Here is a 55,493-nt window from a genome sequence, read left to right on the forward strand (position 1 = left end):
GTCCCCTCGATCTACCGCAAGCAGACCCCCACCCTGCGCGACAAGTACAACTTCACCGACGAAGAAGTCGAGTTCTTCGACCTGCATATCGTCTCCGACGAAATCCACGGCGAGCGCGGCTACCAGATCGTGCTCGAACACGCCGACACGCCCGAGCTCCAGCAGCGCTGCCTGAAGATCTGCGAGATCGGCGCACAGATGCGCCTGCTCTATACCACCGCCCTCTATCACGACTACGTCGCGCAGGAAATCCCGCTGCCCGAACTCGAACTCGCCGCTTGAGGCCAGCAGGGTAAGGCAGGGCGGCCAGGACACGGCTGCATTGGCATCGACGGCCCCGCGCGGGGCCTGACCGGACGAAAGGCTTGTACATCATGGCAGTAGCAAAGACAGACGAATTCGCCAACCACATCAATGGCGAATGGACCAAGAGCGCCAGCGGGCGAACCTTCGACAACGTCAACCCGGCGGACACGGGCGATATCGTCGGCCGGTTCCAGGCCTCGACGGCGGACGACGCCCAGGCCGCGGTAGCCGCGGCCGCGGCGGCGTTCGAGGCGTGGAAGAAGACCCCGATCACCAAGCGCGCCAAGATCCTCAATGGCGCGGCCGATTACCTGGAAGCGCACGCCGACCAGATCGCCGAGGAACTTACGCGCGAGGAAGGCAAGGCGCTCAACCTGAGCAAGGACGAAATCCTGCGCTCGGCGCAGACCATCCGCTTCTATGCCGTGGAAGGGCAGTCGTTCTCGGGCGAGACCTATCCGCAGGACGATCCGGACATGCTGGTCTACAGCCAGCGCGAGCCACTCGGCGTGGTGACGGTGATCTCGCCGTGGAACTTCCCGGTCTCGATCCCCGCGCGCAAGATCGCGCCAGCACTGATCGCCGGTAACACGGTGGTATTCAAGCCCTCGTCGGACGCACCGCTGAGCGGCTACCGGCTGGCGCAGGCGTTTATCGAGGCCGGCCTCCCGAAGGGTGTGCTCAACTTCATCACCGGCCGCGCCGGCGACGTGGGCGCTGCCATCACCGAAGCGCCGGCAGTGCGCGCGATTTCCTTCACGGGATCCACGGCGGCGGGGCAGCATATCCATCGCTCGGTGTCGCTGAGCACGCGCACGCAGATGGAACTCGGCGGCAAGAACCCGCTGATCGTGATGGAAGACGCCGACCTGGACCGCGCGGTGGACCTCACCATCAAGGGCGGCTTCTCGCTGAGCGGCCAGGCCTGCACCGGCACCAGCCGCGTGCTGGTGATGGCATCGGTCAAGGCCGCCTATACCGAGAAGCTGCTGGCCAAGGTCAGGACGCTCAAGATCGGCAGCGGCATGACCCCGGGCATGGACGTCGGCCCGCTGGCCACGCGCAAGCAGCTCGAGACCGTGCTGGGCTATGTCGAGACCGGCAAGGCCGAGGCCACGCACCTGTGCGGCGGCGAGCGCCTGAGCGGCGGCGAATATGACAAGGGCTTCTACGTCGCGCCGGCCATCTTCACCGACGTCACCCAGCAGATGCGCATCGCCCGCGAGGAAATCTTCGGCCCGGTGATCGCCATCATCGAGGTGAGCAGCTACGCGGACGCCATCGCCAAGGCCAACGACACCGAGTACGGCCTGTCCGCCGCCATCGTGACCAGCAATCCGCGCTATGCGCACGATTTCGCCAACGACATCCAGTCGGGCACCGTCAAGATCAACCGCACCACCACCGGCAACCTGATCAATGCGCCGTTCGGCGGGCTCAAGCAGTCCAGCACCTCCACCTTCCGCGAGTCGGGCCGGGCGGGGCTGGAGTTCTATACGCAGATCAAGACCGTGTACCGCGGTTGCTGAGGCATTGCCGAGACAGCAGCGGACCAAATCCATCAAGAAAGAAAGCAGGAGCAGGACATGAGAAAAGCCATCAAGCTGGAACTGAAGGAAGCCCGTCACATGGTGGCGGCCGCGATCCGCAAGTCGGAGGAAATCGGCGTGCTGGAATCGATCTGCGTGGTCGACGACGGCGGTTACCCGCTGGCGCTCGAGCGCATGGACGGCGCCCGCATCACCGGTCCGCAGATCGCCTGGAACAAGGCCTTCACCGCCGCCGGCCACAAGCGCTCCACCCACCTGTTCAACCAGGCGCCCAACGGCCCCGCGCTGCCGGGCAATGAAGCCTTCGGCATCCAGTGGAGCTTCGAGGGCAAGTTCGCGGTGTTCGTGGGCGGCTTCCCGATCGTGGTCAACGGCGAGGTGATCGGCGGCATCGGCCTGAGCGGCGGCAACGGCGAGCAGGACACCGCATGCGGCGTGGCCGCCTTGCAGGCGCTGCAGGAACTGCTGGCCGGCGACGACCTCAAGGTGCTGGTCGAAGCCGACATCAAGAAGTAACCAAGAAGAAGGGCGCGCGTGCCGCGCGCCTTCGCCTTTCACGCATTGCCGAGTCAGCCATGTCTTACCGTATCCATCTCATCGAATCCCAGCAATCGTTCGAAGTCGGCGCCGACGAATCGGTGCTCGACGGCGCCTTGCGCGCCAACGTGCAAATGGCCCACGACTGCCGCTTCGGCGGTTGCGCCACGTGCCGCGTCAGGCTGGTGGAAGGCACGGTGGCCTATGAGGAATACCCCATGAGCCTGACGCCGGAAGAAGAGGGCGAAGGTTTCGCGCTGGCCTGCCAGGCGCGGCCCACCAGCGACCTCGTGATCAGCACCGCGCGCCCCGGCGAGCCTTGCGCAGAACCGGCGCGGCACACCGCGGTGATCCGCAGGATCGAGCCGCTGTGCGCCGACGTGGTGCACCTGACGCTGGAACTGCCGCAGGCCGAGGCCCTTGATTACCGTCCGGGCCAGTACCTGAAGATCTTCACCGGCGACGGCGTGGCGCGCAGCTTCTCGATGGCATCGGTACCCAGGGACCGCACCGTGGACCTGCACGTGCGCCGCATCCCAGGCGGCTACTTCACCGAACGCCTGCTGTCCGGCCTGCGCTCCGACGACCATCTCGACGTGGAACTGCCGCTGGGCGGCTTCTACTTCCGCAAGGACGACTATCGCCCGCTGGTGATGGTGGCCACGGGCACCGGCCTGGCGCCGATCAAGAGCATTCTCGAATCGCTGATGGACGACCCGGACTGCCCGCCCGTGTCGCTCTACTGGGGCATGCGCACCGAGGCCGATCTCTACCTGCACGAAGAGATCCAGCAATGGGGCGCGCGCCTGTACGACTTCCAGTACGTGCCGGTGTTGTCGCGTGCCGGCGAGGGCTGGAGCGGGCGCCGCGGCCACGTGCAGCACGCGGTGGCCGAGGACTTGCCCGATCTCTCGGAACACGCCATCTACCTGTGCGGCTCGCCGGACATGATCCGCGATGCGCGCGAGACCTTCATGGGCCTGGGCGCCAGCGGCGCGCACATCTACGCGGACAGCTTCACCTTCCAGCGCACCTGACATGGACCATTCCGACGGCAGCCTCGGCGCGCGCCATTCGCCGCTGTTCGCGCAGGTGACGGACACCCTGCGCCAGCGCATCGTGGGCGGCGTCTACCGGCAGGGCGACCGGCTGGTGGAGCACGCGCTGTCGGAGGAACTCGGTGTGTCGCGCGTGCCGGTGCGCGAGGCGTTGCGCGCGCTGGCGACCGAAGGGCTGGTGCGCATCGAGCCGCGCCGCGGCGCCTCGGTGGCGCGCCTGTCGGAGCATATGGCCCGCGAGATGGTGGAAGTGCGCGCCACGCTGGAGGGTCTCAATGCCAAGCTGGCCGCGCAGCGGCGCGATCCGCACCTGGTGACGGAGTTGCAGGAAGTACTGCGCCAGGGCGCCGCGGCAGCGCGCGGCGCAGAAGAAGAGCGCCTGCTGGAGCTCAATTTCCGCTTTCACGAAGTGCTGGGCACCATTGCCGCCAACAGTGTGCTGCAGGACATGATGCGCTCGCTGCGCGAGCGTACCGGGCTGGTGTTCGCGCCGGCCCACCGCCTGCGCGCGCAGCAGAACTGGGACGAGCACGCGCAGATCCTGCAGGCGGTCATCGCCGGCGATGCCGACCTCGCCGCGCTGCTGGCCACGCGCCACGTCTACAGCGCGGCGGACGCCGCCACGCCGGTCACGCCTGCCGCGTGGATCAAGGGATGAACAGCTTGTCGATATAGCACCATCGCCACGACTCGCCCGGCTCGAAGGAGCGGACTACCGGATGCTGGGTGGCGAGGAAATGGCGCGAGGCATGCTGGTTGGGCGAGTCGTCGCAGCAGCCCACGTGGCCGCAGCACAGGCAGATACGCAGGTGCACCCATTCGTCGCCGCTGCGCAGGCACTCCTCGCAGCCATTGGAGCTGGGCGTGACGGAATGGCTTAGCGCGAGGTGCGGACACACCGTTGTCATTGCGGAACTCCATCTTTGGCGCTGGCAGCGCGTTGTCACGCCCGCGCCACGCACGGCACATGCGGCCTGCAGTCGGTTCTTCATTGTAGGCGCCGCCACCGCGAAGGAAAGCGCGGCGCGCCTTCGCGCGCGGACCACGCTTCGCCTAGACTCTACGGGTGGGCGCAGCCGTGCCGCTCGCCGCGGCCCCATGCGCGTGAGGGCGCCATCGTGCGTCCGCCGTTTTCCCGACAGGAGGAGAGTGCTCATGACCTGCAAGATTCAGGTGGTCTTCTACAGCATGTACGGACACGTCTACAAAATGGCAGAGGCCGTGGCGGCCGGTGCGCGCGAGGTGGCGGGCGCGGAGGTGGCGCTGCTCCAGGTCCCGGAACTGGTGCCCGACGCCGTGCTGGAAAAGAGCGGTGCCAAGGCCGCTCGCGCAGCGTTTGCCCATGTGCCGATGGCTGACCCCGACAAGCTGGCCGATGCCGACGCGATCCTGTTCGGCACGCCGACCCGCTTCGGCAACATGTGCGCGCAGATGCGCAATTTCCTGGATCAGACCGGCGGCCTGTGGATGAGCGGCAAACTGGTGGGGAAAGTGGGGAGTGTCTTTACCAGCACGGCTACCCAGCACGGCGGACAGGAAACCACGATCACGAGCTTCCACACCACGCTGCTGCACCAGGGCATGGTGATCGTTGGCGTACCTTATGCCGAGGCGCGGCTGCTCGACATGAGCCAGATCACCGGTGGCACGCCGTACGGCGCCTCCACCCTGACCGCCGCGGATGGCTCGCGCCAGCCCAGCGAGAACGAGCTGGCCATTGCTCGCTACCAGGGGCGCCACGTCGCCGGCATCGCCGCGAAGCTGGCCGGGCAATGACCCGCCATCGGCGAAGCCGATGAGTCCGGGGCGATAGCCGCACGGCAGCCACAACGCCCGGGGGCGCATTCACTGCGCCGCCGGTGATCCCGGCTTGCTGCCCGCCAGCACCGTGGCCACGCGCGCGCGCAATCGCGGCAGCAGGTCTTGCGCGAACCAGGGATTGTGCTTGAACCAGCCCTGGTTGCGCGGCGACGGGTGGGGCAGGGGCAGGCAGTGCTGCAATTCGCGCGGCAAATCGCCCGCTCCGCGCGCCGCGAAGTTCGCCACCGTGGCGGTGACGCCATCGCGCGCGCCGGCGCCCAGGAAGCGCCGCTGTGCATATTGGCCCACCAGCAGCGTCAGCTCGATCTGCGGCAGGCACGCCAGCAGCGCATCCATCCATAGCGGAGCGCATTCCTTGCGCGGCGGCAGGTCGCCGCTGGCGCCGCGCCCCGGATAGCACATACCCATCGGGATGATGGCGAGGCGCGCCGGATCGTAGAACACGGTCTTGTCGACCCCCATCCAATCGCGCAGCCGGTCGCCGCTCGGATCGTCCCACGGGATGCCGCTGGCATGCACCCGCGTGCCCGGTGCCTGGCCGACGATCAGGATGCGCGCCGTGGGGGCAGCCTGGACCACCGGGCGCGGGCCCAGCGGAAGGTGGTCGGCGCAGACGCGGCAGGCGCGGACTCTGGACAGCAAGGTGTCGAGATCGGTTTGCGGCGCGGCGGCCGGCAAAATGGTGAGGCGAGGGGATGCCATACAGCCAGGCAGATCGGAAGCAAGAAGGATGGAAGGATAACGCTTCTCGTGGCGAGACAGCCAAACCGGGGCCGGCGAAGGGAATGGCTTGCGGCCCTCTCTCGCGGGCGCGATCACCGCATCAGAAGCGGTGGCGCATTCCGACCCCGAAGCTGTCGCCATGCGACTGGTCGCTCAGCTTGTCGTAGAAATAGGCCACATAGACATCGGTGCGCCTGGACAGGTTGTAGTCATAGGCGACGCCGGCGGTGTTGCGCCTGAAATCCGCCACGTCGTTCCTGGTCTTGTCGTAGGCATACGAGACCAGCACGCTGCCCGCGCCGAGCGGAACCGATGCGCCGACCTGGCCATTGGTGTGCTTGATGTCGCCGGTGGCGTTGCTGACATTGCTCTTGATGTACTGGCCCTGCGCGAACAGCTTGACCACCTTGAAGTCGTAGCTCACGCCGACCTGCACCGCGTTCTGCTTGTCGAAGCCGGCCAGTGCCGCGGGCGAGGTGACGTCGCCGGGGACGCTGTTGAACTTGACCTGCTGGAAGGCCACGGTGGCGCCGAAGTTGCCGTTGAAGTAGAGCACGTTGCCGCCCCACTTGTTCTTGCCGTTGCTGCCGGCCTGCTCGCCGAAGGCGTAGATCGCATTGACAGTGAGACCGCTGAAGTTCGGCGTGGAATACACCAGCGAATTGCTCCAGCCCGAGTCGCCGATGATGCCCGGGTCGTAGACGCGGCCGTTGCTGGCGGAGAAATAGGTGTGGAAGATCGACGGCGCGAAACTATAAGAGTCGACCAGCGGGTTGAACAGGATCGTGGAGAGGAAATAGGGCGTGGTGTTGCGCCCGAGCTTGAGGGTGCCGGCCGCGGTGCTCTGCAGGCCGACGAAGGCGTTGCGGGTAAACAGCGCGTCGCCGTCGAAGCGGCCTTGCTTGCCGGCGTCGGGGCGGAAGAAGCCGTTGAGGTCGAAGATCGCCTTGAGGCCGCTGCCCAGGTCCTCGGCGCCGCGCACGCCCCAGTACGAGGTCTGCATGCCGCCGCTGTTGACGCCGTAGGCACGCTCGCCGCCGCCGGCCTTGCTGCTGCCGACAAAGGCGTGGTTCAGCGCGGTGGAGGCTACGTGCAGTTGCTCGGCGGCCTTGCGGATCGAGCCGTGGCGGGCCACCGCGTCGAGGTAGAGATACAGGCGAGGCGGGTGGAGCATGGCGTGGGCGCCCGGGCGCTGGTGAGATCGATGCGCTCCCACCAGCAAGGATCGTGCGCGCTCGCATGAAGCACTATCCCGGCAGGGCGACCTCGCGGCGCCCCGTGTGCTCAGGGCACGACCGACAGGAACAGGTAGGCCGCCAGCAGCACCAGGTGCACCACGCCTTGCAGCATCGTGGTGCGTCCGGAATGCAGCGTCAGGGTGCTCACAAGCAAGGTCAGGGCCAGCAGCACGGTTTCCGTCGGCCCCAGGCCCAGCGTGAGCGGCTTGCCGACCACGATGAAGACCGCGGCCACGGTGGGGATGGTCAGCCCGATGCTGGCCAGCGCGGAGCCCAGCGCCAGGTTCATGCTGGTCTGCAGGCGGTCGGCGCGCGCGGCGCGCAGCGCTGCCAGGCCTTCCGGCAGTAGTACCAGCGCGGCGATCACGATACCCACCACCGCCGGCGGCGCGCCGGCGCCCGCTACCGCTGCTTCCACCGTCGGCGAGAGCAGCTTGGCCAGCCCGACCACCGCCACCAGGCAGACCAGCAGCATGCCGCCGCTGGCCAGTGCAATGCGCGTGGGCGGGGGCGGAGCGTGCACGCTCTCGTCCGAGTTGCCGGGCACGAGGAAGTAGTCGCGGTGACGCACGGTCTGCACGAAGACGAAGCTGCCGTAGAGCACCAGCGAGGCAATGCCCGCGAACGCCAGTTGCGATTGCGACAGCATCGGCCCTTGCACGGCGCTGGTGTAGTTGGGGAGCACCATGGTGAGCCCCGCCAGCGCGGCCAGCACGGCCAGCGCGGCGGTGGCGCCGGGGGCCTGGAAGGCCTGCTCGCGATGGCGCAGGCCGCCCACCAGCAGGCACAGGCCGACGATGCCGTTGCACACCAGCATGGCCGCGGCAAACACGGTGTCACGCGCCAGGCCGGATTTTTCCGGGCCGGATGACAGCATCACCGAGACGATCAGCGCCACCTCGATCACCGTTACCGCGATGGCCAGCACCAGCGTGCCGAACGGCTCGCCGACCTTGTGCGCCACCACCTCGGCATGGTGGACGGCGGCAAACACCGAGCCGGCCAGGGCTACGGCGGCCAGCAGCAGAAGTATTGCCTGGCCTGGCAAGGCCATGCCCGCGGCCAGGATGCCCCAGGCCGACAGCGGCAGCCAGAGGGTCCAGGCAGGCAGTTTCGTCGAAGTCAAAGTCATCCGTTCTCCCGTTCTTTCTGATGGTTCTATTGGTGGTTCTGATGGTCTTGCGATCGGTGTGCGATCGGTGCGCGACAGAAATTGTGATGAATGTGCCGCAAGTCGCTGCGCCCGATAGTGCACCCGCGGCGCGCTTCCTGGCCGTCGCCACCATTGCGTCCTATTGTGGTTCAGCCTGCGATCGCCGCGCGCCACCAGGCTGCGTGGCGCAGATAAGGCAGTCGGACGGGCGGTTCGGTTCCCGAGAATTCGAATGTATTCGATGGAATTGGCGGTGGATTTGCCGGAATTGCGGTCGTTTTGGCGAATTTTTCGATGCGTCGGGGCTTGGGGGGGACGGCGCGGCCGAGCGCCGCCCGCGCCCGATGCATGGCACGGAGGCTATGCAGTCACCCGGACGGGCCTCGCCCCGTCCCATCACCGGTCCGGCGCAGGCTGGGCCAAAGCGTTTCCACCATGGAGCACACTCATGCAAAAGTACGGATCGGCGAAATGGCAGGGCGGCATCAAGGACGGGCAGGGCAGCATCTCCGCCCAGAGCGGCGTGCTCAAGGACGCACCCTACGGCTTCAAGGCCCGCTTCGAGGGCGGTCCTGGCACCAATCCCGAGGAACTGATCGGGGCGGCCCATGCGGGGTGCTTCTCCATGGCGCTCTCCCTCATCCTCGGCGAGGCCAAGATGGTCGCCGAGAAGATCGAGACCAAGGCCACGGTCACCCTGGACAAGGACGGTGCCGGTTTCACCATTACCGCGGTGCAACTGGACGTGACCGTGCGCGTGCCGGGCGCCGACAAGGCGGCCGTGGAGGGCTGCCTGCAGGCGGCCAAGGCAGGCTGTCCGGTATCGAAGGTGCTCAAGGCGGAAATCAGCATGAACGCCACGGTGGAGACCTGAGCGTGCCAGCCGCGCGGCGCCGGGAGATTCCGCCCCGGCACGCCGGCATCAACTCTCCGGGCATGCCCTGCCTGGCTTCCTATAATGAAATTTCCCTGTCGGACCCCGTCGCGTCGGGGCTTGGCAGTGTGTGCGTTCGCCGGACGGAACGCGTCTCCTATATCCAGACCTATCAAAGATAAGGCAGACATCATGCATAGCAGTGAAGCAGTCCTGACCCAGGCCCGGGCAGCCATTGCCCACGTGCCGTTTCACAGCCATCCCATCCATCCCACCATCCACCTGCGCCTGAGCGACGGCGCGCTGATCCTCGAAGGCGAAGTCCCTGATATTGTCGACAAGTCCCGCGTGGCGACCATGGTGCGCCGCGTCGACGGCGTCCCCGAGGTGATCGACCACCTGCGCATCGCGGCCGAGGGCACGCCGGTGGGCGACGGGGAACTACGCAACTCGATCTGTGTGCGCTTGCTGCAGGCCATCGATTTCCGCAATTGCCGCATCTGCGCACATACCAAGGGCCGGATGGAGCCGGTGCGCGAAGCAGTGGGCGAATCCAGCGGCGAGATCGCCATCGAAGTCAACGACGGCGTGGTGACGTTACGGGGCCACGTGATCAGCCTGTCGCACATGCGCCTGGCCGGCGTGCTGGCATGGTGGTCGCGCGGCTGCCGCTGCGTGATCAACGAGCTGGTGGTGGCGCCGGCCGAGGACGACCGCGACGACGAAGTCACCGAGGCGCTGCGCCTGGTGCTGGAGACGGATCAGTTTGTCGATGCCGACCGCATCCGCGTGCAGACCACCAACCGGGTCGTGACGCTCGAGGGCTATGCCACCAGCGATGCTGCCCGGCGCCAGGCTGAACGCGACGCCTGGTATTTGTACGGGGTGGAGGATGTGGTCAACCGTATCGTCCTGAGCAACTAGCAACTAGCAACTAGCAACCAGCAACCAGCAACCAGCAACCAGCAACCAGCAACCAGCAACCAGCACCGGACACTGGCGGCCGGCGTAGCACTCGCGTGCTACGCCCCGCCCGTGGCGCGCGGCATGTCTTCCACGCGCCAGTAGCGCCGCTGCGCCCGCAGCGCAAAGCGTGCCCGGTAGTTCGACATCGACATCCCCGTGGCCCGCTGGAACAGCCGGCGGAACGCTGCCGCATCGCTGTAGCCGCAGGCTTCGGCCACCGCCTGCGAGCCGTGCAGCGTCACCTCGAGCAAGGTCTTGGCGCGCTCCACGCGCAGCGTATGCAGGTAGTCCAGCGGGGTCATGCCGCTGACCTGGCGGAAGTGCCGCAGCAAGGTGCGCTCGCTCACCGCGGCTGCCTCGGCCACCTGTGCCAGCCGGTAAGGCGCGTCCACGTTGGCCTGCAACCAGCGCATGGCGCGGTAGACCGGGCTGTCGGCGGTACGGCTCATCCAGCGCTGGGACACCAGCTCCGGCGTCAGCTGCTGGCGCTCGGCCTGGTACAGCAGCAGCCGCGAGCACGCCTGCGCGAGGTCGGGGTCGTGCAGGTGGCCCAGCACGCGCAGCATGAACTCCGTCTGCAGCGCCGGCGCCACGCAGCCAAACACGCGCTGGTGCACGCTCATGGGTTCGCTGGCGGAGAAATCGCAGCGCGCGTAGCGCCTGGCCATCCAGCCATGGAACGGCCACGGCGCGCCCATGCGCGCACCGTCCAGCAGGCCGAGCTCGGCGGGGAAGGCGATGCCGCACTCCCCGGCGGCAATCCATCCGCCCGCCTGCGCGTGCCGCTCCAGCAGCCGCAGCGCCGGTCCCGCGCCGCTGACGATTTCTTCGAGGTGCAGCGCATTGCGCGCATGCATGCCAGGTACCACCACCAGCGCGTTGCCATCTTCCGTCCGGCGCCGGCGCCGTGCCGGCTCGAGCCCCAGCGCCGGCAACGGCAGCGCACGGCCCGAGGGACCGACGATCGTCCAGCTCAGGCGAGGCTCCGCATCGGGGCGCTGCAGGCGGGCCACGCCGGCCGCGGTGCGCAGCACGTCGAGCGCGCCGAACAGCATGCCGGGCTTGGCTTGCGGCAGCCATAGCAGGCGCACGTGCAGCGGCGCGGCGCTGCTCACGGGGCTGGCGGTGCTGCCGGCCGGGACGGCCGAAGCGGGTGCGGGGGAGGGTGTCATGGCGGGATCGGCATTCCAAATGGCGGGATTGATCCTACCTTGCCGCGCGCGCAAGGGCTAGCATCGTCGCTCGGCCGGCAACCCGCCCGCCGCCACAACAACGATGCAAACAGGAGACTTCATGCAGCCATCCCTGCGCCGACTCACCCATGCCGCCGCCGCCGTGCTCGCGCTGGCCCTTGGCTCCGCCGGCAGCGCCCGCGCGGCCGACCAGCAACTGCTGGACGGCGCCCGCGCGGCAGAGCCCGCGGTGATCCAGTCGCTCAAGGACATGGTGTCGATCGAGTCAGGCAGCGCCAACGCCGCCGGCCTGGCGCAGATGGCCAGCTTCACCGAAGGCCGCCTCAAGGCACTGGGCGCCACCACCGAGCGCATTGCCGTCACGCGCGGTCCGGGCACCATGGTCAAGGGCACCTTCACCGGCAACGGCCGGCGCCGCATCATGCTGATCGCGCATATGGATACGGTCTACGGGCCCAATACGCTTGCTACCCAGCCGATCAGGCAAGACGGCAACCGCCTGTACGGTCCCGGCATTGCCGACGACAAGGGCGGCATCGCCGTGATCCTGCATTCGCTGGCGCTGCTCAAGGCGGCCGGCTGGCAGGACTATGCGCAGATCACCGTGCTGTTCAATCCCGACGAGGAAGTGGGATCGCCGGGCTCGGGCGACACCATCGCCAGACTGGCCGAACAGCATGACGTGGTGCTTTCCTGCGAGCCCTCGGCCGGGTCCGTGGTCATGAAGGGCCAGCCGCTGCTGCTGGCCTCGGCCGGCGTCGCCACTGCGACGCTCGACGTCAAGGGCCGCGCCGCGCATGCCGGCGCCGCGCCGGAGCTGGGCCGCAACGCGCTCTATGAACTCTCCTACCAGATGCTGCAGACGCGCGACGTGGCCAGGGACGTGCCCGGCGCCGCCCTGGTCTGGACCCGCGCCAGCGCCAACGGCCCCCTCAACCAGATCACCGAGAAGGCCGAAGCCGTGGGCGACGTGCGCCTGACGCAGCCCGGCGCGCTGGAAAAGCTGCAGACCGCGCTGCAGGCCAAGCTGGCCTCCGGCAAGCTCATCCCGGACACGGAAACCACGCTCAGCCTCACGCCGGGCCACCCGCCCTACGTGGCGGACCAGCGCAGCCGCGCGCTGGCGGCACGTGCGCAGGGTATCTACAAGGAGATCGAGCGCGAGCTGACGCTGGTGCCGCAGACCGGCGGCGGCACCGATGCGGGCTACGCCGCCCGCTCGGGCAAGCCCACGGTGCTGGAGAGCTTTGGCCTGGCGGGCTTTGGCTATCACGCGCGCGATGAATATATCGAGATCGACTCGATCGTGCCGCGTCTCTACCTGATGTCCCGCATCTTGCAGGAGATCGGCCGCAACTGATGTGATGCTGTTCGTCTGGGGCATGGTCAGCTTTGCCGTGGTGCCCGCCACCCAGGCGCGCGTGCCCGACAAGGGCACGCGCGCAATGGCCTGACGCGCGCCTGCGGCGCAGCGCGACCCTGCGCGCGCTGCCAGTCTCGCTGTACGATATGCGCAGCCGCTTGCGCCGGTCCTGGCCGGCGAGCGATCCAACGCAACGCTTGCCCACGGCCACGCATGGACTACGCGCATATCCTCCAACGCATCCACCGCGATATCGCGCCCCTGCTCGGCCAGGGCCGGGTGGCGGACTATATCCCCGAGCTGGCCAACGTATCCGCCGGGCATTTCGGCATGGCCCTGGTCTTCGCAGACGGCCGCAGCCATTGCGTGGGCGACGCCGCCGTGCCGTTTTCCATCCAGAGCATCTCCAAGCTGTTCGCCTGCACGCTGGCCTTCCAGCTGCTCGGCGAAGACCTCTGGCAGCGCGTAGGGCGCGAGCCCTCAGGCAACGCCTTCAATTCGCTGGTTCAGCTCGAGTACGAGCAAGGCCTGCCGCGCAATCCCTTCATCAACGCCGGCGCCCTGGTGGTGACGGATGTCTTGTGCAGCCGCTTCGTACAGGCCGAGACCGCACTGGTTCAGTTCCTGCGCCGCCTCAGCGGCAATCCCGCGATCGACTACGACACGCGCGTGGCGCAGTCCGAAGCCGGCCACGCCGAGCGCAACCGCGCCATGGCCTACTTCATGAAGAGCTTCGGCCGGCTCGAGATGCCGGTCGACAAGGTCATCGAGGCCTACTGCCGGCAATGCGCCATCGCCATGAGCTGCGAAGACCTCGCCCGTGCCGCGCTGTTCCTCGCCCACGGCGGGGTGGTGCCATGGAGCGGCGAGCGCATCCTCGGTGCCAGTCCCACCAAGCGGCTCTCGGCCCTGATGCTGACCTGCGGTACCTACGATGCTGCCGGCGATTTCGTCTACCGCGTCGGCCTGCCCGCCAAGAGCGGCGTCGGCGGCGGCATTGTTGCTGTCCTGCCACACCGTTGGGCTGTTTGTGTGTGGTCGCCGGGCCTGGACCACAGCGGCAACTCGCTGGCCGGGGTGCAGGCGCTGGAATGGCTGACAACGCTCAGCGGGCACTCTATCTTTTGATACGATGGCGGATAGATCCCTGCGTCGGCCCGTGGATGATGCGCAAGCGTCACCGGTCGCGCGCCGCGCCGGGATCGCCCCTATAAGAACGGAGACAGTCATGCCATATGAGATTGCCTGGAAGAAGCGTGTGTTCGAGACACACGAGGTGCAGGTGCTGGTGCGCGCCAAGACGCCCAGCGCATGGGACTACACGGTGCGCGTGTGCCGGCCCGGCACCAATATCCGGGCCGCGAGCACCCTGGTGGAATCAGCGAAACCCGCCGAGCAGTATTCCACGCCCGAGGCGGCGGAGGCCGCGGGGTTCGTGCACGGAAAGGAGATGGCAGAGCGCCTGCCTTAGCATCCGGCGGGTCAGGAACACGTGTGTTCCGCCATGCAGGTCGTCACGCTGTAGACGACCTCGCGGTCCGCGGAGCACTGCGTCGCCGGCGTGCGTCTGCGCGCGGATCGGAAAGGTTCATGCCTGGCCGCGCCGGTAGACCGCCAGCACGCCCGCCAGGGCGATCAGCGTCGCACCCGAGACGCGGTTCAGCCAGCGCATGCCGCTTTCCCGGAAGGCGTGCATCACGCGCGCCCCAAGGATGGCGTAGACCAGCATCGCCAGCAGGTTCAGCAGGGCGAGCACCGCCATGATCAGCGCGTACTGCGGCAGCAGCGGGGCGCCGGTGTCGATGAACTGCGGCAGGAAGGCGGACATGAACAGCAGGGCCTTGGGATTGGTTGCCGCCACCAGGAAGCAGCGCGTGAACAGTTCGCGGGCGGGAGCGCTTTCGCGCGCGCCGCGGATGCCAAGCTCGCCGGCGTCGGCCGGGACGGCGCCAACCCTGGCGCGCAACAGCTTCCATCCCACATAGGCCAGGTAGGCGGCGCCGATCCACTTGAGCGCGCGGAAGGCGACCTCCGAGGCGGCAATCACCGCCCCCAGGCCGGCCGCGGCGGTGGCCACCAGCAGCATGTCGGCGCAGACCGCGCCGGCCATGCCCCAGCAGGCCGCGCGCACGCCGAAGCGCGAGCCGTTGCTCAGTGCCAGCAGGACGGTGGGCCCGGGCGTGGCGATAGTGACGGCAGAGGCCAGCAGGAACAGGAGCAGCGTTGAGTGCGTCATGGCGGTTTCCGAAAGATGCCGAAGGGCGCGAATGCGAGGCGAATGCGGTGCGTATGCGGCAGGGTGCGAACTGGCGCCAGCCATTCTAGCGCCAGCGCATGCCGCTGCTATTTCTCCGCCATCCAGCGCGCCACGGCCTGCACGACCTGCGGCTCGATGCCGTTGAAGCCGTGGTAAGCCATGGCCTCGCAGGGATCGCCCACATTGTTGCCGCCGTCGAACTTGATCAGGCCGGCCTTGGGCGTCTTGGCCAGCTTGTCCATCAGGCCCTGTACGTCGGCGAACGGGCAGAGCTTGCAGCCGTCCTGCTCGTGGTGGACGACCAGCACCGGCATCTTGAGCTTGTCAAGCTCCATGGCGGGCACGGGGCGGCCGCGCTCTTCGCGCAGGATGGTGGACGTGAGCACGATGCCGTCGGGGCCGCCGCCGTCCGCCAGCCGGATAGCGATGGCAGCGACGGATTGCGTGCCGCGGCTGGTGCCGACCAGCCAGACCGGCACGTTGGCGTGGTTGCGCATCCAGGCGATCACGGCCCTGGCGTCCTGCGCGTGCTCGGCGCTCTGCCGGAAGCCGTTGAGGAAGGGCGGCACCAGGTGGTCGCTCGGCGCGTCGACCACGGCCACGGCGAGGCCGTTGTCCACGAACAGTTGCCGCGCGCGCACCAGGAAGTTGTTGGCGCCCCAGCCGAAACTGCCGCCGGGCGCGATGCGCAGGCCGCCGTGGCCGCCCGCGTAGAGGATGACTGCCGCCCTGGGCTGCGCGGGCGCGAGGTAGAGCAGGCGCTGCGTGATGCCGGGCCTGGTGGGGATGTCGACCACCTCGGGCGCGCTTTGCGCGTGCGCCGGCCGGACGGCCAGCCAAAGCGCGGCGAGCACCAAGGCGGACAGTAGCGCGGCGGCGTGCAGGCGGGCGAGTCCGGACGCTGGGCGATTCGGCATGGTTGTCTCCGTGGGTGGCAAGGCCCGGCGTTTGTTCTGGGGGGCCAGGCGCGCCGCATCAAGATAGCATCGCCGCGCGCGCCCACCAAGCCCGGCCGGCGTGGCTCACGCCACCGCGCTGATCCGGTACACGCAGCGACGCGCGTTGCTCAGCAGATGCTCCTCGCGGCTGACCGTGGCCCCCGTGCCGATGACTTCGCGGAAGATCTGGAGTTCGGCGCGGCAGAAGCCCTGGCACGCCTGCGCCGCCGCGCAGATGGGGCAGTGGTCTTCGATCAGCAGCCAGTCGTCGCCGTCGCGCTCGACCCTTGCCATATAGCCTTCGTGGCGGCGCAACCCCGCCAGCGTTTCCAGCCGTTGTTCGAGTTGCTCCTGGCCAGTTACCGCCAGCAGGTATTGCTCGCGGGTTTCGGCTTCGCGCCTGGCGATGAGCTGCTCCATGCCGGCTTCGCCGAACAGCGCCCGCACCGACCCGATCAGCTGGATGGTGAGCTGCGCATGGCTGTCGGGAAAGCGGCCGTGGCCGCTGGCGGTGAGGGCCCAGTCCTGACGCGGCCGGCCGGCGCCGGCGCCCTGTTGCTGGCGGCCTTCGATCAATCCGGCGRCCAGCAGCTTCTGCACCTGCTGCCTGGCGGCCTCGGCAGTGCCGCCGAGCGCCTGCGCGATCTGCGTGGTGGAGGCCGGCCCCTTGGTCTTGAGCAGGAACAGGATGCGATCACCCGGAGGCCCGTCATGGTTATCCAAGTTTTCTATTGCGTAATTCATGGTGGCGCCCTAATATCCAAAAACTTTCTTGGATATTAGGGTAGCCAGTGGGCTTTGTCGAGCCTGGCGCCCGCCCACCTGGCGCGAGCGCGCCTTTTCGCCACGACCTTTTCGCTGCAACCCTTCGCTACGAGGATCCAGTCCTATGCAAGCCACCAGTACAGCCGACCTGCCACGCCGGCTCACCATGCTCAATCCGATCGGCCTGTACGATCCCGGCGCCAATGGCTATTCCCACGTTGCGATGATTCCGCCGGGCGCCGGCCTCATTTGCGTGGCCGGGCAGGGCGGTGAACGGGCGGACGGCAGCTTGCCCGACAGTTTCGACGCGCAGGTGCGCCAGGCGCTGGACAACCTGCGCGTGGCGCTGGCGGCGGCGGGCGCGCAACTGCGCCAGGTGGCCAGGCTGACCGTGCTGGTGGTGGATCACAGCGAGGCGCGCCTGGCGGTGTTGTCCCGTGAGCTGGGCCGGGCCTGGGGCGAGGCGCCCAAGCCGGCCTGCACGCTGATCCCGGTGCCGCGGCTGGCGCTGGACGGCATGCTGTTCGAGATCGAGGCGCTGGCGGTGGCGCAGGCCCCGCATGCCGCCTAGCGTGAAGGCACCGGCCTGTTCAGGCAGCCAGCTTGGGCGGCTGCGGCTGGCGCGGCTGCGCGGACTGGCCGTCGCCGAAGTGCGGATGGCGCGCGAACAGGTCTGCCGCCCAGTTGACGAACACGCGCACCTTGGCCGACAGATGGCGGTTCTGCGGATACATGGCGGAGATGGGCAGGGAGTCCGTCGGCCAGTCGGCCAGCACTTCGACCAGCCGGCCGCTTTCCACGTAAGGCTGCGCCATCACGCGCGATATGCGCGCCAGGCCGTGGCCTTCGAGCGCGCAGGCCAGGTAGACGTCGGCATCGTTGGTGGAAATGGCCGATGGCAGCAGCATTTCGGTGCGCTTGTCGCCTTGCCCCATCGGCCACGGCATCTCCCGGCCGGTGCGGTTGGACAGATAGTTCACCGCCTTGTGCTGCGTCAGGTCGCTGGGCTGCGCGGGGGTGCCGTTGCGCTTGAGGTAGAGCGGCGAGCCGTAGAAGCCCAGGCGCAGCTGGCCGATGCGGCGCGCCACCATGGTTTCGTCCACGGGGTCGCCCACGCGCAGCACCACGTCGACGCCTTCCTTGAGCAGGTCGATGGGCTTGCCGTTGATGGTCAGCTCCATCTTCAGTTCGGGGTAGGCGGCAAAGAACTCGTGCAGCCTGGGTATCAGCACCATCTGGGCGAGGCCCGCGGTGGTGTCCACGGCCAGCGTGCCGCGCGGTGTGTTGTTCTGGTGGGTCAGCGACTGCTCGGCCTCTTCCACGTCGGCCAGGATCCGCACGCAGCGCTCGTAATATGCGGCGCCGTCGGTGGTGACGCTGATGCGCCGGGTGGTCCGGTGCAGCAGCTTGACGCCCAGGTGCGTCTCCAGGTTCTGGATCAGCCGGGTGAGCGTGGCCTTGGGCAGGTCCAGCGATTCGGCCGCCCGCGCAAAGCTGCCCACATCCACGACGCGGGTGAATGCCTGCATTGATACGAGACGATCCATGTTCACTCCCCGGAATAAGGAATCAGGCAGGTCCGGCAGGCCGGGCGCGCACTCGCGTGAAGTGCCGCCGGGCCTGGCACAGGGCGGATTGGGCGCTGGGCGTGGCTGCGGAAGTGCGGGAGTGGATCACAMATCGCATGACCTTGTGAAGCGAAGGGTTTCCCGCACGCAACACCCCCGATTATTCCACGACAGAAACAGTGCATTGGCAAAGCCTCGCTTTATCCCACCTTTATCAACCACCATAATTCGCTGCATCGCAATAAGCAATGGAAGCGCCGTTAACGCGGCGCACATGACCGCCATGGCGCCTACCCGATCGAAAGCCGCAGCCGCGGCGCACGCAGCCGAACTGGCCGCGGGGCGCATGACCGAGCACGCCGTCGAGAGCGGCGGCCGTACGATCATGGTGCGCCTGAGCTACCCGCCCGGTTATCCGGAGGGCAAGGGCGCGGCATTGCTGCCCTGGCTGGTTTACCTGCATGCCGGCGGCTTCGTGGAATGCAGTGTGGAGAAATCCCAGCGGCTCGCCGCATCGCTGGCGGCCACGGTGCCTGCGGTGGTGGTGACGCCGGCCTATTCGCTGGCGCCCGATTTTCCGTTCCCGGCGGCGCCGGAAGATGCGTTCAACACGGTTGACTGGGTGCTGCGCCATGCGCGCCGCCTGAAGGTGGACAAGCTGCGCTTCGCCCTGGTGGGCGAGGAGGCGGGCGGCAACCTGGCGATCGCCCTGTCGCAGATGCTGCGTGACCGGGGCCTGCCCGAGCCGTGCGCGCAATGGCTGATCCGCCCGGTGACCGACCCGTGCCTGCAGCATGCTTCGTGCGCCGGCGCGCAGGGTGGCCGCAGCGTGCCGCTGGAGATGCTGCAGCGCCTGGCCGGTTACTACCGCGACTACCTGCCGACCCCGGCCGCCAGCGTGCATCCGTACGCGGCGCCCGCACTGGCCTCGCGGCTGGCGGGCCTGCCGCCCACGCTGATCCAGGTGGCGGAAGAGGACGCGCTGCGCGCCGAGGGCGAAGCCTTCGCGTCGCGCCTGCAGACGGCCGGCGTGCCGGCCGAAGCCAGAATCATGCCCGGTGCCTGTGGCGCCGGCGTGGAACAGTCCCATGACCGTTGTCAGGTCTGGGTCAACGAAGGCGCGCATTACCTGCAAGGCTACCTTGCCGGCGATGACGATGCCTCACCAAGGACTGAACGCAACCCGGGAGCCAGCCCGCCGGGCTGACCCGAGCCAGCCACGACAAGCCGGCCTGCATGCACAGGCCCTCCGGGCGCGACCCCCTGGCGCGCTCCGGCGGAGGCGTTCGTCCTGATTTTTTTGCTTTCCAGTTGAAGAGAACCCGCTACGGAATACGGAGTGAAGAAAATGAAGCAGCAATATCGACGCACCATGATTGCCCTGGCCATCGTCGCCGTGCTCGGCGCGGGCCTGGCAACATCATTGCTCAAGCCCTGGCACGCCGGCGAGGCGCAGGCCGTGCCGGCCCCGGCGCCCACCGGCGTGGACGTGGCTGGCGCGCTGGGCAAGACCATCACGGAATGGGATGAATTCTCCGGCCGCCTGGAAGCGGTGGACCGCGTGGAAATCCGTCCGCGCGTTGGCGGCACCATCGATGCCGTGCACTTCCGCGAGGGCGCGCTGGTGAAGAAGGGCGATCCGTTGTTTACCATCGACCCGCGTCCGTACGCCGCCGAAGTGGCGCGCGCCGAAGCCGCGCTGGCGGCCGCGCAGGTGCGCGCCTCCCACGCACAGACTGAACTGGCCCGCGCCCAGCGGCTGGTGCAGGACAACGCGGTATCGCGCCGCGAGTTCGACGAGCGCGACAACGGTGCGCGCGAGGCGGTAGCCAACGTGCGTGCCGCACAGGCATCGCTGGAAGTAGCCCGGCTGAACCTGAACTACACCCGCATCGTGGCTCCGGTGAGCGGCCGCGTCTCACGCGCCGAGATCACGGTGGGCAACCTCGTGGCGCCGGGTGCATCGTCGCCGGTGCTGACCACGGTGGTATCGGTGTCGCCGGTGTATGCGAGCTTCGAGGTCGACGAGCAGACCTACCTGCGCTACACGGCGCCCGAGGCTGGCGGCGCGGCCAACACGGAAGGCGGGCAGTCGAGGCTGCCGGTGTTCCTGGGCCTGGCCGACGAAGACGGCAATCCGCACCAGGGCCGTATCCAGTCGATCGACAACCGGCTCGACACCCGCAGCGGCACCATCCGCGTGCGCGCGGTGTTCGACAACACGGATGGCCGCCTGCTGCCGGGCCTGTACGCCAAGGTCAAGCTCGGCGGCGGGGCACCGCATCCGGTGGTGCTGATCAATGACCGCGCGATCGGCACCGACCAGGGCAAGAAGTTCGTGCTGGTGGTGGACAAGGCCAACAAGCTGGCCTACCGCGAAGTCACGCTGGGGCCGTCGTTCGAGGGTCTGCGCGTGATCCGCCAGGGCCTGAAGGCCGACGAGACGATCGTGGTCAACGGGCTGCAGCGCGTGCGCCCGGGCGACACGGTGGCGCCCAAGGCGGTGGAGATGGCGTTCAAGCGCGAGCTGGACCAGCGTACCGGATCCGCCGACCGCAAGCAGGCCGCTGCCGAGAAGGCAACCGACAAGGCGGCTGAAGGCAAGCCGGTGACCTGAACGGCCGACATGAACCTGAGCTGTTGAGGGTTTGCCGCCCCCTGCCGCCTGCGGCAGAAGGGCCGGGGTAAAGGGCGGGCGCCAGCGATGCGCGCCGGCCTCGACGAAACACCGTCCCCCAAGAGAACCGAGCCATTTTTTTGCTTCCCCACGCTCCATATGGTGCCCGCGATCCGGGCCGCCAGGGGGAGCGCTTTCGCCGAGACTGAGATGAATCTCTCGAAATTCTTTATCGACCGGCCTATCTTTGCCGGCGTGTTATCGGTGCTGATCTTCCTGATCGGCGCCATCTCGATGTTCAAGCTGCCGATCTCCGAGTATCCGGAGGTGGTGCCGCCGTCCGTGGTGGTGCGCGCGCAGTTCCCGGGCGCCAACCCCAAGGTGATCGCCGAGACCGTGGCCACGCCGCTGGAAGAGCAGATCAACGGCGTCGAGGACATGCTGTACATGTCGTCGCAGGCCAACAGCGACGGCACGCTCACGCTGACCGTGACCTTCAAGCTGGGCACCGACCCGGACAAGGCGCAGCAGCTGGTGCAGAACCGCGTCTCGCAAGCCGAGCCGCGCCTGCCGGAGGACGTGCGCCGCCTGGGCATCACCACCGTGAAGAGCTCGCCCGACCTGACCATGGTGGTCCACCTGGTCTCGCCGAACGACCGCTATGACATGACCTACCTGCGCAACTATGCGCTGATCAACGTCAAGGACCGCCTGGCGCGCATCCAGGGCGTGGGCCAGGTGCAGATGTTCGGCTCGGGTGACTACTCGATGCGCGTGTGGCTGAACCCGGAGAAGATGGCCGAGCGCCAGCTGGCCGCGTCCGACGTGGTCAAGGCGATCCGCGAGCAGAACGTGCAGGTGGYGGCCGGCGTGATCGGCCAGTCGCCGTCGTTGCCTGGCACCGACCTGCAACTGTCGGTCAACGCCCAGGGCCGCCTGACCAGCGTGGAGGAGTTCGGCGACGTGGTGGTGCGCACCTCGGCCGATGGCGCGGTGACCTACCTCAAGGACATTGCCCGCATCGAGCTCGGCGCATCGGAATACGCGCTGCGCTCGCTGCTCGACAACAGGCCCGCGGTGGCGCTGCCGATCTTCCAGGCACCGGGCTCCAACGCCATCCAGATCTCGGATGACGTGCGCAAGACCATGGAGGAACTCAAGCAGAACTTCCCGGACGGCGTGGACTACAGCATCGTCTATGACCCGACGCAGTTCGTGCGCCACAGTATCGAGGCCGTCACGCACACGCTGTTCGAGGCCATCGCGCTGGTGGTGCTGGTGGTGATCCTGTTCCTGCAGACCTGGCGCGCTTCGGTGATTCCGCTGCTGGCGGTGCCGGTGTCGATCGTCGGTACCTTCGGCCTGATGCATGCGTTCGGCTTCTCGATCAACGCGCTGTCGCTGTTCGGGCTGGTGCTGGCCATCGGCATCGTGGTCGACGATGCGATCGTGGTGGTGGAGAACGTCGAGCGGAACATTGCCGAGGGGCTGTCGCCGAAGGAGGCGACCTACAAGGCCATGCGCGAAGTCAGCGGCCCGATCATCGCCATCGCGCTGACGCTGATCGCAGTGTTCGTGCCGCTGGCCTTCATGAGCGGCCTGACCGGACAGTTCTACAAGCAGTTCGCGCTGACCATCTCGATCTCGACCATCATCTCGGCCTTCAACTCGCTGACGCTGTCGCCGGCGCTGTCCGCGCTGCTGCTGCGCGGCCACGATGCGCCCAAGGACTGGCTGTCGCGCGGCATGGACCGAGTGCTGGGCGGCTTCTTCGCCCGCTTCAACCGCTTCTTCGGTGCCAGCGCTGACCGTTATGGCCGCGGCGTGAAGGGCGTGATCTCGCGCAAGAGCGCGGTGTTCGGCGTCTATGCGGTCATGCTGGCGCTGACCTGGGGCGTGTTCCAGCTGGTGCCGAAGGGCTTCGTGCCGGCCCAGGACAAGCAGTACCTGGTGAGCTTCGCCAAGCTGCCCGACGGCGCCACGCTGGACCGCACCGAGGACGTGATCCGTCGCATGTCGGAGATCGCGCTCAAGCATCCGGGCGTGGAATCGGCGGTGGCCTTCCCGGGCCTGTCGATCAACGGCTTCACCAACAGCCCGAGCGCCGGCATCGTGTTCGCCACGCTCAAGCCGTTCGAGGAGCGCAAGGGCAAGGACATGTCGGGGGCGGCCATCGCGCAGCAGCTCAACGCCAAGTACGCGTCGATCCAGGATGCCTTCATCGCCGTGTTCCCGCCGCCGCCCGTGCAGGGCCTGGGCACCATCGGCGGCTTCAAGCTGATGATCGAGGACCGTGCCGCGCTCGGCTACGACGCGCTGTTCGACGCCACCAGCGCCTTCACCAACAAGGCGCGCAAGACGCCCGAACTGGCCGGCATCTTCAGCAACTACCAGGTCAACGTGCCGCAGCTCGACGTCAAGCTCGACCGCGTCAAGGCCAAGCAGCTCGGCGTGCCGGTCACCGATGTGTTCGACACCCTGCAGACCTACCTCGGCTCGGCCTACGTGAACGACTTCAACAAGTTCGGTCGCACCTACCAGGTCAAGGTTCAGGCTGACGCGCAGTTCCGTCAGCATGCCGAGGACATCCTGCAGCTCAAGACGCGCAACGCCGCCGGCGACATGGTGCCGCTGTCGTCGCTGCTGACCGTCAAGCAAGGCTTCGGCCCGGACAGCGTGGTGCGCTACAACGGCTTTACCGCGGCCGACATGAACGGCGGCCCGGCGCCAGGCTTCTCCTCGGGCCAGGCGCAGGCCGCGGCCGAGCGCATCGCGGCCGAGACGCTGCCCAAGGGCATCAAGTTCGAATGGACCGACCTGACCTACCAGGACATCCTGGCCGGCAACGCGGGCGTCTGGATCTTCCCGCTGTGCGTGCTGCTGGTGTTCCTGGTGCTGGCCGCCCAGTACGAAAGCCTGACGCTGCCGCTGGCCGTGATCCTGATCGTGCCGATGAGCCTGCTCGCCGCCATGACAGGCGTGTGGCTGACCAAGGGTGACAACAACATCTTTACGCAGATCGGCTTCATCGTGCTGGTGGGGCTGTCGGCGAAGAACGCGATCCTGATCGTGGAGTTCGCCCGGGAACTGGAGCATGAAGGCCGCACCATCGTGGCTGCCGCCATCGAGGCCAGCCGCCTGCGCCTGCGCCCGATCCTGATGACCTCGTTCGCCTTCATCATGGGCGTGGTGCCGCTGGTGGTCTCCACCGGGGCCGGCGCGGAGATGYGTCATGCGATGGGCGTGGCGGTGTTCGCCGGCATGCTGGGCGTGACCTTCTTCGGGCTGTTCCTCACCCCCGTGTTCTATGTGGCGCTGCGCCTGCTGGCCACGCGTGGCGAGCGCCGCCGCGCGGCCAGCGCCCCGTCGGCGAGCCACCAGGCGATCGCCTCCGCTGAATAAGGATGACCGACATGAACGTATCCATGACATCGACGATGGCATCCGGCGCCTTGCCGCGCCTGGCCACGCTGGCCGTGGCGCTGATCCTGGCGGGCTGCTCGCTGGCGCCGACCTACCAGGTGCCCGAGAGCGCGACCGCGGCCACGCCGGCCTACAAGGAAGCCGCGGCCGCGCAGGCCGAAGGCAGCCAGTGGAAGGTGGCCACGCCCTCGGAGGGGGCGCCGCGCGGCGAATGGTGGAAGATCTTCGGTGACRCCGACCTCGACCGCCTGATGGCGCAGGCCACCGAGTCCAACCAGAACCTGGCCATCGCCGCGGCGCGGCTCAAGCAGGCGCGCGCCTTCACCGGCGTGGCGGAGGCCGACCAGTCCCCGCAGCTCAGCGTGGGGCTGGACCCGACCCGCACGCAGTATTCGGCGGCCTCGCAGGGGCTGCCCGACGGCACCAAGGTGCCGGCGCAGACCGTGTACAAGGCACGCGCCTTCGCCAGCTACGAGCTGGACCTGTTCGGCCGGGTGGCCGACAACGTCAAGGCGGCGCGCGCCGAGGGCGCGGCGGCCGAGGACCTGTACCGCTCGGTGCAGCTGGCGCTGCAGGCCGACGTGGCGCAGGCCTACTTCGCGCTGCGCACGCTGGACAGCGAGCGCGACCTGCTCAACGCCACCATCGCGTTGCGCGAGGATGCGCTCAAGCTGCTCAAGCGCCGCTTCGACGAAGGCGAGACCACCGACCTGGACCCGGCGCGGGCCGAGGCGGAGCTGGGCACGGCGCGCGCCGACCTGGCCGCCATCGAACGGCGCCGGGCCAACCAGGAGCACGCGCTGGCGGTGCTGACCGGGGCGCCGCCGGCGGCMTTCACGCTGGGCGCGCATCCGCTCGACGCAGCGCTGATCGCGGTGCCGGCGGGGCTGCCGTCCGAGCTGCTGGAGCGCCGCCCCGACATCGCGCAGGCCGAACGCCAGATGGCGGCGGCCAATGCGCGCATCGGCGTGGCCAAGGCGGCGTTCTACCCGAAGATCACGCTCACGGGGCTGTTCGGCTTCGAGTCCAACGACCTGTCGAACCTGTTCAAGTGGTCGTCGACGGCGTGGATGCTGGGGCCGCTGATCGGCAGCACGATCGCCGCGCCGATCATCGACGGCGGGCGCAACAAGGCCAACCTGGCGGCGGCGCGGGCGCAGCACGAGGAGGCGGTGGCGAGCTACCGGCAAAGCGTGCTGACGGCGCTGCGCGAGGTGGAGGACAGCCTGGCGGACGTGCGCTGGCTGAGCCAGCAGGCCGGTGCGCTGGACGGCGCGCTGGGCGGGGCGCGGCGCGCGGCGAAGATCTCGCGCAGCCGCTACGAGGCCGGCGCGGTGGACTACCTGACGGTGATCGACGCGGACCGCACGGTGCTGCAGTCGCAGCGCGAGGCCAACCAGGTGGCCGGCCTGCGGGCTTCGGCCACGGTGGCGCTGGTGCGCAGCCTGGGCGGCGGCTGGGGGCCRCTGCCCGATGCGGCACCGGGCACGGCGCAGCCTCCGCTCGCAGCGAACCGCTGAAGCCCCCGGGCAGCAGCAGGCCGCATACGGCATACCGTGTGCGGCACATCGACGCGGCAACCGCTCCAGGCGGTTGCCGCGTTTTGCATTGGGCCGGCCCGCCGGGACAGGGCGCAAAACCTGCCTACACTGGAAGCAACGCGGCCGCCCGCCGGGGGCAGGCCGCTTTTTCACTGCGTGGATCATGGGAACGCGTCGACTCCGAAGGCTGCGAGCCTTGCTTATCGTGCTGCTGGTCCTGGCCTGCGTGGCCGGCATCCTGCTGGTGCCGTTGCCGGTGCCGCTGCGCGACGTCACGCGCATCGTCAACACGGCCACCATCGCGCGTCCGGCCACGGTGGTGTTCGACTACGTCTCGACACCCGCCAACTGGCCGAACTGGCATCCCTCATCGCTAGCGGTGGCCGGCGCGGCAGATCATCCGCTGCTGCCTGGCGAGCATGTGACCGAAACCTTTCTCGTTGCCGGGCGGCGGGGAGAGGTCGTGTGGACGGTGGTGGAGCGCCAGCCACCCGCCGCGTGGATGATCGAGGGCAGCATCGACGGGCGTGAGGCGGGTACGGTGCGCTACACGCTCGCGCCGGTGCCGGAAGGCACGCGCTTCCAGCGCGAATTCAGCTATGCCGCGCCCAACCTGCTGTTCATGTTGACCAACCGGCTGCTGCTGCGCGCGCGCATCGAGGCGGAATCCGCGACGGCGGTGGCGCGCCTGCGCGCGGTGCTGGAGGCCGGCAAGCCAGGCGCGGCGGACTGAGCCGCGTTCCCGGCACCAGGCGAGACTGCCGCCCGGCGGTATACTGGGAGGGCAATCCAACCGGAGTCGATGGTGTCGGTACAAAACCCCGCGTCCGCAGCAGGACGCAACACAGAAACGGCGAGCGCGCCGGAGCCGGCAGCGGCGGCCTTGCCGCCCCGGCCGGTGGCCCCGGTCACGCCGGACATCAATGAATGCTGCGGCAATGGCTGCGATCCCTGCATCTTCGACCTGCATGCCGAGGCGATGGATCGCTACCGCGCCGAGCTGAAAGCATGGCAGGCCCTGGCCGGCGAGACGGCGGACGCGGGCGCCGGCGGTCCCAGCTTCTGAAGTCCCGCGTCGCTTCACCGTATCGTCACAGGAGGCCTCCGTGCTCGCTACCGACCAGCCCGTCCTGGCCGATCTCCATGATTTCGTGCAAGGCCATCCGCGCCTGCTGGTGCTGACCGGGGCCGGCATCAGCACCGATTCCGGCATCCCCGGCTACCGCGATGCGCAGGGCAACTGGCAGCGCACGCCGCCGGTGCAGGCGCAGGATTTTTTCCGCTCGCACGCCGTACGCCAGCGCTACTGGGCGCGCAGCATGCTGGGCTGGCCTGTGCTGGCCAATGCACAGCCCAACGCCGCGCACTTCGCGCTGGCGCGGCTGCAGGCGGCGGGTTACCTGCGCCAGCTTGTCACGCAGAACGTGGACGGCCTGCACCAGCGTGCCGGCAGCCACGGCGTGATCGAGCTGCACGGCCATGTGGGCACGGTGATCTGCCTGCAATGCGGCACACGCCGCGCGCGCGCCGCCTTGCAAACGCAGCTCGAAGCGGATAACCCGGCGCTGGCCGGCTTGCGCGCCCTGCCGGCATCGGACGGCGACGCTCACCTCGAGCTGGCCAGCTTCGAAGCCGTGCGCATTCCCGCCTGCGGGCACTGCGGCGGCGTGCTCAAGCCCGATGTGGTGTTCTTCGGCGAATCCGTGCCGCGCGAGCGCGTGGATGCCGCCATGCAAGCGCTGGGGCAGGCCGATGCCTTGCTGGTGATCGGCTCCTCGCTGACGGTGTTCTCGGGCTACCGCTTCTGCCTGGCGGCGCAGAAGCTGGGCAAGCCCGTGGCTGCCATCAACCTTGGCCAGACGCGGGCCGACGCGCTGCTGGCGTTGAAGGCGGATGTCGCCTGCGCCGACGCGCTGACGGACCTGACCGGGCGGCTCGGGCTGCCCTGAGGCGCCGGGCGCCGGGCACCGGGCACGCGTCAGGCCGGCGGCAGCGCCTTGCGCACGATCAGCCGGTGCACCCGCTTGCCCGAGGACTGGCTCACTTCTTCCCGGTCGAACAGCAGGGTATCGCCACTGCCCAGCGCTTCGGTCACCAGCGCCTTGTCGAAGGCGGCGAAGAAGCGGCCAGCCTGGTCGCGCTGCGAGACATGGTCGGTGACGCGCCAGCTCAGGTAGAGCGTGCCGCCAGGGCGCAGGATATCGAGCAGGTGCCGCGTGGCGCTGGCGACCATGCGCGGCTCCAGGTGCATGATCACGGTCTCGCACAGCACGTTCTGGTAGTAGCCGCGCGGCACGCCCTCGAGTTCGGGCAGGGCGGCCTGCTCGAAGGGCAAGGTGGGATAGCGCTGGCGTGCCTGGGCCAGCAAGGGCTCGCACGGATCGAAGCCGCTGGGCTCGAAGCCGTTGGCGGCCAGCCAGGCCGTATCGCGGCCCGCGCCGCAGCCGATGTCGGCGCTCGGCCCGGGTGTGAACTCGCGCAGGAGCGCGGCGTAGAGATCGGCGGGCGCTTGCTGCGCGTGCCAGTCCCTGGCGTAGTCTGCGGCGGCGGCGCTGTAGGCCTGGAGGGTGCCGGTATCGATGTTCACGATGTGCTCCTGTTGGCCGCGGCGACCTGGTCGCTCATGTCCTGCGCTCGCCTGCCGCATGTCGAGTCCAGGTTTCCGGATGCATATTACTCCCGGGTCCGCACGCGCTGCACATCCGGTTCGGCGCGCCGCCCACCCGTCGCGCGGCCGCTGCCTTTCAACACGCATGTCACGCCGGATGTCACGCCACATATCACGCCACATGGCACGCGCGGGGGCCGCTGTCCGGCCTGGCCATTACGGCGAAGGCGGGAGCGTGATCTCGATTTCCAGGCCCGGTTGCGCATTGCGTACCTGCCAGCGCGCGCCATGTGCCTGCGCCACGAGCTTGCACAGGTAAAGGCCCAGGCCGATGCCGCCGGTGGCGCGTTCGCGGGCGGCGTCCGGGCGATAGAAGGGCTCGGCCAGGTGGGATAGCTGATCGTCGGGCACGCCCGGGCCATGGTCGCGCACGCGCAGGGCGATGCTGCCGCCCGCATCCCTGGCGAGGTGCAGTTCGGGCGGCCGGGGCGCGGCGGCGCTGTGGCGCAGCGCATTGTCGAGCAGGTTGCGCAGCAGCAGGCGCATGCGGGTACGGTCCAGCGCCAGCGTGGCGGGCAGCCCGGCATCGATGGACAGCGCGATCTGCCCGGCGGCGGGCCGGTCACCGCGCATGGCTTGTGTCACTTCGAGCGCCACCTCGCGGGCCAGCGCGGCCAGGTCGGTGGGCTCCAGCAGCAGGGCGCCGTGGCCCTGGCCAAGCCGCTCGCTTTCCAGCAGGTCGGTGACAAGGTCGCGCATGCCGGCCAGGTCGCGCAGCAGCGCTTCGCGCTGGGCCCGGACCTCGGGTGTGTCGGGCAACAGCTCGGTGTTGAGCCGCGCGCGCGTGAGCGGGCTGCGCAGTTCGTGGCTGATGGCCAGCAGCAGCGCGCGCTTGGCGTCGAGCATCTGGTGGATGTCGCGCGCCATGGTATTGACGTCGTGCGCCAGCACGCCCAGCTCGTCGCGCCGGCGGATGGGAATGGGCTGGCCGAACTCGCCCGCGCCGAAGCGCCGCGCGCCGGCGCGGATATCGTCGAGCGGGCGCAGCAGGTGGCGCACGTACAGATAGGCCAGGGCAGTCAGGCCGAGCAGCACGGCCAGCGTGATCCACCCCGCGCGGTGCGGCTGGTTCTGCCAGGTGGCGGTGCTCAAGCCAAAATCGATGCGGTGGCCGTCCGCGGTCGTGCGGGAGAACAGGGGCGCATCGTCGTCCGGCCCGTGGCGCGGCCAGCGCATGGCCGCGCCGGAGCGCCAGCCGGAAGCGGGCGCGTCCTCGGATTGCCAGTTCACCCGCGGGCCGGCGATACGCACGCTCACCGGCAGGCGCGCGCTGATCGCGCGGGCGCGCTCCACGCTCGGCGGGCTGCCGATCTCGGCCGCCAGGCGGTCGACGTAGTCCGCCACCAGCGGCCGCGCGGCACTGCGCCACCCGGTGCTGAACGCCTTCTGCATGCCACCGACGAAGGTCACCGTGGTGGCAAGCGCCAGCAGCAGGAACAACAGCACCAGCCGCAGGTGCAGCCGGTGCCGCACGGCGTGGCGCGCGCGCTGGTGCCAGCGTCCGCTCATGCCGGCGCCCCCGCGTGGGCGGCAGATCCGCCTTGCGGGCGCAGGGCGAGGGAGTAGCCTGCGTTGCGCAAGGTCTTGATGCAGTCCGGCGGATCGAGCTTCTTGCGCAGGCGGCTGACCAGGATGTCCACCGCGCGCGTGTACAGCTCCGCGTCGCGCCCGCGCAGGTGGTTGAGGATGTCGTCGCGGCCGAAGACCTTGCCGGGTTCGCGGGCCAGCAGCAGCAACAGGTCGAACTCGGTGCTGGTCAGCACCACGTCCTCGCCGCCGCAGCGCACGCCGCGCGTGGCCGGGTCGATCTCGAGCCCGCCTTCGAATCGCAGCCGCGCGCCGGCGTCGGGCGAAGGCGCTGCACCGCGGCGGCGCAGTACGGTCTGCACGCGTGCCACCAGCTCGCGTGGCTCGAACGGCTTCGGCAGGTAATCGTCGGCGCCGAGCTCGAGGCCGACCACGCGGTCCATGACCTCGCCGCGCGCCGTGAGCATGACGAGCGGGATGTCGCTGTCCCGGCGGATGGTGCGGCACAAGGCAAAGCCATCCATCTCGGGCAGCATCACGTCCAGGATGGCGGCGTCGTAGCCGCCGCGCGCAAGGCGCGCGAGGCCGTCGCTGGGCCGCAGGGCCTGCTCCAGCTGAAGTTCGAAGCGGGCGAAGTAGATGGCGAGCGGCGGGCCGAGCTGCTCGTCGTCGTCAATCAGGAGGATGCGGGGCATGGCCGGCATGGGGTCTCGGTCGGGTTCCAGTTCATGCCCCGTGCTCCTCAGTGGCCGCGCCAGCCACCGCGGCGCTTCTGCAGGAACTCGCGCACCTGTTGCTGCTGGGTGGCATTGAGGCTGTCGTAGAAGTCTGCCATGGCGGCGATGACCTCGGGGCTCTTTGTGTTGATGGCGGCGGTCTTTTCGCTGACCAGCGTCTGTGCGCGGGCGCGGTCGAACCTATCGCCGGCGACCAGAGCCTGCACCTCGGCGCGCGGATCGGCGGCATTGCCCGTCAGCGCGGCGCGCTGCTCCCTGAGCTTGTCGGCCAGCACGGCAAGGCGCTGCTTCTGCTCGGCATTCAGGTCCAGCTTCTTGCTGACGCGCTCGATCATTTTCTCGCGCATCTGGGCCACTTCCTCGGGGCTCATCCGGCCACCGGGCCCGCCATGGTGATAGCTGCCGCATGCGCTCAGGCCGCCCAGGGCGATGCCGGCGCCGAACATGCCGAACAGGGTGCGTTTGATCCAGGGTCTCATGACAGTTTCCTTTGGGAAGGGGTGGAACATGGCTGTCATGGTGCCGCCCGCGCGGCATGCGCGGGTGTCGGCGCGGTTTCGCTTTGTTTCGTTTTGTTTCAGGCACCGCGGGATACGTTGCTGCTTCTTGGGCGAAGCGGGAGATCAGCAATGCGTTGTCGTCATGCGAATGCACGCAAGCCAGGGAGCCGCCCCGGCGGCCGGGCTCAGGGAATCCCTCTACAGCGCTGGTGCGGAATTTGCATAAGAATCCGTGCTGCAATAACTGTGAAATTTCAGTGAAAGCGAAGGAATCCATTGAATGAGCAATATGCCAATGGCCGCACCCGGCGTTGCTGGCGGGTGGCCGGATTGACGCGGCCAGCGCTCGCCCGGCGCACGGACCGCGGAGGAAGCCGCGCGCCATGAATACCCGCTTTATCGAAGCCTTCATGTGGGTGGCCAGGCTCGGCAGCTTTCGCGCGGCGGCCGAGAAGCTGCACATCACGCAGGCCGCCATGTCCAACCGCATTGCCTCGCTGGAGCAGGAGATCGGCGCGCGCGTGTTCGAGCGCGAGGCGCGCGACCTGCGGCTCACCCCGGTCGGCCTGCGGCTGCTGGGCTACGGTGAGCGGCTGCTGGAGTTGCAGCGGGAGATCATGGTGCTGGGGCGCTCGGGCGATGCGCCGCTGGGGCTGGTACGCATCGGCGCCATCGAAAGCGTGGTGCACACCTGGCTGGTCGATTTCCTGCGCCACTTGCAGACGCACTATCCGGGCATCGAGGTGCAGCTCACCTCGGAAACCACGCAAGGCCTGCACAACACCTTGCGCGCGGGCGGCATCGATATCGCCTTGCAGACCGATCCGGCGGTGGGCGAGGGCATCACCAGCACGCCATGCCTGCCGATGGCGATCGGCTGGGTGGGCCCGCCCGGCCCCGCACTGCCGGACGAAGGCAGGCTGAGCGCGCTGCTGCAGCACCCGACCATCACCATGAGCCCCGGCTCGCAGCCGCACGTGGCGCTCAAGGAGTTGTACCGCAAGGCCGGGCTGCCGGTGGGCAAGGTGCATTGCGTCAGCTCCATCGCGGCCATCGTGCGGCTGGTCAAGGGCGGTTTCGGCAATGCGCTGATGCCGCTGGCGCCGGTGCGCGAGGAAGTGGAGCGCGGCGAACTGCGCGTGATCCCCTGCGATGTGCCGTTGCCGCACCAGCGGCTGGTGGTCAGCCATCTCGACCACGCGGCGTCGGAGGCAATCCGCCTGGTGGCGGAGCTGGCCTGCCGCGAATCGGACCGCTACGTGCTCTCGCTGCCTGCACCATTTTCGCCGGCATGAGGCCGCGGCGCGCGCCGTGCTGGTGCGCGTGCGTGGCGGGGTCGAACAGAAAAACTGATCGGAAATGCGAAGAAAAACCCGTTTGTCGCGCGGGCCGCTGGCGCCGATCATCCTCTCACCGCCCGCAAGCAGCGCGGGCAGACGGAGAGTGGAATGAGCGAGATCAGCGAGATCAGCGAGATGAGCGAGATGCACCAGATGCACGAGATGAGCGACAAGTCTGCGAGCCAGGGCCCGACGGGCATGGCGCCGCAGGGCATGCTGTTTGTCGCCGCCAACGTGGATGCGGCCGACGAGGCCGATTTCAACCAGTGGTATGACCGCGAGCACGTCGAGGAGCGTGCCCGCATCGAGGGATTCATCTCTGCCGCGCGCTACGAGGCCGTCCAGGGTGGCCCGAAATATCTCGGCCTGTACCGCACCGAGTCGCTGGCGGCCTTCACGTCCGAAGCGTACAAGGCGGCATTCAGGCGCCAGACGCCGTGGTCGGTCGCCAACCTCGGGCGCATGCGCCAGCCCATGCGCCGCGTAAGCGAGGTCACCGCCGCGGTGGGGCAGGGCAGCGGCAGCTGGCTCGCCGTGCTGCCGCTGGCGCATCCCGAAGACCCGCTGGCGCTGGTCGACCAGGCGGCCGAGGTGGGCGGCGAGCTCTCTGCGCGGCCCGGCTTCGTACAGTCCTACCTGCTGATGCCCGACGCCGCGCTGAGCCAGCCCTTGCCGCGCGAGAGCGTGGAAGACCGGCAACTGCTCCCCATTCTCGTGATCGAGAGCAGCAGCGAAGCCGCCGGCGCGGCCGCCCTGCACGACGCGGCGCAGCAGCTGGGCGTGCCCGCCGCCAATGCCGCGCGCTACGTGCTCAGGTGGAAGCTCTTCGCGCAGGAGGTGGCATGATGCAGAGCGCCGACACCATCCCCGTCACGCAAGCGCCGGCCGCGGCCCAGGCCACCGCCGGCAAGCCCGGCATGGGCCGCCTGGCCGCGGCCAGCACGATCGGAACCACCCTGGAATGGTATGACTTCACCGTCTACAACCTGATGGCCGCGCTGGTCTTCAACGCAATCTTCTTTCCGTCGTTCGATCCGCTCACTGGCACCATCCTGGCCTTCTCCACGTATGCCGTGGGCTATGTCTCGCGCCCGCTCGGCGGCGTGCTGTTCGGCCACCTGGGCGACAAGCTCGGGCGCCGCTTCGTGCTGGTTGCCACGCTGATCTTGATGGGCGTGGCCACGGGCCTGATGGGCGTGCTGCCGACCTACCAGTCGCTGGGCATCTGGAGCCCGCTGCTGCTGGTGGCCCTGCGCTTCGTGCAGGGCGCGGCCATCGGCGGCGAATGGGCCGGCGCGGTGCTGCTGTCGATGGAGCACGGCGCGCAGCACCAGCGCGGGCGCAATGCCTCGTTCACGCAGGTCGGGCCGTCGTGCGGCACGTTGCTGGGCACCGGCTTCATCGCGCTGGTTTCGCTCTGGCTGAGCCCGGAAGACTTCCAGGCGTGGGGCTGGCGCATTCCCTTCCTGTCCAGCGTGCTGCTGGTCGTGTTCGGGCTGTGGCTGCGCCGCGGCGTGGAAGAAACGCCGCTGTTCAAGGAGATGGAAGCGCGCAAGAGCACCGCGAAGACGCCGATCAAGGAGGTATTCGTCGACCACTGGCGGCGCCTGTTGGTGGCCGGCGGCGCGCGCATCGGCTCCGACGTGCTCTATGCGCTGGTGGTGGTGTTCACGCTGACCTACGTGACCAGCGTGCTGCACCTGTCGCGCCCGCTGGCGCTGACCGCCACCATGATCGGCGCGGCCTGCAATGCGATCGCGGTGCCGCTGTTCGGCAGCCTGTCCGACCGGCTTGGCCGGCGCCCGGTGTATATCGCCGGGGCCTTGCTGGCGGCGGTGTGGGCCTTTGTGTTCTTCCGGCTGATGGACAGCGCGCAGCCCTTGCAGATCTGCGCGGCGGTGGTGGTCGGCCTGGTCATCCACGCCATGATGTACGGCCCGCAGGCGGCCTTTGTGACGGAGCAGTTTCCCACGCGGGTGCGCTACGCCGGGTCGTCGCTGGCCTACACGCTGGCGGGCATCCTCGGTGGCGGCTTTGCGCCGCTGATCATCGCCAGCCTGTACAAGTCGTATGGCTCGACGATCGCGATCTCGCTCTATGTCTGCCTTGCGCTGGCCGTCACGCTGGCAGCCCTGCTGGTGGCACGCGAGACGGCGCGCAAGCCGCTGGAGGGCTAGCCTAGCTGCCCATGGCGAAGACCGGCTCGCGGCGGCCCTGCAGCAGCGCCTGGCGGAACGACAGCACATGTGCCGCCACCGCGCTGGCCGCCGCCGCGCCGTCGCCGTCGCGCAGCGCTTGCAGGATGGCGCGATGCTCTTCGCCGACCTCGCCCAGGTGCCCCTCGGAGGACAGGGAGATGGCCCAGAAGCGTTGCGAACGCGCGTGCAGCACTTTCAGGATCTCGATCAGGATGGGGTTGCCAGAGCGGTGCGCCACTTCCTCATGGAACAGGCGGTCCAGGTTGGTGACCAGCGGCAGGTCGCGCCGCGCCACGGCTTCGTCGAGCTCGCGCAAGATGCCCTCCAGCACGAGCAATCCGTCAGCGGTGATGCGCTCGGCGGCCAGCCGCGCGCACAGGGTTTCGTTGGCCATGCGAACGTCGATCAGGTGCAGCGCGTCGTCGATGGAAAGCGGCGCCACCACCACGCCCTTGCGTGGCAGGATCTGCACCAGGCCTTCGTTGGCCAGCCGGTGCAGCGCCTGGTTGATGGGGGTGCGGCCGATATCCAGATCTTCCACCAGTGTGGAAATATTGAGATGCTCGCCGGGGCGGTAGACCAGCGTGGTCAGCCGTTCGCGCAGGCCGCTGTAGGCCCGTTCGTTCTCTGACAAGGTCTCGGTCCGGGCGCGCGGCGAGCGCGACGCGCCGGCGCTGCGGCGATCCACTGATGGCAAAACGCTTCCCCCTGCTGTATTTCGGTGTTTGGCAAGGGCGTAATCGTACTACCAATCGGCGGCGGCCCCGGCGCGGGCCTAGCGCCCGCGCAGCGGGTCCAGCAATCCCGTGAGGCCGTTGTGGTCCAGTTCGTGCATCAGCGCGAGCAACTGGCCGATCTCGCCGGTGGGGAAGCCTTCGCGCGYGAACCAGTTCAGGTAGTTGCCCGGCAGGTCCGCGATCACGCGGCCCTTGTACTTGCCATAGGGCATGGTGCGGGTAAGCAGGAGCGGCAGGAGTTCGGGGTTCATGGGACGGGCATCGGAAGACGGCGGCAGGGCGATGGTAACAGCGCGCGCAGGCCAGGATGCCGATGGCCGGATTGCCGCGGGCGGGCGTGCCGGGGTACGATCCCCACCTTAAGTCCGGCAGGCGGCACTCGACGAGCAGGATCCGGCGAGCCGGATTCGACAAGCCGGATTCGACAAGCCGGATCAGAAATGGACAGTCAACGATGGCAAAGCATGCTGCGGGCGCCGGGCTGAAGGGCATCGCCCTGTTCGAAGCCGCCAAGGGGGCGCTGGTGATCCTGGCCGGGCTGGGGCTGGTTGCGCTCCTGCACCGGGACGCGCAGGCGCTGGCCGAGGCCATCGTGGCGCGCCTGCACCTGAATCCGGGCAGCCGCTATCCGACCATCTTCCTGTCGCTGATGGACCATCCCAGCGATGCGCGCCTGTGGGCGATCGGCGGTTCGGCCGCGATGTATGCCGCCATGCGTTTCACCGAGGCCTTCGGCCTGTGGCACCAGCGCGTATGGGCAAGCTGGCTTGGGGTGTGGTCCGGCGGGATCTATATCCCGGTGGAGATGTACGAGGCGATCGCCCATCCGTCGCCGATCCATATCGGCCTGGCCATTGCCAACGCGCTGATCGTGGCCTACCTGGCCGTTGGCATCAGGCGCGAGCCGGCGGGCGCGCGCTAGCGGCGCCTGGCGAGCCAAGCCGCGCCTGCCAGCGCCATGGCCAGCCAATGCTCCATGGCGCCGCCGCCGCCACCGCCGTCGGCGGGCCGGGCGGATCCGCCTGCCGGCGTGCCGGTTTCGCCGCTCTCCCCCGCGGGCTCCACGCCGCCCGGCAAGGTGGCGTCGCCACGCATCGCCAGGTCGACCAGCACCGGATCGTGATCGGACGAGCGATAGGCATCGGCCGCGTAGAAGGCCTGCTGCTGTGCCGTGCTCTTGCTGGCCAGCGGATAGGCCAGCGCGACGGGCTCGTCGGCATTGACATGCCAGTGATGGACGGCACGGATGCGGCTGGCCGCCGCGTCGTCGGCGAGGGCATGGTCGAGGTAGCCGGCCTCGCCGCCGAACACGAAGCTGTAGGCCGGGCCGGACGCGAAGCGCGCGATCATGTCGGCATAGCCGCGCTGTGCCAGCATCCGGATGGGGTCCTCGCGCGCATAGCTGTTGAGATCGCCGATCAGCAGCTTGCCGTGGTCGGCCACGGCGGTGGGCGCGGTGGCGAGCCAGTTGGCCAGGCGCATGGCCGCGGCGACGCGGGTGGTGTTCCAGCAGGCCTGTCCATCGTCCTGGTCCGCGTCGGCGCCGCGCGCGTCGGTGCAGCGCTTGGACTTGAAATGGTTCACCACCACCGTGAGCTGGCGGGCCTGCGCATGCAGGCGGAATGTGGCGGCCAGCGGTTGCCGGTTCCTCTCGCCGAACCAGAGCGTGRCCGGCATGCCCGCGACCTGCACCGTGCGGCTGTTGTAGAGCAGGCCGACCGCGATGGCGTCGCCGCCGAGGCTGACCCCGCCCGGATCGACGAAACGCCATTCGGGCCCCAGCATGGCCGCCAGCCGGCGGATGGCGCTGGTCTCGTCGTAGCCGTTGTTCTCGATTTCGACCAGGCCGATCACGTCGGCATCCAGGCCGCGCAGCGCGGCCAGCAGCTTGGCTTCCTGGCGCGCGAACTCCGCCGGCGTGCGGGCACCCCGGTTGGCGGGATCATCGAAGCCGCCGCCCTTGCCGTCGCCGTTGAAGTAGTTCTGCAGATTGAAGGCCGCCACGCGCAGGTCGCTGCCGGCGGCGCGCAGCGGTGCGCCGGCCCGCGGGTTGGCAGGCAGGAAACGCGGCGGCGGCGCCGCGGGCACGGGCTGCACGCGCCAGCCGCCGAAGCGCATTTCCAGCACGCCCTGCACGCCGGCCACGCTATCGCCGGCGCGCAGGGTATTGGCGGCGCTCAGGCCGGGCGCGGGGTGCATCACCGTGGCCGGGTTCTGCCGGCTCGAGCCGTCGTCCAGCGTCAGCCGGTTCAGGGCATTGGCGGCGGCCTGCGCCCTGGCGCCGGCGCCAGGCAAGGCTACGTTGGTGGGAATCTGCAGGCGCCCGTAGCTCAGCGCCACGCTGCCGTAACGGCCCAGTTCGTAGGTGTCGCTGACGGTCAGCGTCTGCGGCAGGCGGACCAGCATGCTTTCATGGGCGGCCAGCGCGCCCGCATGTTCCACGGGCAGCGTGACGACCGCCGGCGTCACCGCCAGGCCGCGCGCGCACACCGTGGCGGTGCCGGACAGCCTCAGCTGCATCTGGCCGGAGCGATCTTCCACGGTGCCGTTCAGGCGCACCAGGTCGCCGGCGCGCATGCCGGCGCGCGGCGCATAGACGAACATGCCCTCCGAGATGCCGGGGCGGTGCTGGCGCCGGGCATCGGCCTGCTGCACGAAAAAGCCGGCGAAGCCGTCGGCGCCCGTGTAGTCGGCCGTGACCACGGCTTCCAGCACGACCCTGCGGCCGATGGATGGCGCGCCCGCGGCGCGCAATTCCGCGATCGGCGTGGCGGCCATGCCGCACTGAGCGGCGCGCGCCGCGGCATGGGCCGGCGGGGCGGCCGGGGGCAACAGCAGGCAGAGCCATGCGAGGCAGGCAGGCGCCGGGCGGTAGACGGTGAGGGAAGGGAAGACGCAGAGGGGGCGGGAGGACCTGGATGGCTTCAGACGCATGGTATCGGCTGGGTTGGTGGGCGCCATATGAGCGGCATGCCCGGAATGCCCGCGCGGCCCGGAGCAGCGATGGCAACAGCCGCAAGCGTAGGTGGCCCGGCCTGGCCTCGCGTTGCGAGAAATCTGATAGTGGCGGCATGGCAGGCGCCTGCGCGGCTGCGGACTCTGCGAAAATGCCGTCTGTCCGCCGCCCAAGCACCCAATTTGCGAGATCCCGTGACCGTCAGTGCCGTCGTGTTCGATTTTGGTGGTGTCCTGTTCGACTGGAGCCCCGAGTACCTCTATCGCGAGCTGATTCCCGATGCGGCGCAGCGTGCCAGCTTCCTGTCCGAAGTCTGCTCGCCCGCCTGGAATATCCGCCAGGACGCCGGCCGTCCGCTGCAAGAGGCCACCGAGCAACTGGTGGCCGAGCATCCCGCGCAGGCCAGCCTGATCCGTGCGTTCTACGGCCGCTGGCCGCAGATGCTGCGCGGCGTGCTGGGCGATGGCGTGGATCTGCTGCGCCGCCTGCATGCGGCACAGGTGCCGCTGTTCGGCCTGACCAACTGGTCCAGCGAAACCTACCCGCATGCGCGGCGCATGGGCGATTTCCTGGATGTGTTCCGCGATATCCTGGTATCCGGCGAGGTCGGCGTGGCCAAGCCCGACCCGGCCATCTACCGGCTCATGCATGCGCGCATCGRCACGCACTTGCCGGGCATTGCGCCGCAGGAGATGCTGTTCATCGACGACAATGCGGCCAATGTGGCCGCCGCGGCCGCCCTGGGCTGGCAGACCGTGCATCATGTGAGCGCAGGCGAGACCGGGCGAGCCTTGCGGGCGGCGGGCCTGCGCTTCTAGCGCGGCACGGGCGTTCGCTTCCTCGTCGCTACCTGCGCGTGGTTCGCTTCTTGCAGGCAGCGATTCATCCACATGCGCCAATGGAGCCAGGAGACCGCCGACATGGCATCGACAACGGAACGCCCCAAGCATTTCTCCATGATCCGCGAAATGCAGCTCGCGGACCTGTTCACGCTGGGCAATGCGGCCTGCGGCATGGCATCGGTCTTCTTCGCCATGTTCTACGTGGCCACGCGCTCGCCCGATCATTTCTATGCGGCCGCGGCGCTTGCCCCGGCGGCCTTTGTCTTCGACGTGCTCGACGGGCGCATTGCGCGCTGGCGGCACCAGCACTCGGCCCTGGGGCGCGAGCTGGATTCGCTGGCGGACATCATTTCCTTCGGCGTCGGCCCGGCCACGCTGGCGTTCGCCGCAGGCATGCGCGGCGGCTGGGACATGGCTGCGCTGATCTACTTCGTGTGCTGCGGCGTGAGTCGCCTGGCGCGCTTCAACGTGACCGCGGAGACCTTGTCCGAGGGCGCCGACAAGGTGGCGTATTTCGAGGGCACGCCGATCCCCACCAGTGTGCTGCTGACCGGCGTGCTGGCCCTGTGCGCGTGGCAGGGGCGGCTGGGCGACGCGCTGTTCGGCGGTGTCTGGCGCCTGGGGCCGGCGGACCTGCACCCGCTGGCCTTGCTGTTCGTGCTGTCCGGCTCGCTGATGATCAGCAAGACCCTGCGCATTCCGAAGCTCTAGGCTGCGGCGCGGCCGCAGGAATTGCAGGGCCGGGCAGGTTTTTCACACAGGCGGGCGCCACTGCTCGCCGATGGCCCGGCCGCCCATGGCCGGGTCGCTGACCGAGGGCTGGCCGGTTTCCAGCCGCCCCGCGCAGCGCCGCGCGAAGCCCGGCAGGTCCGCCGCCGACACCGTGAAGTCATACCAGCCTCCCGACGCCCGGGCGGGCCAGGCCAGTTCGCGCCGGCTGCGCGCGGGCACCTCGACGCGGCGCGTGTCTGGCTGGTAGGCGTTGGCGGTCACCGTGAAGGTGCGCGGCTGCGCGCTGTCGTTGCGCAAGCCAAGGCGCACGCCGCGCGCGGCGATGTCGTAACCCAGTTCGATTTCCGCGCCGGCCGGCGCCTGCGTGCCGGTGAAATGCCGGTGCCAGCCATTGGGCCCGAGCACCCAGAGGTCGTAGCGCCCTGCGTCGGCGCCCGTGTCCCAGGTGCCCGCCAGCCGCTTGCCGGCTTCCACCGTATAGCGGCGCGGCACGCGTTCCAGGTGCAGGCGGTCGTAGACGTGGAACACCGCGCCCGCATGCCCCGTGTTGATGAAATCGATCCGCAGCGAGGCGCCGGCAGGATCTGCCGCGGCCTGGGCGAGCAACTCGTAGGGCAGCGCGCGCGAGGGGCGCGTGCCGCTTGCCTGCGCGGGCAGTTCGGGCAGCAGCGGAATCGCCGGGGTACGCGTGCCCGGCAGCGCCCGCGCGCGCGCGGCCAGCGCGGCGGTGGCGGGCAGCGCGGGCAGCGCTTGCGCGTGGTTCGGCCTGGCGAAATCGAACAGCGAGGTCAGGTCCCCGCAGACCGCTCGCCGCCAAGGCGAGATGTTCGGCTCGCGCACGCCGAAGCGGGCCTCGATAAAGCGGATCACCGAGGTGTGGTCGAACACCTCGGAGTTGACCCAGCCGCCCTTGCTCCACGGCGAGATGGCGATCATCGGCACGCGCATGCTCAGTCCATAGGGGCGGTGCCGCAGGCGCGGGAAGTCGTCCGCCGCCACGCCCGTGACGAGGTGGTGGTACTCGCCGCCGGTATCGGCCGTGGAGGCGCCGGCATAGGCGGCCTTGGCGGGATCGGCGTCCCAGGCCAGGCAGGACGGCACGGCCGGCGGCGGCATATGGTCGAAGAAGCCGTCGTTCTCGTCGTACATCAGCAGCAGCACGGTCTTGCTCCACACCGCGGGGTCGGCCGTGAGCGCATCCAGCACGGCCGAGACATAGGCCGCGCCCTGCGCCGGGCTGGATGGGGAAGGGTGTTCGGAGCCCGCCCGCGTGGGACAGATCCATGTGACCTGCGGCAACTTGCCGTCCAGCACATCCTGGCGCAACTGGTCCAGGCTGCGCGTGCCGAGCGCCTTGTCCCTGAGCGCCGGTTGCGCGCCTGGCAGGCCGTGGTAGGCGTCGCGGTAGGCCCGGAACCCTGCGTTGGCGTTGAGCGAATAGTTGTCGGCCATGTCCTGGTAGATCCGCCAGCTGATGCCGGCGGCTTCCAGCCGCTCGGGATAGGTGGTCCAGGCATAGCCGCCGTCGGGCTTGCCGCCGCCGAGCTTGTTGTAGGTATTGTCGATGGCGGGGCCGTGGCCCTTGCCGTCCGGGCCGTTGGTGCCGCTCCACAGGAAGCAGCGGTTGGTGTTGGTGCCGCCGAGGAAGGACGCGTGGTAGGCGTCGGCCACCGTAAAGGCATTGGCCAGCGCGTACTGGAAGGGCAGGTCGGCGTCGCTGAAGTAGCCCATCGCGTGCCGCTTCTTGAACGTGGGCCACTGCTGCATGCGGCCTTCGCCCCAGGCGTCCTGCGTGTTGGACCAGGTATGCGGCGTGCCGGCGACGCGCATCAGCTCGAACACCTGCTCAGTGTCCAGGTGGAACGGGGCCAGCGTGGCGGGCGCGGCGGGGTCGGTCTCGTCGCGCTGGTACCAGACGGTCTTGCCGTTGGCCACCGGCACCGGGAAGCGGTCGGCGAAGCCGCGCACGCCTTGCATCGCGCCGAAATAGTGGTCGAACGCGCGGTTCTCCTGCATCAGCACCACGATGTGCTCCACGTCCTGCAGCGTGCCGGTGGGGCTGCTGGCCGGGATGGCGAGGGCGCGGCGGATGGCGGGGGGCAGCAGGGACAGCGCGCTGGCGCCGGCAAGGGTACCGGCCGCCGAGCGCAGGAATTGGCGTCGGTCTGGCATTGGGGGGGGCATTGGTAGCGGGTGCGCCGGGCGGCGCGCCCGCCATCTTAACGCCGCCGGAGCCTTCCCGGGGCGCCGCGCTATTAGCGCAGCGCCAGCCAGATCGCCTTGGGTTCGGTGAAATTGTCGATGGCCGCGTCGCCGTGCTCGCGCCCCAGCCCCGAATCGCCGGCGCCGCCCCAGGGCAGGCGCACGTCGGTATGGCCATAGGTGTTGATCCACACCGTGCCGGCGCGCAGTTCGGCGGCCACCTGGTGGACGCGGCCGATGTCCGCGCTCCATACCCCCGCGGCAAGGCTGAAGGCGGTGCCGTTGGCGATGCGCACGGCGTCGGCTTCGTCTTCGAAGCGGATCACGCTGGCCACCGGGCCGAAGATCTCTTCCTGCGAGATGCGCATCTCATGCTCGACATTGGCGAACACGGTAGGCGCCACGAAGTAGCCCTTGTCGCCCAGCCGCGCGCCGCCGGTGACGGCGGTGGCGCCCTCGCGCTTGCCGATCTCCACGTAGTCGAGCACGGTCTTCATCTGCGCGGCGGAAACCACCGGGCCCATGGCGGTGTCGGGCGCGGCCGGGTCGCCCACGCGGATCGAGCCGGCGCGCGCGGCGAGCTTCTCCACCACTTCGTCGTAGATCTCGCGCTGGGCCAGGATGCGCGAGCCCGCCGAGCAGACCTGGCCGGCGTTGAAGAAGATGCCGGAGGCGGCGGCGCGCACCGCGGCGTCCACATTGGCGTCGGCGAAGATCAGGTTGGCGGACTTGCCGCCCAGTTCCAGCGTGACGCGCTTGAAGTTGGCGGCAGCGCCCTGCATGATGCCGCGCCCGACGCCGGGCGAGCCGGTGAAGGTCACCTTGTCGATGCCCGGATGCGCCACCAGCGCATTGCCCACCACGCTGCCCTTGCCGGGCACGATATTCAGCACGCCGGGCGGCAGGCCGGCTTCGAGCGCCAGTTCACCCACGCGCAGCGCGGTCAGCGGCGTGATCTCGGCGGGCTTGACGATCAGCGTGCAGCCGCAGGCCAGCGCCGGGGCGATCTTCCACATGCCGATCATCAGCGGGAAATTCCAGGGCACGATGGCCGCCACCACGCCGACCGGCTCGCGCACGGTGTAGGTCAGCGCGCCGGGGCGCGTCGGTACCACCTGGCCATTGATCTTGTCGGCCCAGCCGGCGTAGTAGCGCACGGTATCGATGACCGCGGGCATGTCCTGGCGGCGCACGGCAGCCAGGGGCTTGCCGGCGTCCAGGCTTTCCAGCGCGATGAGTTCTTCCTGGTGCCGCTCGAGCAAGTCCGCGAAGCGGTACAGGATGCGCCCACGCTCGGCCGCGCGCAGGCCGTTCCAGACCTTCAGCGCGGCGCGCGCGGCGGCCACGGCGAGGTCGACGTCGGCGGCGCTGCCCTGCGCCACCAGCGCGATCGGGGCTTCCGTGGCCGGGTTGAGGTCGGTGGAATACTCGCCGCTGCCCGGCGGCAGACGCTTGCCGTCGATCAGCAAGTCGTGTCTTGGCAGTTCGTGCTGCGTGCTCATGGCTGCTCCTCGCGTGGGTCGGTGGAACCTGGCGGCACTTGGGCGCAGCGATACGGCTTGCCGGGCGCCCGTGCCTGCTGTCACGCAATGCAGTGTGGGCGGGCGTCGGCCCTAAGTCCAATTAATAGGACGGATTGATTAATACGAAAATCGCATGAATGGGGGGCCGACGATGGGGTCGGCCGCGGYGCAGGGCCGCGCCGCTCAGCCGTGCATCCGCATCCCGGCCGCGCGGGGAATCTCCGGACGCCAGCCGGACTCGCTCAACAGCGCTGTCATGGCGGTATGCAGGTGCTGCGCCACCACCGGCTTGTGCAGCAGCGCGGCGCCGCCGGCATGCACGTTGCGCAGCCGGTCCGGCGCGGTGTCGCCGGTGATGATCACGGTCGGGATGGCGCGCCCGAGGCGCTCGCGGATGGCTTCCATGRCCTCCTGCCCGGTGCGCTCGCCGCGCAGGCGGTAGTCTGCCAGCAGCAGGTCCGGCGTGAAATCCGCCAGCGCGGCCAGCGCCTCGCTCTCGGATTCCACCGCCACGCAGACCGATTGCCAGCTCTGCAGCAGCGCGGTCATCGCGGTGCGGATCTCCGGATCATCGTCGAGCACCAGCACGCGCAGCCCATGCAGGCTGGGCCGGCTCGGCATGGTGCCCGGCGTGCCCGCGGAGGCATCGGCTGGCTGCGCGGCCTGGGACGTGAGCGGCAGCGCAAAGCGGAACACCGAGCCGCGGCCCGGGCGGGAGTTCAGCAGCACGCGGGTCGAGATGGTGCGCGCCAGGCCTTCCACGATCGCCAGGCCCAGCCCCAGCCCCTTGCGCTGGTCGCGCTCCGGGTTGCCGAGCTGGTGGAATTCCCTGAAGATCGCGCGGCGCTGCGTGATGGGAATGCCCACGCCGGTATCCCAGACCTCCAGCACGGCACAGCCGCGGCGCTGCCGGCATGCCACCAGCACGCCGCCCTGGTTGGTGTAGCGGATGGCATTGGCGATCAGGTTGCGCAGGATCAGCTCGACCAGGTTGGGGTCGGCGAACACCGTGGTGGTGGTGTCGCGGGTACGGTAGAACAGGCCGCGCGCGTCGGCCTGTGGCGCAAACTCGTTCTCCAGCTTGTACAGCATGGGCTGCAGGCGGAACGCGCGTGGCTGCGGCGTGATCACGCCGGCATCCACCTTGGAGAAGTCCAGCAGGGTGTTGAGCATCTCGCGCGCGGCGCCGGCCGCGGCTTCGATATGCGCCAGCAGCTGACGCTGCTTGTCGCTCAGCTCTGAGCGGCCCAGCGTGACCACGAACAGCCCGAGCGCGTGCAGCGGCTGGCGCAGGTCATGGCCGGCCGACGCCAGGAACACGGATTTGGCGCGATTGGCTTCCTCGGCCTCGTGCTGGGCGGATTCGGCGCGCGCGGTCTGCTCGCGCAGCCGCGCGATCAGCTCCACGTTGGCGAAGCGCAGCGCAATGGCATGGCGCGCCACGCGCGCGTAGTTGCGCGCAAAGACCATCAGCACCGCCAGGTAGAGCGGCGCGCCGAGGAACATCGCCAGGTAGGCGCTGTCACCGGTGGCGATGAAGACAGCCCATACCGGCACGATGGCCGGCACGAAGAAACCCACCGCCACCGGCAGGCACGGCGAGAACACCGCCAGCGCCGCCGCGCTCATGCCGGCGATCAGCGACAGGATGCAGATCACCGTGGCCGGCGAGTGGACGTCCATGTAGAGCCATGCCGCCAGGCCCCACAGCCCGCCGATCACGGTCAGCAGGGCCGTCATGCCGCGCGCATAGAGCCCGGCCCGGGCCTCGCTCAGGCGCTCGGCGATGGCGCGGCGCCCGAAGTGGCCCAGCGCGCACGCCGCCGCCAGCGCGACGGCCCATGGAAAGGCGCCGGGATGCCCGCCGCCGATGCTCAGGCCAAGGGCGAGGATAAATCCGGCCAGCGCGCAGCCCAGCATGGCGATGCCGAAGCTCTGGTCGATCAGTTCCATCTCCGCGGCCAGCAGGCGCGGTTCGTCATAGCGGGGAACGAGCAGGACCATGGCTTACCTGCCGTTCTGGACCAGGCCGCGGCGCTGCGCCTCCAGCACCGCCTCGACGCGGCTGACCACCCCCAGGTGGTCGAGAATGGCCGCCACGTGGACGCGCACCGTGTTCTCCGAGAGGCCCAGGTGATGGGCAATGACCTTGTTGGAACGGCCCAGGCTGAGCTGTTCCAGTACCTCGAGCTGGCGCGGTGTGAGCGAACTGGGCTGGTAGGCGCCGGACCCGGCGGTGCCGCCGCCGGGGTCGCTGCGAGGGTTGCCGCCCGGCTCGGCGGCCGGAGCGGGGCCGAACCAGGTATCGCCGCGCAGGACGCTGGCAATGGCCTGTTCGATCTCCTCGCTGTCGGCCGATTTCGGCAGGAAGCCCGCGATCTCCCTGCGCGCGGCGAGGGRGATGGTTTCCAGCCCGGAGGTGCCGGACACGATCAGGATGCGCGCCGCGGGAAAGTGCCGGCGCAACACCTTCACGCCCTCGATGCCATTGAGACCGGGCATCTGGATATCGAGCAGGATGATATCCACAGCCGCGCCGCGATGCTCCTGCACGGCGCCCATGACCGAGCCCGCCTCGATGATGCCGGCCACGCTGGGGCTGTCCGCCAGCACCAGGCGCAGGCCGGTGCGGAACAGGGTGTGGTCGTCGATCAGCAGCAGATGGGCGTTGAGCATTGAGGCTGTGGGGGCACGGCGGCCGTGGCAGGCAAGGTGATGCAAAGGGTAGCAGGCGGCCCGATAAGCCGGCGTCCGGGCGCGCAAGACTGCCAGGACAATACCGAATGTCGCAGGCGAATTGGACTCGATTCTCGCAGTGCTGTCCATTACCCCTCGTTGGTGGGGAAACGCAATTCGATCGCGCCGGCCGGATTGCCCCGCAACCCGCGCCGGGCCTGGGACAGCGGGCAGCCGGGGCGGCCTGGCCGCGCGCGGCCCTAGTCCGTAAAGATTATTTCGCCACCGGGCCCCGGCTGTCACCATGAGTGCGTGGGTGATTTCCGCGACTTGCCCCTACCACTTTTCTCGCCCACAACCAGCCGGCTGTGGGCTTTTTTTCGTCCGCCGGGCCGGCCGGGCCAGCGAGATGCAAAGCACGGCATGCCCGGCCGTTCAGCCGCCTGGTCGACCAGTCGATCAGTCGATCAGCTTGCCGGCCGCATCGAAGAATGGATGGCTGGCGCCGAAATCGCCGATCACCGCGGCGTGGCTGACCAGGCCGTGGGCCGGATGCCACCAGTGCAGCAGGTAGCCCGGCGGCTCCATGCGAAAGCGCGACGCCGCGCGCGGGTCGATATCGAGCGCGACCTGATGCGCCGGTCCCGGCGCCGTCATGGCCACCGTGCCGCCGAAGCGGTGCGTGATATGCCGGTGCAGGTGGCCGCACAGCACGCGCTCCACCTGCGCATGGCGGCGTACCACGGGCTCGAGCAGGCCGGCGCCTTCCAGCCCCTGCTGGTCCATGTGCCCGATGCCGGTATGGAAGGGCGGATGATGCAGCATCAGCAGCGTGGGCCGCCCGGGGGCCGCCGCCAGGGTCGCGTCGAGCCAGGGCAGCGCGGCGGGATCGACGCGCCCGCCCGGCTTGCCCGGCACCGTGCAGTCGAACGCCACCAGCCGCAGTGGCCCGGCATCCACGCAGTAGTGGACGGGCGCGTCGCCGTCGCCGTTGGCGAACAGGTAATCGTGGTCGGCGAACACGCGGCGCAGCGTGGCGCGGTGGTCGTGGTTGCCTGGCAGCAGCCGCACCGGCAGCGGCAGCCCGGCCAGGATGCCGCGCAGGAAGCGGTACTCCTGCTCGGTGCCGAAATCCACCAGGTCGCCGGTGATGACCACCGCGTCGGGCCGTTGCGGCGCGGCCAGCAGGGTGTCGATGCAGCGCTGCAGGGCGCCCGCGGTATCCACCATGCGATAGGAGAGCTTGCCGCCCGCCTTGATGTGCAGGTCGGTGATATGGGCGAGCAGGTAGCTGCCTGCGGTGTCGTCGTTCGGGGTGTTCATGCGGGGAGGGCTTGCGAAAGCGTGATCAGGTGGCCGGTATCGAGGCGCAGGCCGACGCGGTCGCCCGCCAGCCAGCCGTCGCGGCGGGTGGTGTCGACGACCAGCGGGGCTGGCGCGCCGACGTCGACCAGCAGGCGCGTGTAGTTGCCCAGGAACAGCGCGGTCACGACCGCGCCGCCCAGGTGCGCGTCGCCGGGCTGGGCCAGCGCCACGTCTTCGGGGCGGAACAGCAGCTCGGCCTGCCCGGCGCCGGAGGCGGGCGCGCCGGCGGTGCAGGGAACCAGCCCGCCCGGCACGCGCCAGGCACCGCCTTCGCGCTGGGCCGGCAGGCGGTTCATGGTGCCGATGAAGTCCGCCACGAAGGCATTGGCCGGCGCGCGGTAGATCTGCTGCGGGGTGCCGGCCTGGGCGATGCGGCCGCGGTCCATCACGATGATGCGGTCGCCCAGCGCCATGGCTTCGGCCTGGTCGTGGGTGACATAGACCGYGGTGATATGCAGGCTGCGCAGCAGCTGGTTGATGTCGGCGCGCAGCGCGTCGCGCAACTTGGCATCGAGCGCGGTCAGCGGCTCGTCGAGCAGCAGCACGCGCGGCTGCACGGCGATGGCGCGCGCCAGTGCCACGCGCTGGCGCTGGCCGCCGGAGAGCTGGTCGACGCGGCGCTCGGCAAAGGGCCCGAGATGCATCATCGCCAGCATTTCGTCCACCCGGCGGCGGCGCGCGGCGGCGTCCACGCGGCGCACGCGCAGGCCGTAGGCGATGTTCTCCGCCACGGTCATGTTGGGGAACAGGGCGTAGCTCTGGAACACCATGCCCACGCCGCGCTGCTCGATCGGCAGCGTCGTCACGTCGTTGTCGCCGAACATGACCACGCCGCCGGCATCGGGAAATTCCAGCCCGGCGATGATGCGCAGCGTGGTGGTCTTGCCGCAGCCCGAAGGCCCGAGCAGGACCAGGGTCTCGCCCGCGCCGATATCGAGGTCGAGCGGCTCCAGCGCCAGCGTGCCGTCGGCAAAGGTCTTGCCGCAGTGGCGCAGCGTGATGGGAGTGGGTTCATGCATGGCGGGCCTCGGAAGCGGGGAGCGGATCGGTGCCGGCAAGGCCGTTGGCCACGGCATCGCCGGCGGGCAGGCGGTGCTTGCGGGCGCGCGCGCCGAGCGCGCTCACGCCTTGCATCAGCACCAGCAGCGGAATGATCATGAAGAAGAACACGATGGTGTAGGCCGAGCCGATCTCCAGCCGCATGGAAGCGTAGCTGTCGGCCAGCCCCACCGGCAGGGTCTGGGTGGTGGGCGTGTGCAGCATCCAGGTCAGGTTGAACTCGCCCACCGACAGCGTGACCACCATCAGCGCGCCGGCCAGGATGCCCTGGCGGCAATTGGGCAGCACCACGGTGAAGAAGCGCTGCAGCCGGGTCGCCCCCAGGCTGGCGGCAGCGTCTTCGAGCGTGCGGATATCGATGGCCGACATGATGGCCAGCACCGAGCGCACCATGAACGGCAGCGTGAACAGCACATGCCCCACCAGTATGAACACCCAGCTGGTGCGGAACGCCTGCCAGCCGCCGTACAGCAGGATCAGGCCGAGCGCCGTGGCCAGCCCGGGCACGGCCACCGGCAGCATCAGCAACTCCTCGATCAGGCGCGTCACGCGCCCGCGCCGCAGCGCCATGTAGTAGGCCGCGGGCACGCCCAGCACCAGCGTGCAGGCCAGGCAGGCCAGCGCGATGCCGAGCGACAGGAAAATGGTGTTGCGGTAGAGCGACCACACCTCCACCAGCCAGCGCGTGGTCAGGCCGCTGGCCACGCCGATGAAGATATTGTTGGTCAGCCCGGCCAGCACCGACAGCACCACCGGCACCACCATGAACAGGCAGACCAGCAGCGCCAGGGCAAGCTGCAGCCAGTAGGCGCCGCCGCGTCGTCGTGAATGCATCATGTGCGCGCTCCTCAGGCAGTGGCGGCGACGGCGTCGCCGGAGAACCAGCGCGCCAGCGCCAGCAGGGCCCATGTCACCGTGCCCAGCAGCACGGACAACGCCGCGGCCATGCCGAAGTTGGCGTAGTTGGTGAACTCGTTGTAGATGGTCAGCGGCAGCACGTCGAGCTGCGTGGCCAGCGTGAAGGCGGTGCCGAACGCGCCCATGCTGGTGGCGAAGCAGATCGCTCCGCTCGAGATCATGGCCGGCATCAGCGCGGGCAGCATGACGTCGCGCACCACGCGCCAGCGTCCCGCGCCCAGCGAGCGCGCGGCTTCTTCCAGCGAAGCGTCGAGCTTGGCCACGGCGGCCATCACGGTCAGGATCACGCGCGGGATGGAGAAATACAGATAACCGACGAACAGCCCCATCAGGCCGTAGGCAAAAGTCCAGCGTTCGCCCGCCAGCCAGTCGCCCGCCATCGCCAGCAGCCCGTTGCGCCCGCCCAGCATGATCACCATGAAGCCGATCACCACGCCCGGGAAGGCCAGCGGGAAGGTCAGCATGGCCACCAGCAGGCTCTTGCCCGGCACCGCGTTGCGTTCAAGGAAGGTGCCGGTGATGCCGGCGATGACCAGCGTGGCCAGCGTGACCGCGGCCGACAGCAGCACCGTGACCAGCAGGCTGTGCAGGTAGCGCTGGCTGGTGAGCACGGTCCAGTAGACGCTGGCGCCTGCGTCACCGCTGACGCTGACCGCGATCAGCCTTGCCATCGGCAGGCAGAAGAAGGCGAGGAAGACGATCAGCGCGGGCAGGGCGAAGAGGAGAAGAGGAAGCGGCTTCTTCATGATGAGGTTCTCGCCGATGGAAGCATGGTTGAAGCGGGTTTGATGCAGGGTTGGCGCGGGGGTCGTGCGAGATTCGTGCGGAAGGCCGGGCGTGCACGGCAGCGCGGCCCGGGGCGGGTCGGCAGACTCGCCCCCGGCCACGCTTCAGATCACCGGACTTCCTTCAGGTAGGTCTCGCTGAACCCCTTCTGCGCATCCGCCATCCTGGCGAAATCCACGGGCTTGGCGCGTGCATAGTCGGCCGCCGGCAGGAACTTGGCCTGCACTTCCTTCGGGATGCCGGCGCTGCGCACGGGGCGCAGGTAGGCATTGGCCCACAGCGCCTGGCCCGCGTCGGACAGCACGAAGTCCAGCACCTTGCGGCCTTCGGCATCGTGCGGCGCCTTGTTCACCAGGCTCATCACGTAGGGCACCACCACCGTGCCTTCCTTCGGAATCACGAAGGCCACGTTGGCGCTGTCCTTGTAGCGGGCGCGATAGGCGTTGAAATCGTAGTCCAGCAGGATGGGGATCTCGCCGGACAGCACGCGCGCGTAGGCGGTCTGCTTGGGCACGATGGGCTGGTTCTTCTGCAGGTCGCGGAAGTACTTGAAGGCGGGCCCGAAGTTTTCCATCGTGCCACCCATGGCCTGGTTCACGGCGACCGCGCCGACATAGCCGACGAAGGCGCTGGCGGGGTCGAGGTAGCCGATCAGCCCCTTGTATTCGGGCTTGAGCAGGTCGGCCCAGGATTGCGGTACGGGCTTGCCGCGCAGGGCATCCACGTTGACCATGAAGCCAAGCGTGCCGGAATGGATGGCGAACCAGTTGCCTTGCGGATCCTTGAGGCCGTCGGGGATGTCGTTCCAGTGCGCGGGCTTGTAGGCGGCGGTGACGCCGTCCTTCTTGGCCTGGATGCCGAAGGTCACGCCGTAGTACACCACGTCGGCCACCGGGCTGGCTTTCTCCGCCACCAGCTGCGCGAGCGACTGTCCGGAATTCTTGTTGTCATGCGGGACCGTGACGCCGGTCTTTTCCTTGATGGCGCGGATCTGCGCGGCCCAGTCGGCCCATTCGGGCGGGCAGTTGTAGCAGATCGCGGTTTGCGCGGCCACGCCCTGGCTGAAGGCGGCGGCGCCGAGCGCGACGGCGATCCAGCGTAGCGGTTTGTGCCAGGAACGGCTTGCTTGCATGGTGAACTCCTTGGTTACGGACTGGGGCTGGGGCTGGGGGGAAAGGCTGGGTCTCATGGCGGCGGGACAGCCGCCTCACGCCGGCGCGGCGACCGTGCCGCCCAGGCGCAGGGCATGCGGCAGCAGCGTGATGCGTTCGTTACCGGCTTCGCGCGCCGCGCCGGCGGGATCGAAGCGCACGAGCAGGCCGGCCACGGCGCGCGCGCCGATCTCGGCATTGGGCTGCACCACGGAGGCCAGCGGCGGCTCCACCAGCGCGCCGAGCGCGATGCCGTCGTAGCCCAGCACCGAGATATCGCGCGGCACGCGCAGGCCGATGCGCTTGAGATCGGAGATCACGCCGATGGCCAGCAGGTCGTTGGTGCAGAAGAAGGCGGTGGGCGCATCCGGGCCCGTGGCCAGTGCGCTGATCTGCCCGGCGTTGCTGGCGGTATGGGACGGCAGGCACAGCGGCGGGGCGGGCTCCAGGCCATGCGCGCGCATGGCGTCGCGATAGCCGTCGAAGCGCTGGCGGGCGCGGTCGGACGCGACGAAGGCGCCGGAGACGACGCGGATGCGGCGGTGCCCGGCGGCGATTAGGGCTTCCACGCCTTCGCGTGCGCTGCCGCGGTTGTCCACCGAGACCGAGTAGCGCCGGCCGCGCGGCGCGGCCTGGTTGTAGGCCAGCACATAGGGCACGCCTTCGGCGTCGAGCTGGTCCAGCACGGCGCTGCGCGCGGCATCGGCCACCGTCAGCACCATGCCGTCCACGCGATGGCGCAGCAGGTACTCGATGCGTTCGCGCTCGCGCGCCGGATCGTAGGCGCTGGTCACCAGCATCAGCGAATAGCCCGCGGCGAGCGCGGCGTCCTCGATGCCGCGCCAGCAGTCGGCGAACACGGCGTTTTCCAGCGTGGGCAGCATCACGCCGATCATGCGGCTTTGCTGCGCGCGCAGCTTGCTGCCGAGCAGGTTGGGGCGGAAACTCAGCCGCAGCGCGGCGTCCATCACGCGCTGCACGGTGCCCGCGCGCACCAGGTCCGGGCTGTTGAAGGCGCGGGAGGCCGTGGCCAGCGACACGCCGGCCGCCTGCGCCACATCCAGGAGGGTGGCGGCGTCTTGCGGGGTGGCGTGGCTGCGGTCCTGGCTACGGTTCACGTTGATGGGTCCGGTCTGGTTCTGGCGGCGGCCGAAGACCCCTTCCAGAAGATGGGCTGCAGAAATGAAAACGTTTTCATTCAAGGCGCAAAAAAATCGGGCAGCAAGCCTTTGTGATGCTGCGGCGCATGAGGAAATCCTGCGTCCGCAAGGCGATAACCCGGTACAGCAGCGGATTGTGGAGATGGTGCGTGACAGCACGATGACAAGTTGCCAGGACGCCTGCCGGAGTTGCGGGGGGCAATCCTTGCCACGCCCTGCGGCGGCGATCGCCGCGGGGCCAGAAAGCACTTGAAAGGCGGGCGCAATCTTATTAACATGTTAATTACAGGTGGCGGCCCCAGTACACGCTGCCGTCATCGATCCGCCCGCCGCGCAAGGCAGGCGCGGACGCAACCAGAGAGGAGCACGATGCGAGAAGGCAGAATCGCCAGAATCGCCGCCGGCGGCCTGCCGGTGCGCGCCATGCCGGTGGACGGCGCCATGCAGTTGCCGCACGACGGCGTGCGGACCCTGCGCGAAGGCGAATTCATGTGGCAGCCCGCCGTCACCGGCACCRTCTACGGCACGCTGCTCAACTTCAGGGGCGCGCTGGCGGCCCTGGGCGACAGCGTCAACGCCGCGCCGTACCAGGCGCCGCCGTCGGCACCCATTCTCTACATCAAGCCAGCCAACACGCTGGCCGCCCACGGCAGCGAAGTCATGCTGCCGCCTGGGCAGGACACGCTGGAAATCGGCGCGGCGCTGGGCATCGTGATCGRCCGGCGCGCCACGCGCGTGGATCCGGCCCGCGCGGCGGACTATATCGCCGGCTATACGGTGGTATCGGACGTCAGCGTGCCGCACGCCAGCTATTACCGCCCGGCAGTGCGCCACAAATGCCGCGATGGCTACTGCCCCGTCGGCCCGTGGGTGACGGCGCGCGAGCAGGCCGGCAATCCGGACGCGCGTGCCATGGTGGTGCGCATCAACGGCGAGGAACGCCAGCGCAACAGTACCGTCAACCTGCTACGCCCCGTGGCGCGGCTGCTGGCGGACGTCACCGCCTTCATGTCGCTGGAGCCGGGCGACGTGCTGCTCGCGGGCGTGCCCGAAGGCGCGCCGCTGGCGCGGGCCGGCGATGCGGTGGAGATCGAGATCGAGGGGGTGGGCTGCCTGCGCCACCGTGTCGTGGCCGCACGGGGAGAGGGCGCATGAGAACCGCACGCGTGGCCTGCGATGGACTGGTGCACGGCGCGCAGCCGGCCGGCGACGGACTGCTGCGGCTGGACGACGGGCGCATCGTGCGCGAAGACACGGTGGTCTGGCTGCCTCCCGTGGCGCCGCGCACCACCTTCGCGCTCGGGCTGAACTATGCCGATCATGCGCGCGAGCTGGCCTTCAAGGCGCCGGACGAGCCGCTGGTCTTCCTCAAGGGGCCGGGCACCTTTATCGGCCACCGCGGCCGCACGGTGCGGCCCGAAGGCGTGAAGTACATGCACTACGAGTGCGAGCTGGCGGTGGTCATCGGCCGCACCGCGCGCGGCGTCAGGGCCGCGCAGGCCTACGACCATGTGCGCGGCTACACCGTGGCCAACGACTACGCCATCCGCGACTACCTGGAGAACTACTACCGSCCCAACCTGCGGGTGAAGAACCGCGACACCTGTACGCCGCTCGGGCCCTGGCTGGTGGACCGCGACGACGTKCCGGACCCGATGAACCTGGCGTTGCGCACCACCGTCAACGGCAAGCTGACCCAGGACGGCAATACCCGCGACATGATCTTCGGCATCCCGTGGCTGATCGAGTACCTGAGCAGCTTCATGACGCTCGAGGCGGGCGACATCATCCTCACCGGCACGCCCGAGGGCCTGGCCGATACGCAGCCGGGCGACGAGGTGGTCACCGAGATCGAAGGCGTGGGGCGGCTGGTCAACACCATCGCCAGCGCCAGCGAATACCGCAACGAGTAAGGCCGCGCGCAACGACGCGCGCCACTACGGAGACAGCAGACATGATCAAGCACTGGATCGACGGTAAGCAGGTCGGCAGCCAGGACACCTTCGTCACCTGGAACCCGGCCACCGGCGAGGAGATCGCCACCGTGGCCGCCGGCGGCGAGGCCGAGGTCAATGCCGCCGTGGCCGCCGCCAAGGCGGCCTTCCCCAGGTGGGCCGGCACGCCGGCCAGGGACCGCGCCCGCATCATGCGGCGCCTGGCGGACCTGATCACCCAGCACGTGCCGCAACTGGCGGCGCTGGAAACCCAGGACACCGGCCTGCCGATCGCGCAGACCGGCAAGCAGCTGATCCCGCGCGCGGCCGAGAACTTCAATTTCTTTGCCGAAGTCTGCGTGCAGATGAACGGCCGCACTTACCCGGTGGACGACCAGATGCTCAACTACACGCTCTACCAGCCGGTAGGCGTGTGCGCGCTGATCTCGCCGTGGAACGTGCCCTTCATGACCGCCACCTGGAAGGTCGCGCCGTGCCTGGCGCTGGGCAATACCGCGGTGCTGAAGATGTCGGAGCTGTCGCCGCTGAGCGCCGACCAGCTCGGCATGCTGGCGCTGGAGGCCGGCGTGC

At 69.1% G+C, this 55,493-nt stretch carries 55 protein-coding genes (1 of these 55 running past the window's edge); 29 read left to right on the forward strand and 26 right to left on the reverse strand.

Features of this window, described 5'->3' with window-relative positions; translation table 11 throughout:
* From AC1DK4_RS22650 to AC1DK4_RS22670, 5 genes are all read left to right on the forward strand, one after another.
* Positions 1–282: iron-containing redox enzyme family protein (locus AC1DK4_RS22650; protein ID WP_441618936.1), on the forward strand; the 282-nt coding region annotated here is incomplete at its 5' end.
* Between the two features lie 92 nt (positions 283–374).
* The gene (locus AC1DK4_RS22655; RefSeq protein WP_441618938.1) at positions 375–1,835 is read left to right on the forward strand and encodes an aldehyde dehydrogenase family protein; all 1,461 of its coding nucleotides are present in this window, start codon (positions 375–377) and stop codon (positions 1,833–1,835) included.
* 57 nt (positions 1,836–1,892) lie between these two features.
* Entirely contained in the window at positions 1,893–2,372 is a 480-nt protein-coding gene (locus AC1DK4_RS22660; RefSeq protein ID WP_441618940.1) for a GlcG/HbpS family heme-binding protein, read from the forward strand.
* A 59-nt stretch (positions 2,373–2,431) separates the two neighbouring features.
* On the forward strand, positions 2,432–3,430 hold the full coding sequence (locus AC1DK4_RS22665; protein ID WP_441618942.1) for a 2Fe-2S iron-sulfur cluster-binding protein: 999 nt from the start codon (positions 2,432–2,434) through the stop codon (positions 3,428–3,430).
* Between the two features lies 1 nt (position 3,431).
* Positions 3,432–4,109: a GntR family transcriptional regulator gene (locus AC1DK4_RS22670; protein ID WP_441618944.1), complete on the forward strand. Its 678-nt coding sequence runs from the start codon at positions 3,432–3,434 to the stop codon at positions 4,107–4,109.
* On the opposite strand, the gene AC1DK4_RS22675 is transcribed toward AC1DK4_RS22670, so the two are convergent.
* Positions 4,099–4,359: a UBP-type zinc finger domain-containing protein gene (locus tag AC1DK4_RS22675; protein ID WP_441618946.1), complete on the reverse strand. Its 261-nt coding sequence runs from the start codon at positions 4,357–4,359 to the stop codon at positions 4,099–4,101. The two genes, AC1DK4_RS22670 and AC1DK4_RS22675, sit on opposite strands and share 11 nt — an antisense overlap.
* Positions 4,360–4,606: 247 nt before the next feature.
* Here AC1DK4_RS22675 and wrbA point away from each other — a divergent pair, with 247 nt between their 5' ends.
* Entirely contained in the window at positions 4,607–5,227 is a 621-nt protein-coding gene (gene wrbA, locus AC1DK4_RS22680; RefSeq protein ID WP_441618948.1) for an NAD(P)H:quinone oxidoreductase, read from the forward strand.
* A 69-nt stretch (positions 5,228–5,296) separates the two neighbouring features.
* Here wrbA and AC1DK4_RS22685 read toward each other — a convergent pair whose 3' ends face one another.
* From AC1DK4_RS22685 to AC1DK4_RS22695, 3 genes are all read right to left on the reverse strand, one after another.
* Positions 5,297–5,974: a uracil-DNA glycosylase family protein gene (locus AC1DK4_RS22685; RefSeq protein ID WP_441649815.1), complete on the reverse strand. Its 678-nt coding sequence runs from the start codon at positions 5,972–5,974 to the stop codon at positions 5,297–5,299.
* 121 nt (positions 5,975–6,095) lie between these two features.
* Positions 6,096–7,169, reverse strand: coding sequence for a porin (locus AC1DK4_RS22690; protein ID WP_441618952.1), 1,074 nt, complete (start codon positions 7,167–7,169; stop codon positions 6,096–6,098).
* 110 nt (positions 7,170–7,279) lie between these two features.
* Positions 7,280–8,365 (reverse strand): calcium:cation antiporter, encoded by a 1,086-nt coding sequence (locus tag AC1DK4_RS22695; RefSeq protein ID WP_441618954.1) that lies wholly within the window; start codon positions 8,363–8,365, stop codon positions 7,280–7,282.
* Between the two features lie 469 nt (positions 8,366–8,834).
* Between AC1DK4_RS22695 and AC1DK4_RS22700 the strand changes: the two genes are divergently transcribed.
* Positions 8,835–9,260 carry an OsmC family protein gene (locus AC1DK4_RS22700; RefSeq protein ID WP_441618956.1) on the forward strand — a complete coding sequence of 142 codons (426 nt, stop codon included), beginning with the start codon at positions 8,835–8,837 and terminating at the stop codon, positions 9,258–9,260.
* Between the two features lie 192 nt (positions 9,261–9,452).
* On the forward strand, positions 9,453–10,184 hold the full coding sequence (locus tag AC1DK4_RS22705) for a BON domain-containing protein (RefSeq protein ID WP_441618958.1): 732 nt from the start codon (positions 9,453–9,455) through the stop codon (positions 10,182–10,184).
* Positions 10,185–10,282: 98 nt separating this feature from the next.
* Here AC1DK4_RS22705 and AC1DK4_RS22710 read toward each other — a convergent pair whose 3' ends face one another.
* Positions 10,283–11,398, reverse strand: coding sequence for a GlxA family transcriptional regulator (locus tag AC1DK4_RS22710; protein ID WP_441618960.1), 1,116 nt, complete (start codon positions 11,396–11,398; stop codon positions 10,283–10,285).
* 121 nt (positions 11,399–11,519) lie between these two features.
* Here AC1DK4_RS22710 and AC1DK4_RS22715 point away from each other — a divergent pair, with 121 nt between their 5' ends.
* The 3 genes from AC1DK4_RS22715 to AC1DK4_RS22725 all read left to right on the forward strand — a co-directional run bounded on the left by AC1DK4_RS22715 (position 11,520) and on the right by AC1DK4_RS22725 (position 14,253).
* Complete coding sequence (locus AC1DK4_RS22715) at positions 11,520–12,779, forward strand: glutamate carboxypeptidase (RefSeq protein WP_441618962.1); 1,260 nt, start codon at positions 11,520–11,522, stop codon at positions 12,777–12,779.
* A gap of 216 nt (positions 12,780–12,995) precedes the next feature.
* Positions 12,996–13,910 carry a glutaminase gene (locus AC1DK4_RS22720; RefSeq protein ID WP_441618964.1) on the forward strand — a complete coding sequence of 305 codons (915 nt, stop codon included), beginning with the start codon at positions 12,996–12,998 and terminating at the stop codon, positions 13,908–13,910.
* A gap of 100 nt (positions 13,911–14,010) precedes the next feature.
* Positions 14,011–14,253, forward strand: coding sequence for a hypothetical protein (locus tag AC1DK4_RS22725; RefSeq protein ID WP_441618966.1), 243 nt, complete (start codon positions 14,011–14,013; stop codon positions 14,251–14,253).
* A gap of 117 nt (positions 14,254–14,370) precedes the next feature.
* Here AC1DK4_RS22725 and AC1DK4_RS22730 read toward each other — a convergent pair whose 3' ends face one another.
* From AC1DK4_RS22730 to AC1DK4_RS22740, 3 genes are all read right to left on the reverse strand, one after another.
* Positions 14,371–15,018, reverse strand: a complete 648-nt coding sequence (locus tag AC1DK4_RS22730) for a LysE family translocator (protein WP_441618968.1) — start codon at positions 15,016–15,018, stop codon at positions 14,371–14,373.
* Between the two features lie 107 nt (positions 15,019–15,125).
* Positions 15,126–15,956 (reverse strand): alpha/beta hydrolase family protein, encoded by an 831-nt coding sequence (locus tag AC1DK4_RS22735; protein ID WP_441618970.1) that lies wholly within the window; start codon positions 15,954–15,956, stop codon positions 15,126–15,128.
* A 105-nt stretch (positions 15,957–16,061) separates the two neighbouring features.
* On the reverse strand, positions 16,062–16,721 hold the full coding sequence (locus AC1DK4_RS22740) for a helix-turn-helix transcriptional regulator (protein ID WP_477131788.1): 660 nt from the start codon (positions 16,719–16,721) through the stop codon (positions 16,062–16,064).
* A 145-nt stretch (positions 16,722–16,866) separates the two neighbouring features.
* Here AC1DK4_RS22740 and AC1DK4_RS22745 point away from each other — a divergent pair, with 145 nt between their 5' ends.
* Complete coding sequence (locus tag AC1DK4_RS22745) at positions 16,867–17,313, forward strand: RidA family protein (RefSeq protein WP_441618974.1); 447 nt, start codon at positions 16,867–16,869, stop codon at positions 17,311–17,313.
* 19 nt (positions 17,314–17,332) lie between these two features.
* Here AC1DK4_RS22745 and AC1DK4_RS22750 read toward each other — a convergent pair whose 3' ends face one another.
* Positions 17,333–18,289, reverse strand: a complete 957-nt coding sequence (locus AC1DK4_RS22750; protein WP_441618976.1) for a LysR family transcriptional regulator — start codon at positions 18,287–18,289, stop codon at positions 17,333–17,335.
* A gap of 304 nt (positions 18,290–18,593) precedes the next feature.
* Here AC1DK4_RS22750 and AC1DK4_RS22755 point away from each other — a divergent pair, with 304 nt between their 5' ends.
* The 7 genes from AC1DK4_RS22755 to AC1DK4_RS22785 all read left to right on the forward strand — a co-directional run bounded on the left by AC1DK4_RS22755 (position 18,594) and on the right by AC1DK4_RS22785 (position 27,840).
* Positions 18,594–19,517: an alpha/beta hydrolase gene (locus AC1DK4_RS22755; RefSeq protein ID WP_441618978.1), complete on the forward strand. Its 924-nt coding sequence runs from the start codon at positions 18,594–18,596 to the stop codon at positions 19,515–19,517.
* A gap of 141 nt (positions 19,518–19,658) precedes the next feature.
* The gene (locus AC1DK4_RS22760; RefSeq protein ID WP_441618980.1) at positions 19,659–20,927 is read left to right on the forward strand and encodes an efflux RND transporter periplasmic adaptor subunit; all 1,269 of its coding nucleotides are present in this window, start codon (positions 19,659–19,661) and stop codon (positions 20,925–20,927) included.
* Positions 20,928–21,137: 210 nt separating this feature from the next.
* Complete coding sequence (locus AC1DK4_RS22765) at positions 21,138–24,329, forward strand: efflux RND transporter permease subunit (protein ID WP_477131789.1); 3,192 nt, start codon at positions 21,138–21,140, stop codon at positions 24,327–24,329.
* Between the two features lie 11 nt (positions 24,330–24,340).
* Positions 24,341–25,870 (forward strand): efflux transporter outer membrane subunit, encoded by a 1,530-nt coding sequence (locus AC1DK4_RS22770; protein ID WP_477131790.1) that lies wholly within the window; start codon positions 24,341–24,343, stop codon positions 25,868–25,870.
* Positions 25,871–26,078: 208 nt separating this feature from the next.
* Entirely contained in the window at positions 26,079–26,624 is a 546-nt protein-coding gene (locus tag AC1DK4_RS22775; RefSeq protein ID WP_441619268.1) for an SRPBCC family protein, read from the forward strand.
* A 69-nt stretch (positions 26,625–26,693) separates the two neighbouring features.
* A complete protein-coding gene (locus AC1DK4_RS22780) occupies positions 26,694–26,957 on the forward strand; it encodes an oxidoreductase-like domain-containing protein (protein WP_441618986.1) in 264 nt (87 codons plus the stop codon).
* Between the two features lie 40 nt (positions 26,958–26,997).
* The gene (locus AC1DK4_RS22785; protein WP_441618987.1) at positions 26,998–27,840 is read left to right on the forward strand and encodes an NAD-dependent protein deacetylase; all 843 of its coding nucleotides are present in this window, start codon (positions 26,998–27,000) and stop codon (positions 27,838–27,840) included.
* A gap of 29 nt (positions 27,841–27,869) precedes the next feature.
* Here the strand turns inward: AC1DK4_RS22785 and AC1DK4_RS22790 are convergent, their stop codons facing one another.
* The 4 genes from AC1DK4_RS22790 to AC1DK4_RS22805 all read right to left on the reverse strand — a co-directional run bounded on the left by AC1DK4_RS22790 (position 27,870) and on the right by AC1DK4_RS22805 (position 31,302).
* Entirely contained in the window at positions 27,870–28,472 is a 603-nt protein-coding gene (locus AC1DK4_RS22790; protein ID WP_441619270.1) for a class I SAM-dependent methyltransferase, read from the reverse strand.
* A 243-nt stretch (positions 28,473–28,715) separates the two neighbouring features.
* Positions 28,716–30,068, reverse strand: coding sequence for a HAMP domain-containing sensor histidine kinase (locus AC1DK4_RS22795; protein WP_441618989.1), 1,353 nt, complete (start codon positions 30,066–30,068; stop codon positions 28,716–28,718).
* Positions 30,065–30,781: a response regulator transcription factor gene (locus AC1DK4_RS22800; RefSeq protein ID WP_441618991.1), complete on the reverse strand. Its 717-nt coding sequence runs from the start codon at positions 30,779–30,781 to the stop codon at positions 30,065–30,067. Before AC1DK4_RS22800 ends, AC1DK4_RS22795 begins: the two co-directional genes overlap by 4 nt.
* 47 nt (positions 30,782–30,828) lie before the next feature.
* Complete coding sequence (locus AC1DK4_RS22805) at positions 30,829–31,302, reverse strand: Spy/CpxP family protein refolding chaperone (RefSeq protein WP_441618993.1); 474 nt, start codon at positions 31,300–31,302, stop codon at positions 30,829–30,831.
* A 404-nt stretch (positions 31,303–31,706) separates the two neighbouring features.
* Here AC1DK4_RS22805 and AC1DK4_RS22810 point away from each other — a divergent pair, with 404 nt between their 5' ends.
* From AC1DK4_RS22810 to AC1DK4_RS22820, 3 genes are all read left to right on the forward strand, one after another.
* The gene (locus AC1DK4_RS22810; RefSeq protein ID WP_441618995.1) at positions 31,707–32,618 is read left to right on the forward strand and encodes a LysR family transcriptional regulator; all 912 of its coding nucleotides are present in this window, start codon (positions 31,707–31,709) and stop codon (positions 32,616–32,618) included.
* A gap of 153 nt (positions 32,619–32,771) precedes the next feature.
* Complete coding sequence (locus AC1DK4_RS22815; protein ID WP_441618996.1) at positions 32,772–33,509, forward strand: hypothetical protein; 738 nt, start codon at positions 32,772–32,774, stop codon at positions 33,507–33,509.
* Positions 33,506–34,840, forward strand: coding sequence for an MFS transporter (locus AC1DK4_RS22820; protein WP_441618998.1), 1,335 nt, complete (start codon positions 33,506–33,508; stop codon positions 34,838–34,840). The genes AC1DK4_RS22815 and AC1DK4_RS22820 overlap by 4 nt, the downstream gene beginning before the upstream one ends.
* A 1-nt stretch (position 34,841) precedes the next feature.
* Here AC1DK4_RS22820 and AC1DK4_RS22825 read toward each other — a convergent pair whose 3' ends face one another.
* Together AC1DK4_RS22825 and AC1DK4_RS22830 are read right to left on the reverse strand one after the other, a co-directional pair.
* Positions 34,842–35,495 carry a GntR family transcriptional regulator gene (locus AC1DK4_RS22825; protein ID WP_441619000.1) on the reverse strand — a complete coding sequence of 218 codons (654 nt, stop codon included), beginning with the start codon at positions 35,493–35,495 and terminating at the stop codon, positions 34,842–34,844.
* A 141-nt stretch (positions 35,496–35,636) separates the two neighbouring features.
* A complete protein-coding gene (locus AC1DK4_RS22830; RefSeq protein ID WP_477131791.1) occupies positions 35,637–35,849 on the reverse strand; it encodes a DUF3820 family protein in 213 nt (70 codons plus the stop codon).
* A gap of 203 nt (positions 35,850–36,052) precedes the next feature.
* Between AC1DK4_RS22830 and AC1DK4_RS22835 the strand changes: the two genes are divergently transcribed.
* On the forward strand, positions 36,053–36,520 hold the full coding sequence (locus AC1DK4_RS22835; protein ID WP_441619004.1) for a DUF2127 domain-containing protein: 468 nt from the start codon (positions 36,053–36,055) through the stop codon (positions 36,518–36,520).
* On the opposite strand, the gene AC1DK4_RS22840 is transcribed toward AC1DK4_RS22835, so the two are convergent.
* Entirely contained in the window at positions 36,517–38,376 is a 1,860-nt protein-coding gene (locus AC1DK4_RS22840) for an ExeM/NucH family extracellular endonuclease (protein WP_477131792.1), read from the reverse strand. The genes AC1DK4_RS22835 and AC1DK4_RS22840 overlap by 4 nt on opposite strands.
* Before the next feature lie 372 nt (positions 38,377–38,748).
* On the opposite strand from AC1DK4_RS22840, the gene AC1DK4_RS22845 reads away from it, so the two are divergent.
* Entirely contained in the window at positions 38,749–39,372 is a 624-nt protein-coding gene (locus AC1DK4_RS22845) for an HAD family hydrolase (protein WP_477131793.1), read from the forward strand.
* 102 nt (positions 39,373–39,474) lie between these two features.
* Positions 39,475–40,107: a CDP-alcohol phosphatidyltransferase family protein gene (locus AC1DK4_RS22850; RefSeq protein WP_441619010.1), complete on the forward strand. Its 633-nt coding sequence runs from the start codon at positions 39,475–39,477 to the stop codon at positions 40,105–40,107.
* Positions 40,108–40,149: 42 nt separating this feature from the next.
* Here AC1DK4_RS22850 and AC1DK4_RS22855 read toward each other — a convergent pair whose 3' ends face one another.
* The 10 genes from AC1DK4_RS22855 to AC1DK4_RS22900 all read right to left on the reverse strand — a co-directional run bounded on the left by AC1DK4_RS22855 (position 40,150) and on the right by AC1DK4_RS22900 (position 52,926).
* Positions 40,150–42,300: a phosphocholine-specific phospholipase C gene (locus AC1DK4_RS22855; protein ID WP_441619012.1), complete on the reverse strand. Its 2,151-nt coding sequence runs from the start codon at positions 42,298–42,300 to the stop codon at positions 40,150–40,152.
* An 83-nt stretch (positions 42,301–42,383) separates the two neighbouring features.
* Positions 42,384–43,832 (reverse strand): aldehyde dehydrogenase family protein, encoded by a 1,449-nt coding sequence (locus AC1DK4_RS22860; protein WP_441619014.1) that lies wholly within the window; start codon positions 43,830–43,832, stop codon positions 42,384–42,386.
* A gap of 204 nt (positions 43,833–44,036) precedes the next feature.
* Positions 44,037–45,857: an ATP-binding response regulator gene (locus AC1DK4_RS22865; protein WP_477131794.1), complete on the reverse strand. Its 1,821-nt coding sequence runs from the start codon at positions 45,855–45,857 to the stop codon at positions 44,037–44,039.
* Positions 45,858–45,860: 3 nt separating this feature from the next.
* A complete protein-coding gene (locus AC1DK4_RS22870; RefSeq protein ID WP_477131795.1) occupies positions 45,861–46,529 on the reverse strand; it encodes a response regulator in 669 nt (222 codons plus the stop codon).
* Between the two features lie 459 nt (positions 46,530–46,988).
* Positions 46,989–47,852 (reverse strand): phosphodiesterase, encoded by an 864-nt coding sequence (locus AC1DK4_RS22875; RefSeq protein ID WP_441619020.1) that lies wholly within the window; start codon positions 47,850–47,852, stop codon positions 46,989–46,991.
* Positions 47,849–48,913, reverse strand: coding sequence for an ABC transporter ATP-binding protein (locus AC1DK4_RS22880; RefSeq protein WP_477131796.1), 1,065 nt, complete (start codon positions 48,911–48,913; stop codon positions 47,849–47,851). The genes AC1DK4_RS22875 and AC1DK4_RS22880 overlap by 4 nt, the downstream gene beginning before the upstream one ends.
* Entirely contained in the window at positions 48,906–49,787 is an 882-nt protein-coding gene (locus AC1DK4_RS22885; protein WP_441619272.1) for an ABC transporter permease, read from the reverse strand. Before AC1DK4_RS22885 ends, AC1DK4_RS22880 begins: the two co-directional genes overlap by 8 nt.
* 14 nt (positions 49,788–49,801) lie before the next feature.
* Positions 49,802–50,617 carry an ABC transporter permease gene (locus AC1DK4_RS22890; protein ID WP_441619024.1) on the reverse strand — a complete coding sequence of 272 codons (816 nt, stop codon included), beginning with the start codon at positions 50,615–50,617 and terminating at the stop codon, positions 49,802–49,804.
* A 149-nt stretch (positions 50,618–50,766) separates the two neighbouring features.
* Positions 50,767–51,789, reverse strand: a complete 1,023-nt coding sequence (locus AC1DK4_RS22895; protein WP_441619025.1) for an ABC transporter substrate-binding protein — start codon at positions 51,787–51,789, stop codon at positions 50,767–50,769.
* A 75-nt stretch (positions 51,790–51,864) separates the two neighbouring features.
* On the reverse strand, positions 51,865–52,926 hold the full coding sequence (locus AC1DK4_RS22900) for a substrate-binding domain-containing protein (RefSeq protein ID WP_441619026.1): 1,062 nt from the start codon (positions 52,924–52,926) through the stop codon (positions 51,865–51,867).
* A gap of 64 nt (positions 52,927–52,990) precedes the next feature.
* Here AC1DK4_RS22900 and AC1DK4_RS22905 point away from each other — a divergent pair, with 64 nt between their 5' ends.
* The 4 genes from AC1DK4_RS22905 to hpaE form a co-directional block, all read left to right on the forward strand.
* On the forward strand, positions 52,991–53,221 hold the full coding sequence (locus AC1DK4_RS22905) for a hypothetical protein (RefSeq protein WP_441619028.1): 231 nt from the start codon (positions 52,991–52,993) through the stop codon (positions 53,219–53,221).
* A gap of 236 nt (positions 53,222–53,457) precedes the next feature.
* Complete coding sequence (locus AC1DK4_RS22910) at positions 53,458–54,123, forward strand: fumarylacetoacetate hydrolase family protein (protein WP_477131807.1); 666 nt, start codon at positions 53,458–53,460, stop codon at positions 54,121–54,123.
* Positions 54,120–54,881, forward strand: a complete 762-nt coding sequence (locus AC1DK4_RS22915; protein WP_441619030.1) for a fumarylacetoacetate hydrolase family protein — start codon at positions 54,120–54,122, stop codon at positions 54,879–54,881. Before AC1DK4_RS22910 ends, AC1DK4_RS22915 begins: the two co-directional genes overlap by 4 nt.
* A 41-nt stretch (positions 54,882–54,922) precedes the next feature.
* A protein-coding gene (hpaE, locus tag AC1DK4_RS22920) for a 5-carboxymethyl-2-hydroxymuconate semialdehyde dehydrogenase (protein ID WP_441619032.1) crosses the window boundary here: on the forward strand, positions 54,923–55,493 show its 5' portion. 890 nt of this gene lie beyond the right edge of the window; 571 of the gene's 1,461 nt are visible here — the first part of the coding sequence; the start codon lies at positions 54,923–54,925; its stop codon lies beyond the right edge, outside the window.

Source organism: Cupriavidus sp. 05N38 (assembly GCF_056397345.1).

Excerpts from the sequence above, each read along its gene's own strand:
- AC1DK4_RS22655 (WP_441618938.1), top strand. The coding sequence starts at position 375 with ATGGCAGTAGCAAAGACAGACGAATTCGCCAACCACATCAATGGCGAA.
- AC1DK4_RS22660 (WP_441618940.1), top strand. The coding sequence starts at position 1,893 with ATGAGAAAAGCCATCAAGCTGGAACTGAAGGAAGCCCGTCACATGGTG.
- AC1DK4_RS22665 (WP_441618942.1), top strand. The coding sequence starts at position 2,432 with ATGTCTTACCGTATCCATCTCATCGAATCCCAGCAATCGTTCGAAGTC.
- AC1DK4_RS22670 (WP_441618944.1), top strand. The coding sequence starts at position 3,432 with ATGGACCATTCCGACGGCAGCCTCGGCGCGCGCCATTCGCCGCTGTTC.
- AC1DK4_RS22675 (WP_441618946.1), bottom strand. The coding sequence starts at position 4,359 with ATGACAACGGTGTGTCCGCACCTCGCGCTAAGCCATTCCGTCACGCCC.
- wrbA (WP_441618948.1), top strand. The coding sequence starts at position 4,607 with ATGACCTGCAAGATTCAGGTGGTCTTCTACAGCATGTACGGACACGTC.
- AC1DK4_RS22685 (WP_441649815.1), bottom strand. The coding sequence starts at position 5,974 with ATGGCATCCCCTCGCCTCACCATTTTGCCGGCCGCCGCGCCGCAAACC.
- AC1DK4_RS22690 (WP_441618952.1), bottom strand. The coding sequence starts at position 7,169 with ATGCTCCACCCGCCTCGCCTGTATCTCTACCTCGACGCGGTGGCCCGC.
- AC1DK4_RS22695 (WP_441618954.1), bottom strand. The coding sequence starts at position 8,365 with ATGACTTTGACTTCGACGAAACTGCCTGCCTGGACCCTCTGGCTGCCG.
- AC1DK4_RS22700 (WP_441618956.1), top strand. The coding sequence starts at position 8,835 with ATGCAAAAGTACGGATCGGCGAAATGGCAGGGCGGCATCAAGGACGGG.
- AC1DK4_RS22705 (WP_441618958.1), top strand. The coding sequence starts at position 9,453 with ATGCATAGCAGTGAAGCAGTCCTGACCCAGGCCCGGGCAGCCATTGCC.
- AC1DK4_RS22710 (WP_441618960.1), bottom strand. The coding sequence starts at position 11,398 with ATGACACCCTCCCCCGCACCCGCTTCGGCCGTCCCGGCCGGCAGCACC.
- AC1DK4_RS22715 (WP_441618962.1), top strand. The coding sequence starts at position 11,520 with ATGCAGCCATCCCTGCGCCGACTCACCCATGCCGCCGCCGCCGTGCTC.
- AC1DK4_RS22720 (WP_441618964.1), top strand. The coding sequence starts at position 12,996 with ATGGACTACGCGCATATCCTCCAACGCATCCACCGCGATATCGCGCCC.
- AC1DK4_RS22725 (WP_441618966.1), top strand. The coding sequence starts at position 14,011 with ATGCCATATGAGATTGCCTGGAAGAAGCGTGTGTTCGAGACACACGAG.
- AC1DK4_RS22730 (WP_441618968.1), bottom strand. The coding sequence starts at position 15,018 with ATGACGCACTCAACGCTGCTCCTGTTCCTGCTGGCCTCTGCCGTCACT.
- AC1DK4_RS22735 (WP_441618970.1), bottom strand. The coding sequence starts at position 15,956 with ATGCCGAATCGCCCAGCGTCCGGACTCGCCCGCCTGCACGCCGCCGCG.
- AC1DK4_RS22745 (WP_441618974.1), top strand. The coding sequence starts at position 16,867 with ATGCAAGCCACCAGTACAGCCGACCTGCCACGCCGGCTCACCATGCTC.
- AC1DK4_RS22750 (WP_441618976.1), bottom strand. The coding sequence starts at position 18,289 with ATGGATCGTCTCGTATCAATGCAGGCATTCACCCGCGTCGTGGATGTG.
- AC1DK4_RS22755 (WP_441618978.1), top strand. The coding sequence starts at position 18,594 with ATGGCGCCTACCCGATCGAAAGCCGCAGCCGCGGCGCACGCAGCCGAA.
- AC1DK4_RS22760 (WP_441618980.1), top strand. The coding sequence starts at position 19,659 with ATGAAGCAGCAATATCGACGCACCATGATTGCCCTGGCCATCGTCGCC.
- AC1DK4_RS22780 (WP_441618986.1), top strand. The coding sequence starts at position 26,694 with ATGGTGTCGGTACAAAACCCCGCGTCCGCAGCAGGACGCAACACAGAA.
- AC1DK4_RS22795 (WP_441618989.1), bottom strand. The coding sequence starts at position 30,068 with ATGAGCGGACGCTGGCACCAGCGCGCGCGCCACGCCGTGCGGCACCGG.
- AC1DK4_RS22800 (WP_441618991.1), bottom strand. The coding sequence starts at position 30,781 with ATGCCCCGCATCCTCCTGATTGACGACGACGAGCAGCTCGGCCCGCCG.
- AC1DK4_RS22805 (WP_441618993.1), bottom strand. The coding sequence starts at position 31,302 with ATGAGACCCTGGATCAAACGCACCCTGTTCGGCATGTTCGGCGCCGGC.
- AC1DK4_RS22810 (WP_441618995.1), top strand. The coding sequence starts at position 31,707 with ATGAATACCCGCTTTATCGAAGCCTTCATGTGGGTGGCCAGGCTCGGC.
- AC1DK4_RS22815 (WP_441618996.1), top strand. The coding sequence starts at position 32,772 with ATGAGCGAGATCAGCGAGATCAGCGAGATGAGCGAGATGCACCAGATG.
- AC1DK4_RS22820 (WP_441618998.1), top strand. The coding sequence starts at position 33,506 with ATGATGCAGAGCGCCGACACCATCCCCGTCACGCAAGCGCCGGCCGCG.
- AC1DK4_RS22835 (WP_441619004.1), top strand. The coding sequence starts at position 36,053 with ATGGCAAAGCATGCTGCGGGCGCCGGGCTGAAGGGCATCGCCCTGTTC.
- AC1DK4_RS22850 (WP_441619010.1), top strand. The coding sequence starts at position 39,475 with ATGGCATCGACAACGGAACGCCCCAAGCATTTCTCCATGATCCGCGAA.
- AC1DK4_RS22855 (WP_441619012.1), bottom strand. The coding sequence starts at position 42,300 with ATGCCAGACCGACGCCAATTCCTGCGCTCGGCGGCCGGTACCCTTGCC.
- AC1DK4_RS22860 (WP_441619014.1), bottom strand. The coding sequence starts at position 43,832 with ATGAGCACGCAGCACGAACTGCCAAGACACGACTTGCTGATCGACGGC.
- AC1DK4_RS22875 (WP_441619020.1), bottom strand. The coding sequence starts at position 47,852 with ATGAACACCCCGAACGACGACACCGCAGGCAGCTACCTGCTCGCCCAT.
- AC1DK4_RS22885 (WP_441619272.1), bottom strand. The coding sequence starts at position 49,787 with ATGCATTCACGACGACGCGGCGGCGCCTACTGGCTGCAGCTTGCCCTG.
- AC1DK4_RS22890 (WP_441619024.1), bottom strand. The coding sequence starts at position 50,617 with ATGAAGAAGCCGCTTCCTCTTCTCCTCTTCGCCCTGCCCGCGCTGATC.
- AC1DK4_RS22895 (WP_441619025.1), bottom strand. The coding sequence starts at position 51,789 with ATGCAAGCAAGCCGTTCCTGGCACAAACCGCTACGCTGGATCGCCGTC.
- AC1DK4_RS22905 (WP_441619028.1), top strand. The coding sequence starts at position 52,991 with ATGAAAACGTTTTCATTCAAGGCGCAAAAAAATCGGGCAGCAAGCCTT.